This window comes from Pseudomonas sp. W4I3 (assembly GCF_030816195.1).
Lineage (GTDB): Bacteria > Pseudomonadota > Gammaproteobacteria > Pseudomonadales > Pseudomonadaceae > Aquipseudomonas.
In genome coordinates, this window is sequence record NZ_JAUSXS010000001.1 from 2930750 (window position 1) to 2988420 (window position 57671).

Consider the following 57671-nt stretch of genomic DNA (forward strand, 5'->3'; position numbering starts at 1 on the left):
TTTCACTGTTTGCCGCGCCCACCATGGTCAAGCGCATGGTCGAGCAGGCGCGACGCCAGGGCTATGCCGGCGAAGGCATCAAGACCATCGTCTACGGCGGCGGCCCGATGTACCTGGCCGACTTGCGCGACGCCGTCGACACGTTCGGCGCCCGCCTGGTGCAGATCTACGGCCAGGGCGAGAGCCCGATGACCATCAGCGTGCTGCCCCGCAACCTGATCGCCGACCGCCAACGCCCCGACTGGGCGACCCTGGCGGCGTCCGTGGGCTATGCGCAGGCCTGCGTGGAAATCCGCATCCTGGATACCCACCGCCAACCGCTGCCGACCGGCGAGCGCGGTGAAATCGCGGTGCGCGGTGCCACGGTGATGCAGGGTTATTGGCGCAATCCGCAGGCTACCGGCCAAACCCTGGTCGATGGCTGGCTGCTCACGGGCGATATCGGGTTTCTCAACCCCGCCGGCTACCTGACCCTCACGGATCGCTCCAAGGACGTGATCATCAGCGGCGGCAGTAATGTGTACCCGCGTGAAGTCGAGGAAGTGCTGGCCCAGCATCCGCAGGTGTTCGAAGTGTGCGTGGTGGGCGAGCCGGACCCGCAATGGGGTGAGTCGGTGGTGGCGTTCGTGGTGACGCGCAGCGGCGAGCCCCTCGACGAAGGCGATCTTACGGCGTGGTTTCTGACGCGCATGGCGTCGTTCAAGAAACCGAAAAAATACGTGTGGCGCAGCGATTTGCCCAAGAACAGCTACGGCAAGGTGCTCAAGACCGACTTGCGGCAGTGGTTGAAAGCAGCGACTATCGCCGCGCTTTAACATGGATCGACAAACAGACAAGGAGTCCCCTCGATGGGCAATCACGCGCAAGACACCGTCCGCAAGCGCCGCCGCGCGTTTCTCGGTGCCACCTCCGGCCACTTGATCGAGTGGTACGACTACGGCGTCTACGGCTTTCTTGCCGTGTATATCGGCCAGGCGTTTTTCGTCTCCGACGACCCCACCACCAGCCTGCTGGCCAGTTTTGCCGCGTTCGCCCTGAGCTTCTTCATCCGGCCGTTGGGCGGGCTGTTCTTCGGCCCGCTGGCGGATAAGATCGGCCGACGCAAAACCCTGATCATGGCGCTGGTGATGATGACCGGCTCCACGGTGATGCTGGGCTTGCTGCCGACCTACGCCACCCTGGGCATCGCCGCCCCGATCCTGCTGATCCTGGTGCGTTGTGTGCAAGGCTTCTCGGCCGGCGGTGAGATCGGTACGGTAACCAGCTTTATTTCCGAGTACGCCGGCCCTGGCCGGCGCGGCTTTGCCACCTGCTGGCTGATGGTCACGGCCGTGCTTGGCCTGTTGCTGGGCGGCGCCGTGGCCAACGGTATGACCTGGGTGCTGGGTACCGACGTCATGCAGGAATGGGCCTGGCGCGTGCCGTTCCTGATCGCAGCACCCCTGGGCTTCATTTCCATGTACATCCGCCTCAAGCTCGAAGACAGCCCTGAGTTCCTCGCCTTGCAGCGCGCCGGGCAAACCTCTCGTGCACCGCTGCGCGAAGTCTGGCAGTGGAAGCGCGCCATCGCCCTGGTGTTTTTCATCATCACCTTGCACAGCTCGATCTTCTACCTGGTGTTGACCTTCGCCTCGACCTACATGGCCAAGATCCTCAAGTTCGACAGCGGCACCACCTTGCTCTACGTCTTCGTCGCCAGTTTCTCGGCCGCCTTCGTCATGCCGTTCGGCGGCGCGTTCACTGATAAATACGGGCGCAAGCCGTTTTTGATGGTGATCGGCACATTGGCGACCCTGGCGATGTTCTGGCTGTTCAAGATGGCCCCGACCGCCACGCCGGCGAAGTTCTTCGCGCCACTGATGGCGGTGGCGATCCTGTTCGGCCTGTACGCCTCGTCCACCTACGCACTGATGAGCGAACTGCTGCCCACGCGCATCCGTTCCACCGGGATTGCCGTGGCCTACAACGTGCCGGTTGCCGTATTCGGGGGCAGCGCGCCGCTGATCTCCACCTGGCTGATCAAGGTGACCGGCGACATCACCTCGCCGTGGTACTTCTATGTGGCGACCGGGGTGGTGTCGCTCATCGCCTTGGTGCTGCTGCGCAAGGAGGATTTTGTGGCCAGCGGCACTCCGGTGTCAGTGCCTGCGGGGGCGGCATTGGCCTGACGGGTGGGGCGTTGCATCGGCGCTCCAACTGCGCCAGGCTTGGTAGCCTCATCCTTTCGGAATGATTTGCGTGCAGGCTACCCGTTTGACCCTGATTTGCCATGCGGCCACGCCGTCGCTGAAACACTCGCGCTTTGCCGATGACGAGTCGCTGCTGATGGACTGGCAAGGCGCGGCGCTGTCTTTGTCGAGCGGTTACGTAGCGTCTGCGCGCCTGCTGTGCGGGCCGGAGGCGCGAACGCGGCAGACGGCGGGTTTGTTCGGTGAACAGCCGCGCATCGAACCGGCCCTGCGCGACGTGGACCTCGGGCGCTGGAAAGGCCAGGCTCTGCGCGACCTCGATAGCGGCGAACTGAACGCCTGGCTCACCGACAGCGCCCATGCGCCCCATGGCGGCGAGTCGGTAGAGCAGCTGTGCACGCGGGTCGGGCTTTGGATGAAGTCCCTTGAGAGCCAGCCCGGTCATGTGCTGGCGGTGACCCACCCGTTTGTAATGCGTGCCGCGCTGTTGTACGTCATGCAGTGTCCCGTCTCGATGTTCTACCTGATCGACGTGGAACCGCTGTCGCGCACCGAACTGCGCTTCAACGCGGTGTGGCGTCTGCGCCTGGAAACTCACGCCTTGGGCCCTGATCATGGCAAAATTCACGCCCCGCACTGAGAGCAACCCATGAAACGCATCCTGATCATCGGCATTGGCGCCGGCAACCCTGACTACATCACGATGCAGGCCGTGAAGGCACTGAACCGCACCGACGTGTTTTTCCTGATGGACAAAGGCCAGAGCAAGGACAAGCTGATCGACCTGCGCCGCGAAATCTGCGAAACCTACATCACCGAACCCGGCTATCGCTTCGTTGAAGCGGACTGCCCTGAGCGCGTGCGTGGCGACATCGACTACACCACCGCCGTGCGCGACCTGAACCGCGACAAGCAGCACACCTTCGAACGCATGATCAACGAGGAAATGGCCGACGGCGAAGTGGGGGCGTTTCTGGCCTGGGGTGACCCGGCGTTGTATGACAGCACCATCCGTATTTTGCAGGCGATCCTTGCCGAGGGCCGCTGTGAATTCGAATTCGAGGTGATCCCCGGTATCACCAGTGTGCAGGCGCTGGCGGCGCAGCATAAGGTGGCGTTGAACCGTATCGGCAAGTCCGTTGAAATCACCACCGGGCGCCGCCTGGCGGCGGGGCAGGCGAGTGATGCCGACACCCTGGTGGTGATGCTCGATGCCGAAGACTCCTACCGCAGCGTGGCGGATCAGGACCTGGATATCTATTGGGGCGCCTACCTGGGCACGCCGGACGAGATCCTGATCAGCGGCAAAGTCGCTGAGGTCGCCGAACACATCCAACGCGTGCGCAAGGCTGCGCGGCTCGCCAATGGCTGGATCATGGACACCTATATGTTGCGCAAACCCTGAGGGATGGTTCCTATGTTCAAACTGCTCGCTCTCGCGCTGACCTTGCTGGCCGGTGTCGCCCACGCCGATTCCGACCTGCACACCGACTTGCCGCTGTCTTACCTGGAGCAGACCCAGGGCGATGCACGCAACCAACCGCTGGTGATTTTCCTGCATGGTTTTGGCAGCAACGAAGAGGACCTGTTCGGCATCAAGGATGCGCTGCCTTCCACCTGGACCTACCTGTCGGTGCGTGCGCCGATGCCGGTGGAGCCGCGCGGCTATCGCTGGTTTACCAAGACCCCCGGTGACGGTGATTACGATGGGGTGACGGCTGATCTGCAAAGCAGCGCCAGGCTGATTGAAGACTTTGTCGGCAAGGCCACCGCCAAGTACCACACCCAAAGTGATCGGGTGTTCCTGGTGGGGTTCAGCCAGGGTGCGATCATGTCCTATGAGGTGGGCTTGCGCAGGCCCGAGCTGCTGCGCGGGATTGCGGCGCTGAGCGGCAGCGTGTTGCCGGTGCTCAAGGCTGAGCTCAAGCCGAATGAGGCGCTGGGGAAGCTGGCGATCTTTATCGGGCACGGCACCTTGGACCAGGCGCTGCCATATGCGTCAGGGACGCGGGCCAACGAGGTGCTCGAAGGCATCGGCTTGAAGCCGCAGTTTCATGGTTATCCGGGGATGAACCATACGATCAGCGAGGCCGAAATCCAGGACCTGAAGACCTGGCTGCAAGAAAGCCTCAAATAAGCACGGTATGAAAAATGTGGGAGGGGGCTTGCTCCCGATGGCGGTCTGTCAGTTAAAGAATTGCTGACTGTCATACCGCAATCGGGAGCAAGCCCCCTCCCACAGGGGGTTTGTGGTTATTTACCAGCGGTAATCTGCTTCACCAGTGCCGCATGGCCCTTCACATCGTCGGCCCGGGAAATTGCCTGGATCACCAGCAGGTGATTGCCCGAGCCGCCGAGGAACGTGGAGTTCAAGGTCTTGCCACCGCCTTGCGTGGCGGTGCTGTCGACCTGGCGCAGGCCAAGGCCCTTGAAGGTCAGTTTTTTCTCGTTGAGTTTCTTGAAGTCGGGCAGGGCGGCGCTCTGGTTCTTGACGAAATCGTTCACCGCGCCATCAAGGAATTTCGCGTCGTTATCCTGGATCGTGACCTCGTCGTTGCGCACGGTTTCGGCGACGATCACCACACTTTTCGTGGTGGCGTTGGCGTACAGGGTGCCTTGGGTATCGGCGGTGCCGTCTTCAGCCTTGCCGGAAGGCAGGACGTCGGCGGTGTAGGCCTTGGGCAAGCTGAAGGTGAACTTGCCGCCCAGGGTAGAGAGGGTTTGCGTGGCCGGTTTGGTGGCGGCAAGTACGCTGCCGGCGGTCAGCGCGAGGGCCAGCAGCACTGCAGTCTTGGTGAAGGTGGCCATGAAGCGCTCCAGAGATGAACGAAATTGCGGCGTATTCTGTCAGAAAATTCGCAATATCGTTCATCTTCAGCCTCACACCTTGTCGGACTCTTCCTGGAGCCGATCCATCTCAAACAACCGCGCCAGTTCCGTACGGGCTTCCTGGGCGCTCTGCATAAGTTTGGCCGCATCGTCATACACCGCGTGCTGCGCGGCGAGGACTTGCTGGTCATGGGTTTTGAAGCGGTCGATGCGCGCGTCGGCCTGGGCCTGGCTCAAACCGAGACCGACCAGGGTGCGGCGGCTCATTTCCAGGCTGGAGTAAAAGGTTTCCCGCACCGGTGAGGCGTCCAGGTCCACCAGACGGTGTACGTGTTGGCGGTTACGCGCGCGGGCGATGATCTTCATGTGCGGGTAGAGGTTGCGCACCAGCTCGGCGGTCTTGATGTTGATTTCCGGATCATCCATGGCGATCACGAAGAATTCCGCCTGGTCGACCTTGGCCGCATGCAGGATTTCCGGGCGTTGCGGGTCGCCGTAGAACACCGGCATACCGCCGAAGCTGCGGGTCAGTTCGATGGTTTCCACCGAGGTGTCGAGGGCGATGAACGAAATGTTCTGCGCACGCAGGATTCGCGCGACGATCTGGCCCATCCGCCCCATGCCGGCAATCACCACGCGCGGTGCGTCGCCTTCGATGGCGCGGTATTCCTCGGGCACTTCCACCGGCTTGGCCTTGGACCTGAACAGCTTCGGGCACACCAACAGCAGCAGCGGTGTCACGGCCATGGACAGGGTGATGGTCAGCACCAGCACATCGTAAAGGTGCGGTTCGAACAGGCCCTGGTCGCGGCCGATCTTGAACACCACGAAGGCAAATTCGCCCCCTGCTGCCAGCACCACGCCCAGGCGCAGGGCGCTTTCACGGTTGAGCTCACCCGCCATGCGACCCACGGCGTACAGCAGGGGCAATTTCAATCCGATCAGCAGCAAGGTCAGCCCGATTACCACCAGCGGTGCGCTGAGCAGCAGGCTGAGGTTGGCGCCCATGCCCACGCTCATGAAAAACAGCCCCAGCAGCAGGCCCTTGAACGGCTCGATCTGAGATTCCAGTTCGTGGCGGTATTCCGAGTCCGCCAGCAGCAGCCCGGCAAGGAAGGCGCCGAGGGCCATGGACACGCCCACCAGTTCCATCAGCCAGGCGGTGCCGATCACCACCAGCAGCGCGGTGGCGGTGGACACTTCGCGCAGGCCGGTCTTGGCGACGATACGAAACACCGGGCGCAACAGATAGCGCCCACCGATGATCACCACGGCGATGCTGCCGAGGATCTGCAGCACGTGCTGTACGCCCTGGGCTTCGGTGGTCGGATGATCGCTGCCGGCCAGCAGCGGCACCATGGCGATCAACGGGATGGCCGCGATGTCCTGGAACAATAGGATCGCAAAGGCCAGGCGCCCATGGGGCTGGTTGAGTTCCTTGCGCTCGGCCAGGCTTTGCAGGCCAAACGCAGTGGAGGACAACGCCAGGCCCAGGCCCAGCACAATCGCGCTGTTCCATGACTGGCCAAACAGCCACAGCGCCACCGCGCCCATCACCAGCCCGGTGAGCAGCACCTGGGCCAGGCCGACACCGAATACCGCCTTGCGCATCACCCATAACCGCTTGGGCGAAAGCTCCAGGCCGATGATAAACAGCAACAGCACCACGCCCAATTCAGAAAACTGCGCCACGCTTTGCGGGTTGCGCACCAGGCCCAACACCGAGGGGCCGATGATCACGCCGGCGAACAGATAGCCCAGCACCGCGCCCAGTTGCAGGCGCTTGGCCAACGGCACGGTGAGCACGGCGGCGAAGAGGAACACCACCGCTACTTGTAACAGGTTGCCTTCATGGGGCATTGAGAACTCCATTGTTTGCTTGGATCAGATGCTGATGCTTTCAGGGCGAGGTGGGTGTGGCCTCGGTCCCTGGGAAAGGGCGCTATTAGAGCGCGTTTTCACATTTTGAAACTTGTATTTTTGATGCAACGGTCAACGGATGTGGCCGTTATCGGGCTGATACGGCCTGGATACCAGATCAGCGAAAAGGGCAGGCTGTGCCTGGACTATTCGGGCCAACTTCCACGCAACGACAAGGACCATGCGGTGATGGTGAGTTGCTCCCTCGGTTTCTGATCAGAGCCGAGTGCCTTGAGCCGCTCGTGGTAGCTGACGAATCCACAAACAATTTCTGCCGATACTCAACTGGCAGACCCCTCACTTCTGAACCTAAAGTTATGCCCTTGAGTTTATATTCCTTGGGTGGCATATTTGCATGATCTGGGACATTGAATACACGGATGAATTCGGAGATTGGTGGGAAGACCTGGGGGAGAAGGAACAATCTTCGGTCGCTGCCAGCGTGGATCTGCTGGGCCTGCTGGGTCCGGGGCTTGGTTTTCCCCACAGCAGCGACATCAAGGGCTCTCGCCACGGCAATCTGCGCGAATTGCGTATACAGCATGCAGGTCGTCCATACCGAGTGCTGTATGCCTTTGATCCTCGGCGCTGTGCGGTATTGCTGATAGGTGGCGATAAAACCGCGCAGCATCGTTGGTATGAGGTGCACGTACCCAGGGCAGAAAAGCTGTATGACGTCCATTTGAAAACATTGCGTAGAGAGGGCCCTGACCATGGCTAAGAAATTCGCTGACCTTAAAGCGCGCATGACCCCCGAGTCGCGCGCGGAGGCCGAGCAGCTGTACCAACGGCATCTGAAAGAAATGCCGCTGCATGAGTTGCGCAAGGCTCAGCAGCTGAGCCAGGAAAGCCTGGCCAAAGCGTTGAATATCAATCAGGCGGCGGTCTCGAAAATGGAGCGTCGCACTGACATGTACATCAGCACGTTGCGTGACTACATACGTGCTATGGGTGGAGAGCTGGAAATTATTGCAACGTTTCCCGATGGCCAGGTAAAAATCGACAACTTCGCTCGCTGAAGACCCCTTGTAGGGCGATGTACAGTGTTTTCATCTCGGCTTGATGGGCTCTTTGTTACCATGGCCGTCCCTTGTCACCCGGAGTCACCGGCCCATGCAGCACCAGTGGGATGAAATGCACCGCACCCGCAAGCCTACGTTCGTTCTGTGTGGCGAGCCTCAGGGGGACGTGCTCAATCTCTACGTTCACGGTTATTCGGCGTTTTTCAGCCAACAACAATTGGCGGGCTTCAAGCAGCAACTGGCCGGCATCGAAGGCTCGACCAACCTGATGTTGTTCTGGCCGGCGGGGCATTTCCTGGAAAACCTCTTCGCACCGTTCAAGGAGGTGATCGCCTCGATGCTCGGCGGAGGCGGCCTGGGCGCGGCGACGGTGGGCGTGGGCAAGGCGATTGCCTACTTTCTCGACCATTACAAAAGTGTCGAGGCGCGGGTCGATGAAGTGGCCAGGACCTTGTTGCCTGAGCTGGCGAGCTACCTGCACGCCGAATCGCTGCAGGTGCGGCAAATCAATCTGATCGGTCACTCCCTTGGCGCCCGGATTTTGGTCAAGAGTGTGCTGGCCAGCCCTGAAGTCGCTGCTGAACTGCCGTTGAACAATGTCTTGCTGATGGGCGGGGCGATCTGTACCTCGAGCCCTTGGGAAGCGGTGTCGGCACCGCTCAAGGGGCGGCTGATCAATTGCCACTCAAGCAAGGACTGGGCGCTGGCGATGAAGCCGGACACCGAGCGTTGCATCGGCCGCTATCCCATCGCGGTGACGCCGGCACTCAAGGCCAAGGTGTCCAACGTGCATCTGGCCAGCTTCGATCACGCGGCCTACTGGCCGCAGCTGAAAACCGTGGTGCAGTACACCGACCTGCTGCAGGAGCGCCGTGGCCTGATCCGCGCCGACTTGCGCAGCAGTGAAGCGCGTTTTGCCGAAGAAGACGTGGATCTGTTTCCGATGCTGGTGCAGGCGCGGCCGGATGAGCTGAAGTTTCTTGCCGAGTTGATGGCACAAAAGCGCAGTGCCACCATTGATGGCGGTGTGCGCGACCCGCTCAAGCTCGCCATCGAGTTGCAGCGCATGGGCGGTGACAGTTTCATGAACCTGGCCCGTGGCCATGGCGTGGCCTATCGCCAGATCGCTGAAGCGGTGGCGCAACGCCTGGGCATCAAGTTTGACGACGCAATCGCCAGCGTGGCCCTGGCGGACATTGAAGGGCAGGTCGCGGAAAAACTCATCGAGCAGTACCAGGACAAACTCAGCGGTGCCGACCGACAGGCGTTCGACGCCGAACTCAAGGCCGCCATGCAAAAAGAGCAAGGCTTGTTTGCACGTCTCGACGTTGGCCGTTCGGCCACCACCGCCTTGAGCGGCACGGCATTGGCCGGGCTCACCGGGTTCATGCTGCGCCGCGGCGCCGCCACGGCGATTCCGGTGGTGGGCCAGGAGTTAGCGGCCGCGATGTTGCTGGTCAGCGGCGTACGGGCGTTTTCCGGCCCGGCGTATTCGATCACCACCCTGGCGGTGCTGGTGGTCGGCGTGATTCGCCAGCGCCTGGAACGTGAGGCGCTGAACCAGGAACTGGACCTGGTGGTGCAAGTGGTCGAGGCGTTTGATCTGCCCCGGGAGACGGTGATGCGCACGGTCGCGTCCGACTGCTAAGCTGGTGTCCTGACTTGTGTTTGCTTGGAATCGCGCGTGAAATTCAGCCTGCCGAAAATTGCTACCGCCCCGTTCTGCCCGCCGGAAGTGGCCGGCTCCGTTGCCGTCGACCCTAAGGCGTCCTTTTTCAAACGTGTGTTGATGTTCGCCGGCCCCGGCCTGCTGATTTCCATCGGTTACATGGACCCCGGCAACTGGGCGACCGCCATCGAGGCCGGTTCGCGCTATGGCTACAGCCTGTTATTCGTGGTGTTGCTGGCCAGCCTGGCGGGGATGGCGGTGCAGTGCCTGTGCTCGCGCTTGGGTATCGCCACCGGTAAAGATTTGGCGCAACTGTGCCGCGAGCGCTACAGCAAGCGCTCTGCGCGTACCCAATGGGTGTTGGCGGAAATTTCCATTATCGCCACCGACCTTGCCGAAGTGCTCGGCTGCGCCTTGGCGTTTCACCTGCTGCTGGGTGTATCGCTGACCACGGGCATCGTCATCACCGCCTTCGACACGCTGTTGATCCTGGCCCTGCAGAACCGTGGCTTCCGCCGCCTGGAAGCGATCATGCTGGCGCTGGTCGCGACCATTGGCGTGTGTTTCTTTATCGAACTGGTGCTGATCAAACCCTACTGGCCGGACGTGTTCAGTGGCTTCACCCCATCCCTGTCGGCCATCAGCGACGCCGCGCCGCTGTACCTGGCCATCGGCATCCTCGGTGCGACCGTGATGCCGCATAACCTCTACCTGCACAGCTCGATTGTGCAGACCCGCCTGATCGGCAAGGACCTGGCCAGCAAACAGGACGCGGTCAAGCTTGCGCGCATCGACACCATTGGCTCCCTGGCCCTGGCTCTGTTGGTCAACGCGGCGATCCTGGTGCTGGCCGCCGCAGCGTTCCACAAGACCGGCCATACCGATGTAGTGGAGATCCAGGACGCCTATCACCTGCTCGACCCGCTGGTGGGCGGCGCGTTCGCCAGCATCCTGTTCGGCATCGCCTTGTTGGCCTCGGGCCAGAGTTCGACCTTTACCGGCACAATCGCCGGGCAGGTGATCATGGAGGGCTACCTCAACCTGCGCATACCCTGCTGGCAGCGGCGCCTGATTACCCGTGGGCTGGCGCTGATCCCGGCGTTTCTCGGGGTGTGGCTGATGGGCGACGACGCCATCGGCAAGCTGCTGATTCTCAGCCAGGTGGTCCTGAGCCTGCAGTTGCCCTTTGCGTTATACCCATTGATCCGTATGACCGGCGACAAGCACCTGATGGGGCCATTCGTTAACCGGCTGCCCACGCGGATGCTGGCGTGGTTTTTGTTTGCGGTGATCAGTGGGGCGAATGCGTGGTTGATCGGGCAGTGGCTGTTCTGACTCATCGATCCCAATAGGGCACCGTCCCGAAACACTCCACAAAATAATCAATCACGGTGCGCACCTTCAGCGACAGCCTGCGGCTACCCGGCCACAACGCGGCGATCTGCTGGGGTTCCAGGGTGGTAGCCACTTCGTACTCGCTGAGCACCGCCTGCAACGTGCCGGCGCGCAGGCCTTCGCCAATCAGCCAGGATGGAAACACCACCAACCCCAGGCCCTGTTCGGCGGCGTGGGTCAGGGTGTCGGCGTGGTTGCCGGTGATCGGGCCCTTGACGCTGTAGGCGCTCCAGTCGCCCTGGTCGCGGCGGAAGAACCAGCGTTCCTGGCCTTTAATGCCCTTGTAGGCCAGGCATTGGTGATTGGCCAGTTCGTCGGGATGGCGCGGCGTGCCGTGCCGCGCCAGGTAGGCGGGGCTGGCGGCGAGGCGGAAGCGTTGTGGCGCGAAGATACGCGCCTGCATGCTGGAATCATTGAGCACGCCGATACGAAACAGCAGGTCGGTGCCGTCCTGCAGCGGGTCGACGAAGGTATCGGTTTGCTGGATATCCAGTTGCAGTTTCGGATAGCGCCGGCACAACTCCCCCAGCCACGGCGCCAGGTGACGCTGGCCGAATACCATCGGCGCATTGATGCGCACCAATCCGCTGGGTTCGCTGTCCTGTTCCTGCAGCGCTTGGCTGGCGGTTTCCAGTTGCTCCAGCATCAAGCGCGCGTGGCGCCCGAGCAGGCGTCCGGCTTCGGTGGGGCTTACGGCACGGGTATGGCGATACAGCAACTGCTGGCCGAGGGCCTGCTCCATCAGTTGGATCTGCCGGGAAATGGACGACGGCGCCAGACCTTCGCGGCGTGCCACCTCGGAAAAACTGCCATGGTCCAGCACCGCGACGAACAGGCGCAGCGCCTTGAAACTCAGCTCATTGAAACCCTGCATCCTGACTCCTGGCTGTGCATATTGCGCAAAGGTGTTGTCGGCATGCTGCCATTTATCGCACAGCTCGACCACTGGATAATGCGCGCCATGTTTCTTCTTCAATTGCAGGTGATGTATGCAGGCACGTTCTATCGAGGGCACGGCGCAGGCCAGGCCGAACCGCAACATTCTTCGGCTGCTGTTGCTGCCGCTGGTGATCCTGGCAGGCATGGGGCTGTCGGTCGAAGCCGGTCTGCTTGGGCCGTTGGGCGTGCAGGTCGGGCATTTATGGGCGACCTTGAGCATCTTCGGCGTTGGCTCGGCGATCCTGTTTCTGCTGTTGCTGTTCAGCGGCCCGCAAAAGGGCCCAGCCCTCACGCAACTGCCGCGCTGGCAGTTGATCGGCGGTTTCCTGGGGCCGATGTACGTGGTGGTGCTGACCCTGGCCACGCCCCATATCGGTGTGGCGATGACGATGATTGCGATCCTGTCCGGGCAGGTGGGCAAGAGTGTACTGATCGACCATTTCGGCTGGTTCGGCACGGCGCGCAAGCGCGTCAATGTGGAGCGCTGGATAGCCCTGGCGTTGATTGTGGCGGCACTTGTTCTGATTGCACGAGGGTAAGGCGATGAATCTGATTCTGTTGTTGGTGGTGGTGGTCGCCGCAGGTGCGGTCTTGAGCGTGCAGGCAGCCATCAACGGTCGCCTGGGCCAGACCGTTGGGGTGTTGCGCAGCAGCTTGCTGACCTTTGCGGTGGGCGCGCTCATCACTGCGCTGCTGATCTTTTTCTTCGAGCCCGCCCAGGCGGTCAGTTTGCTGGACGTGCCGAAGTGGCAGCTGACCGGCGCCTTGTTCGGCGTGGTGTACATGATAGTGATGGTTGGCGCGGTGCCGGTGGTCGGTACGGCGGTCGCCACGGTGGCGGTGATCGTAGGGCAGTTGGGCATGGGCATGCTGATCGACAACTTCGGTTGGCTGGGCAACCCGGCGATCGAACTGTCCGGCAGCCGTATCGTGGCGATGCTATGCCTGGCTCTGGCGCTGGTGTTCATGTACCGCAGCAATACGCGCCAGGCTGACTGACGGCGCTGAACCTTGGCGCCGCGCCGGCAGTCACTGCTTAAGGTGTGGCGTTCGCTGCACTGTGACGACCACGAAGAAGGAGTCTGACCATGCCGGATCCAACCTGTGCTTGCCCACACTGCAAATGCGTACTGGGCGTCGACGCGGTCATGAAGGAGGGGAAGGGTTATTGCTGCCAGGGTTGCGCCGAACATCATGCGCACGGTGAACCCTGCGCTGCGGCAAACGACTGCGAATGCGCCAAGTCGGCTGCCAACGCGAGCTGAACCCTCGAATGTGGGAGAGGGCCTGGTGGGAGGGGGCTTGCCCCCGATGGCGGAGTGGCAGTCACTGAATCTTTGCTTGAAACACCGCTATAGGGGGCATAGGTATCTACACAACTTTGTAGCAGCCTACGGTAACCACGATGCGAAGCGAGCCGCTCTTGATCTTGCTCTTGATCTTGATCTTAGGCGCCCCGTTAAACCACGCTGGCCGCAATTCGACAGTGATTTGGGGGGTAAACCGGCAGGGATGCCGGTTTAGCCGCCTCGCGCCATGGATGGCGCGTGGCGGCGGCCCCCAAATCAGTGTCGGATTACGGGCACACCGAGCGTGAGCGAGGTGCCGAGTGGTGGGGCAGGAGCCCTTTTGGTTACTTTTGGGGCTCTTTTCCAAAAGTGACCCGCCGTAAGGGCGGAACCCTAAGCCGCCGTTACCGCAGCAGCGGATATGTACGCGCTCTGATCCAACATCATTGTCGACTGTCAGGCCGCCATCGGGGGCAAGCCCCCTCCCACATTTTGATCGGCGTCAGGCCTCGGGGACGCCTTTTTCCCAGGCTGACCAGTTGTTCAGAATCGCCTGTACCAGCGGATTTCCCGCACGGTACAAGTTCTCCAGCGCCGGTACGAAGCCGCCCTGATCAGCGTACTTGAGCAGGTTGTCCACTTCGCTGTAGCCCGGATACGGGCGGTCGAAGTCCGAGCCCGCACGCACCACGGCCAGGCGCTGGATATCCACCAGGCCCTCGCGGCTGGCGCGCAGCAGCGCTTCATAGGTTGAGTTGTCTTCCTGCTGGGTCGTGCAGTATTCGCCTTTGTTGTCAGTGAGCAGCTTGGTCCACACTTCGGCGCGCTCGCTCAGGCGCGTACCGGAGAACCAGGTGTTGCCCGCCAGGGTGTCGCAGCGGGTGACTTGCGGCGGCTGGTTGGCTGGTGCGGCGGGGTAGTGCTTGCGCCAGGCGGCGGATTCCTTGCTTTCTGTCAGCTCCACCTTGTGCGACAGGGCAAACGCCTTGGCTTGCAGCTTGGGGTTGAGCTCGAACACTTCGGTCTTGTAGTCCAGCGGCGGTTTTTCGTTGGGCCCCTTGGTGTTGATGCCGATATAACCCGTCGGCCAATCCTTGGGCGCGTCGCGTGAATCCAACTCCCACTGTGTGCCGAATTCCACCAGGTAATGCGCCCAGGCTGCAGTGCCGATGGTGCCGTGTTTGGGGCTGATACCGGCAATTCCGGCGATCAGGAAATAGCTCTGGCGCAAGTCGAACTTGGGCGACAGGGCCAACGCCAGGGTCGATGCGGCGGCGTTGGTCTGGCCCATGCCGGTCACCAGCAGGCATACGTCCTGGGTGTTGCAGCGAATCGCCGGGTATTCGGCGGACAGGCCCGGCACGCGCACTTGCTGGGTGAGTTGCAGGCGATCGATCCAGGTTTGCGCCTCGGGGGCGAACATGGTGATCAGCATCACCTTGGGTTTGATCGGCGCGGCGTCGTCTGCCAGCACCACATGGGGCAGCAGGGCCAGGCCAATGGCCATTGAAAGACGGGTAAGGGTATTCATCTGCAGCTCCTTGATCAGAATTGGTAGCCCACGCCGGCGTAGTAACCCCAGCCGTCGGAGCGGGCGCGGAAGTTGCCTTCGCCGAAATTCAACTCGCTGCCATCTTCCCAGTTGCCGCCGTTGTGGAAGTAACGGCCGACCAGGGTGAAACGCAGGTGGGTGAACGAGTACAGCAACACGTTGGTTGCCACCAGGGAATTGGCGGTGCGCGCCGGGTTGTCCTTGTGCAGGTCCGAGCCGAAATCATAGTTGGTGAAGCCGATGTAGGTCAGCGAGGCACCGTTGTCGAACTTGCCGATGGGCACGATGTATTTCATCTGCGCGCGGTAGCCGTCCCACGAATACTCGTTACTGGCGCCGTAGTTTTCCCACTGGTAGCGCCCGTAGAAGTTGGCCGACAGGTTGACCCGCGAGTGGGTGTCGATATCGGTGCCAAGGCCGCTGTAAAGGGTGTTGGCGCGGTTCGCCTTGTTGCTGCCGTGGTCGTAGATCCAGTCGAACGCCACATACCATTCCTTGAACGGTCCGATCGCCAGGCTGCGGCCGGCGAGGTAGTCGATGGAAATACGTGGCTCATGCTCCATGAACACCGGCGAGCCATGGTCCCACGCGCCTTTATCATTGCTGTTACCGATGCCGAGGATCTTTGGCACATCAATGTAGCCGTACAGCTCGAACGGGCCCTTTCGACCGAAATACTCATATTCCAGGTACACGTCATCCTGCGGCTTGGGGCCGAAGCTGATGTCCTTGCTGCCGATCAGCGTCAGGTCCTGGTTGAACCACTCCGACAGGTAAGCGCCTTTTTTTGCCGGCGGGCTCGCCTCGGGGCTGAGGGTTTCGCCCTGTGCTGAGTCATCGGCGGGTTTGTCCTGCGCCAAAATGGGTGCACTGAGTACTCCCGTAACGGCGGCCAGTAGCAAGGAAACACCAAAGCAAGCACGAGGCGTTGAGGTGGGGTGCATTGAAAATCCCTATTCGTACGCGGTTGAACCCGATTTCTGCGGGTGGAGTGAACCTGGCTGCCAAGTTCGTTCCGCAAACGTTTGCACAGGCTGTACCAACTTTGCTCAATCGTCTGAAAGGCCTGCAAAAAAGCCTGATTAGTCGTCCTTTTGGTCAGAAATGGCTGGGTGTCATTTTGTCGAGCAGATTGCTGGTCTCGCGCCGGTACTCGCTCGGCGTCTGGTTCATCTCGATGCGAAAGTGGCGATTGAAGTTGGACAGGTTGGCGTAGCCGACTTCGAAGCAGATATCCGCCACCGACCTATCGCTTTGCAGCAACAGCCGGCAGGCACGCTGCACGCGGAATTTGCGCATCAGCTCGATAAAACCATGGCCGGTATTGCGTTTGAAGAAGCGCGAGAAACCCGGTTCGCTCATGTCCAGTTGCCGGGCGATGTCCGACAGACGCACGTCGCCGTTCAGTTCACGCATCAGGTAGTCGAAGGCCTTGTTGATACGTTCGGCGCTGCGCGGGTCCAGGGTCGGCGCGTAGCGCGGGCTGGCCAGCACCTTGAGCTGTCGGGGCGGGGCGTTCTTGAGGGTGTCGAGCAGTTGCAGAAACAGGATCAGGCGTTGCAGGCCCTGGGCACTGCCAATGGCTTGCATCAAGTGCGCCGCTCGAATGGCGGTTTCGCCGGTGAACTCAAGGCCGCGTCGTGCCTGTTCAAACAGCGGCTGCAGGTCGCCGAGTTCCGGCAGGGATTCGCGCAGGGCGAGGAGGGCGGCGCCGTCAAATTGCAGCACCACGTCGCGACCGCTCAGGCACTCGCCGGGCGCCAGGTCGCCAATCCAGTCGTGGGGCAGGTCGGGGCCGATCAAGGCAACATGCCCGGCACTGAACGCACCGATGTAGTCGCCCGCCACCAGCTTGCCGCTGCCGTGGCGAATCAGGTGGATTTCAAACTCAGGGTGATGGTTCCAGCGCGCAAACTCCACCGGGTAGTCGTGTTCGAACCAGCGAAAGCAGTGCTCCGGTTCGGGCAGGATCACTTCACGTTCGGCCGGGCGATGCTCGAACAGGGTGGCGCGGATGGGCATGCTGCTGCCTCTTGTACGTTAGATAAGCGCCAAAATACCCGCCTCGGCACGTGCGGCGCTACCCCTGGCAACGCCCGACGCTGATACTTTTTTGCGCCTGGCGCAGCGGTTAAAAAAGTATCGGTCGAGCATCCGTCAGGGGTTTGTGAGACGCCGGCCCAAGCTGCTGTAATCGGCGCTCAACAACAAGAAAAACGGTGGAAACCGCCATGCTCTCAATCCGCAAAGCCGCACTTGCCCCTGCGCTGCTGCTGTCCGGCCTCGCCGTGACACTGCCCAGCCAGGCCGCTGACACCGTGACCATCGCCACGGTCAACAACAGCGACATGATCCGCATGCAGCGCCTGTCCAAGGTGTTCGAAGCGCAGCATCCGGACATCCGTCTCAACTGGGTGGTGCTAGAAGAAAACGTGTTGCGCCAGCGCCTCACCACCGATATCGCCACCCAGGGTGGGCAGTTCGACGTGCTGACCATCGGCACCTACGAAACCCCGCTGTGGGGCGCCAAGCACTGGCTGGAGCCGCTGACCGAACTGCCGGCCGACTACGATGCCGAGGATATCTTCCCCTCGGTGCGCCAGGGCCTGTCGGTCAACGGCACGCTCTACGCCTTGCCGTTCTATGGTGAAAGCACCGTGACCTATTACCGTACCGACCTGTTCAAGCAAGCCGGCCTGAGCATGCCCGCGCAGCCTACCTGGACCCAGCTCGGCGAGTTCGCGGCCAAGCTGACGGTCAAGGACAAGGACCAATATGGCCTGTGCCTGCGCGGCAAGGCCGGTTGGGGCGAAAATATTGCGTTGCTGAGCACCATGGCCAATGCCTTCGGCGCGCGCTGGTTCGATGAGCAGTGGAAGCCCGAACTGACCAGCCCTGAGTGGACGGCCGCGGCCAATTTCTACGTCAACAGCCTCAAGCAATACGGTCCGCCGGGCGTGTCCAGCAACGGCTTCAACGAAACCCTGGCACTGTTCAACAGCGGCAAGTGTGCGATCTGGGTCGATGCCAGCGTCGCCGGCTCCTTCACCACCGACACCAGCCAGAGCAAAGTCGCTGACCGCGTGGGCTTCGCCGCCGCTCCTACCGAAGTCACCGACAAGGGCTCTTCCTGGCTCTACGCCTGGTCGCTGGCCATCCCGGCCACCTCCAGGCACAAGGACGCGGCCAAAGCCTTTATCAGCTGGGCGACATCCAAGGACTACATCCAACTGGTCGCGGATAAAGAGGGCATCACCAACGTACCGCCTGGCACGCGGCAATCGACCTACAGCGAGGCGTACCTGAACGCGGCGCCGTTTGCTCAAGTCACCCTGCAGATGATGAAGCACGCCGACCCGGCGCATCCCTCGGCCAAACCGGTGCCGTACGTGGGCATTCAGTACGTGACGATTCCCGAGTTCCAGGCCATCGGCACTTCGGTCGGCAAGCTGTTTTCGGCGGCGCTCACTGGCGGCATGTCGGTGGACCAGGCGTTGCAGCAGGCGCAGTCCACCACTGAGCGCGAGATGAAGCGTGCCGGTTATCCCAAGTAATGCCACAGGACACCTCAATGAAACGACTTGAAGGAAAGAGCGCGCTGATCACCGGATCGGCGCGCGGCATCGGCCGCGCGTTTGCCCAGGCCTATATCCGGGAAGGCGCCACCGTCGCCATCGCCGATATCAACCTGCAGCGCGCCGAGCAGACGGCCGCCGAATTGGGCCCTCAAGCCTATGCGGTGGCGATGGATGTTACCGATCAGGCCTCGATTGACGCGGCAATGGCCGCCGTGGTCGCCCATGCCGGCAAGCTCGATATCCTGGTCAATAACGCGGCATTGTTCGACTTGGCGCCCATCGTCGACATCACCCGCGACAGCTATGAACGGCTATTTTCGATCAACGTCGCCGGTACGCTGTTTACCTTGCAGGCCGCCGCGCGGCAGATGATTGAGCAGGGCCATGGCGGCAAGATCATCAACATGGCCAGCCAGGCCGGACGACGCGGCGAGGCGCTGGTGGCGGTGTATTGCGCGACCAAGGCGGCGGTGATCAGCCTGACGCAATCGGCGGGGCTGAATCTGATCAAGCAGGGCATCAACGTCAATGCCATCGCTCCGGGTGTGGTGGACGGTGAACACTGGGATGGGGTGGATGCGCTGTTTGCCAGGCACGAAGGCCTGGCGCCGGGGGAGAAGAAGAAGCGGGTAGGGGATGACGTGCCTTATGGGCGGATGGGCACGGCGCAGGACCTGACCGGCATGGCGATCTTCCTGGCTTCGAAAGAGGCGGATTATGTGGTTGCACAGACCTATAACGTCGATGGCGGCAACTGGATGAGCTAGCGACAGTCGGTGAGCTTGCTCCCATGGCGAGCTGACAGGCGAAGTGGGCTGTCAGGCCGCCATCGGGGGCATCAGGTGGATAGGCGTCGGCTTCCTTGGATCACGATGCCCGGTCACTCGGCAAAACTGCGGTCGAAGAAGTAAATTTCTCCTGGCTGCAACAGCTCCAGCGTCGCCTGTGGTCTGCCGCCTTCACCCTGCTTCTTGCGCCCTGTCTCACGCAAGTAGCCCGCCTCGGTCAGCTTCAACAATCGCTGGCGAATACTGGTCTTGAGCACCGGCCGCGCCAGCACTAGGGAAAAAATGGTGGTCGCTTGCGGCGCACTGAATTCCTTGCCCAGGAACATCAACGGCAAGCTGCTGTACAGCGACTTGGACAGCAGCCGTTCCTGCACTGCCGCGACGATCAGGTTGTGATCGAAGGGCAACTTGATACTGCCGTCCGCCACTGCGTTCAGCGAAAACCAGGCCTGATGCTCAGCCAGTGTCACCTCATCCGCCACAATTGCCAGGTAGTGAGTGGACGACGACCAGCAGCGTGGGTCACGAAACGCATCCCCCACCGTGCCAACCTGCTCGCTCCAGGCCAGGTCCAGGCCGACTTTGTCACTGGTGCGCAGCCGTTCCACGGCATCCTTGAGGCTCAAGTCCGGTACATCCCCGTTCACCACCACGCCCGGCAGCGCCCAATGCCCGGCGAAGGGCTCGGCCTCGCGTTTGTTCAGCAACAGTTTGAGTTCGCCCGAGGCGCGGCAGTAAAACAGCACGCACAGGTCGACGGTGTGGAGGTAGGCACTGAGTGGCATGTGAAGTCCTTCTGAACGGCTATCGGCACAGTCTAGCGAAACGAGCGGCGATGTCATGTACTTTCCTGAGCACAAGCTTTTAAAAGTCTGTTGCAATAAAAGTACATGACATGTACTTTTGTTTCAGGCCACCGGAGAATCACTATGACCCTCACGAAAACTGCCATCGCTTCCTTCGATGTCGATGCCCAGAAAAGTTTCACGCCGCTGTGCCCCGACGAGTTGCCCGTAGCCGGCGGTGATCTGATCGGTGCCGAGCTCAACTACATGGCCAGCCTTGCCGGGCATCGCATCGGCAGCAAGGACGCCCACGCCCCGCACGCGCCCTGGGTGGTCGCGCAGCACAGCCAGATGCTGCAACCCACCGGCCTGGCCCACGCCGATGTCACTTGGGTCAGCCACTGCGTACCCGGCACCGAGGGCTTCGCCTTGCTGGATGAGCTGCCCACCCCGTACGACTACGACTACTTCATCTGGAAGGGTGTCGAACCCGACCTTCACCCCTACGGTGCCTGCTACCACGACCTGCACGACAAGTTGTCGACGGGCGTCATCGAATACCTCAAGGCCCACGGTATCGTTCGCGTCATCGTCGGTGGCCTGGCCCTGGACTACTGCGTCAAGACCACCGCCTTGCAACTGCTCAACGCTGGGTTGCAGGTGGTGCTGCACCTGCCGGCGTGTCGAGCGATCACCGAGGAGGGCGCTGTTCAGGCCGTCAATGAGTTGCTCAAGGCCGGCGCTGTCATCAGCAGTACCCGCGAAGAACTGGCCGTGATGGCCCTGCGTTAAGGAGATGCCCCATGGAAAGCGCCTATAACGACGAATCCCCGGTAATCCAGGGCTTGCTCGACACCGACTACTACACCTTCACCATGATGCAGGCGGTGCTGCACCAGCATCCCAACGTGGACGTGGAGTACAACTTCATCGTCCGCTCCAGGGAAAAACTCGGCCACCTGATCCCTGCGCTGCGAACCGAGCTGGAAAAACTTGCCGACCTGCAGATGCGTGAGGGTGAGCTGCGCTTCCTGTTCAACCCGCGTTTTCGCGAATACCTCACGCCGGATTACGAGCGTTTTCTCGGCCTGTTTCGCTTCGACCTGCGCTATATCCACGTGAGTGAGGTGGACGGTCAACTGAACATCCGCGTAATCGGCCCGATGCTGCACTGCATCATGTTCGAGCAACCGATATTGGCGCTGGTCAGTGAACTGCGCAATCGCGAAAAATACCCCGACGTGACCCTGGAAGACGTCACCCGCAAGCTCTATCAGAAGTTCGACTGGCTGGAAAAAAACCTCAGCCGCGAAGAACTCGCCGACCTGCGCGTATCCGACTTCTCCACCCGCCGGCGCCTGTCATTCAAGGCACAGCGTGAAGTGGTAGACATCATGCGCCGCGACTTTCCCGGCCAGTTCCTCGGTACCAGCAACGCGCATCTGGCCTACGAATTCGACTTGCCACTCATCGGCACCATGGCCCACCAATGGCTGATGGTGCACCAGCAACTGGGCCGTCTGCGCGAAAGCCAGAATGCCGCCCTGGAAAACTGGGTGCGTGAGTACCGTGGCCGCCTGGGTGTCGCCCTGACCGACTGCATCAGCACCGACTTCTTCCTCAAGGATTTCGACCTGTACTTCGCCAAGCTCTACGACGGTCTGCGCCAGGACTCCGGTGACCCTATCGCCTGGGCCGACAAAGTCCTGGCCAGATATAAGGAACTCGGCATTGACCCCATGACCAAAGACCTTATGTTCTCCGATGGTCTGAATTTCGAAAAATGCCTGCCGATCCTGCGCCACATTCGTGGCAAGGCCCGGTTCGGCTTCGGCATGGGCACCAGCCTGGCCTGCGATGTGGACGGTGTCGAGCCGCTGAGCATTGTGATGAAGCTGGTACGGGTACACGGTGAGCCGGTGGTGAAATTCTCCGATGACCCGGTCAAGAACGTCTGCGAAGACCCGTCGTTTTTGCAGTACGCGGCACAAGTATTCAACGTTGGTAGCGTGGAGGAATGACATGCACACTCAAGAACGGATCGCGCATGAGCTGAACGTCGACCGCTCGCTGGTCAAAGGCGGCGAGACCCAGGAAATTCAACGGCGCATCGATTTCATCAAGACAACCTTGCGCAATTCTGGCTGCAAGGCCCTGGTGCTGGGCATCAGCGGCGGCGTCGACTCCCTGGTGGCCGGGCGCCTGTGCCAGCTGGCGGTGGAGCAACTGCGCGATGACGATTACCCGGCGCGTTTCATTGCCATGCGCCTGCCCTACAAGAGCCAGGCGGATGAGCATGATGCGAGCGCCTCCCTGGACTTTATCCAGCCCGACCAGACCGAAACCCTGAACATCGCCGCCGGCGTCGACGGGCTGATGTCCAGTCTGACCGTGTCGGATGTCAGCGCCGAACGCGTGGATTTCATCAAAGGCAACGTCAAGGCGCGGGCTCGGATGATTGCCCAGTACGCGGTGGCCAATTTGCATAACGGCCTGGTGGTGGGCACCGACCAGGGCGCCGAGGCCTTGATGGGGTTTTTCACCAAATTCGGTGATGGCGCCTGCGACCTGGCACCACTGTCGGGCCTGACCAAAACCCAGGTGCGCCTGCTGGGCGCGGGCCTCGGCGCGCCGGCCAGCCTGGTCGGCAAGCTGCCTACCGCCGACCTGGAAGAATTGGCACCGGGCAAGGCTGACGAGCTGGCCTACGGCTGCACTTATGCAGAGATCGACGCGTACCTCATGGGCGAGCCGGTCAGTGAGCGGGTGAGGGCGATCGTCGAGGAGGCGTACCGCAAAACAGCGCACAAACGCGCGCTGCCTTTTGTGCCCGCCTGATCAACGCTCGATCGACCGACTCCAGCGCGCGTTCCACTCCGGGCGCGCCTGGTTGACCTGGTCCCAGTCGATTGAAATCGCCGTTTGTAGATAACCCTGCATCGCTTCCACGCGCGCGCGGGTTTTATCGGTGGTTGGCGTGGTCGGGTTCGACGGGATCTGGTCGCCTTCCTCCAGCGCCGGCGCCTGGGCCTCGGCGGTCAGCAGAAACGCGGCGAGTTTCTGTGCCAGTTCCGGCTGGTCGTTGCGCGCGATCACGCATTCGGCCACGTTCAGCACCACCGCGCCTTCCTTGGGCTGGGCGTATTCCATGGGCACGCCGAGCAGTTTCTGGGTCGCTACCTGAGTCGGGGTGAGGGGGAAAATCGCGGCCTCGTCGGTCTGTACCATCTCGGAAATCTTCGCCGAGCTGGCGATGTATTCCAGCACATTGGGGCCGACGGTTTTTGGCCAGGCCTTGAAGCCCGGCTCCACGTTGGTCTCGTCGCCGCCCTGGATACGGTTGAACATCAGGAAGCCATGCAGGCCGAAGGTGGAGGAGGCCAGCGACTGGAACACCACTTTGTCCTTGAAGCGCGGGTCGGCCAGGTCCATCCATGAGGTCGGCGCCGCCCAGCCTTGCTCCTTGAACATCTTGGCGTTGTAGCCAAGGCCTGTGACGCCGAGCGTTACGGCCACGGCCTGGTCCTTGATTTTCGCCTTGGCCGGGATCTGCTCCAAAGGCGGGCTTGGCGCGAGTGTGTCGCACAGGCCCATGGAAATGGCGCGGTACATGATGCCGTCGTCGAGGAACATCACGTGCATCTGCGGGTTGTCTTTGTTGGCCTGGACCTTGGCAAGAATATCCGACGAGGTGCCCGGCACAATGACCACCTTGACGTTGTTGGCCTTTTCGAAGGCGGGCAGCACTTTATCGGCATAGACCCGTTCCATGGTGCCGCCGTTCATGCCCAGGTACAGCGTGGGCGCGGCATGGGCACTGGTGGCGAGCAGGGCGAGGGACAAGCAGGACAGCGCACTACGTGGGTTCATGGGGTTTTTCCTCTCAGGCTTGGAAACGACGGATGGAAAACGCTTCAATGGGCTGGCGGCTGGCGCCTGTGCAGACGATCTCTGCCAGGGCTTCACCCACCGCAGGCCCAAGCTGGAACCCGGCACCGGCAAAACCGAAACCATGGAGCAAGCCGGGCTGGGTGCTGCTGGGGCCGATCACTGGTTCATGATCGGGTAGATAACCTTCGGTGCCGCTCCAGGTACGGATGGCCTGGGCGCCTTGCAGGAACGGGTACAGCTCACCCGCGCTGCGCAGAATCTCCAGCACCGCCGCCTGGCCGGGCCTGGCCTTCTGAGGCCCGAGGGCGAAGCCGCGACCACCGCCGAGGATGCAGTTGCCGCGTGCCACTTGCCGCGCATAGATTCCGCCGCCTTCGACGCCGGTGCTCACGTCCATCACTAGGGGCAACGGCTCGGTCACCAGCATCGCCGGGTGGGCCGAGACCATCGGCACCGGCTCGCCAAATTGCGCCGCGACACTGCCGGCCCACGCGCCGGCGCAGTTGAGCAGCCAGGGCGCCTGCAGGTGCAGGCCATGGGCGCAATGCACCTGGAACCGCTGGCCGTCATGTTCGATTCGGCTCACCGGTGCCTGCTCATACACCGCTGCGCCACAGCGCTGCGCCGCGCGGGCGAAGGCCGGCGATACCAGGCGTGGATTGGCGTGGCCGTCCTCGGGGCAGAACGAAGCGCCCACGGCGATATCGCCCACCCATGCAAATCGCTGACGCAATTGGGTGTAATCGAGCAATTGCAGGTTCAGGCCAAAGCCACGGGTGTGCGCGGCATAGGCTTGCAGCGCGGCGAAGTCATCATGACTGCGCGCCAGTTTCAGATGCCCGGAGCGCACGTATTCGCCGTCGATGCCGATCAAGCCCGGCAGGTCAGCCCACAATTGATGGGCGCGCTGTGACAGCGGCAGCTGATGCAACGGTCGTCCCTGGCGCCGCACCCCGCCATAGTTCACACCGCTGGAATGCGAGCCACAAAAATCCCGCTCCACCAATGCCACACGCTGACCCTGGCGCGCCAGCATCAAGGCCGCCGACGCGCCGACGATGCCACCGCCCACCACAATCACGTCGATCACGGCTGCACCTGCACACCAAACGGCAGCGGCTTGATCGGCGCCTGACCACGCAGGCGCCCGACCTGTTCGATGCTCCGCCCGCTGCGCTGGGCGACAATCTCCACCGCCGCCAGCCCGCACATGCGCCCCTGGCAGCGGCCCATGCCAACGCGGCAATGGGCTTTGACCCGGTTAATCTCCCAATGGCCTTCGTCCACCACCGCGCGCACCTCGCCGACACGGACTTCTTCGCAGCGGCACAGGGTCAACTCATCCGGCGCCTGGGCGGCCCACTGCTCAGGGAAGGGGAACGCGGTTTCCAGGCCCTGGCGAAAGCGCTGAATATTCGCCAGTTGCTGTTCCAGCCGCCTGATGCGACGTTGATCGACCCCCCTGCCGATGTCTTCCAGTACGGCCAGCGCTGCGCGCTCACCGGCCCATTGCGCGGCGTCGGCGCCCATGATGCCGGCCCCATCGCCCGCCAGGTACACCTGCGCGACGCTGCTGCGCCCGGCGCTGTCGCGCTGCGGCAGCCAGGCACGGTTGAGATCGTTCCAGGCAAACTCGCAACCGAGCAGGTCCGCCAGTTGCGTCTCACTGCGCAGCGCATGGGCGAAGGCCACGGCGTCGCACGCGAGGCTGTGTTCGCCCCAGCGAATGCCGCTGACCCGCTGTGTGCCGTCGATCTGCCGCAGCGTTGCGCCCTGATGCACGGCAACCCCGTGGGCTGTCAGCCAGGCGCGGTAGTACAGGCCCTTGGCCAGGGTCAACGGCTGCCCGAGCAGTGCCGGCAGTGCGCGGCATTGGGCGCTGAACGGCGCGCTGTCGAGCACCGCCACGACCTTGGCGCCGGCCTTGGCATACTGGTAGGCGACCAGATACAGCAATGGCCCCGAACCACAGAACGCGACGCGCTCACCGATCGCGCAGCCCTGGTATTTCAGCGCAATCTGCGCGGCACCCAGGCTGTAGACGCCGGGCAAGGTCCAGCCGGGCACCGGCAGGATACGGTCGGTGGCGCCGGTGGCGACGATGACTCGTGAAAACTCGACGCTCTCGGCGCGGTCACCAGTGAGTGTGTCCAGGCGTGCATCTTCTGCATTCCACACCAGCGTTTCGGGGCGGTAATCGATCACCGGTGCCAGTTCGTCCAGAGTGCGATGCACGGCTTGCGCCTTGCCCGCTTCGAAGCCGTAAAGCTGCTTGGCCGAACGTTGAAAATTCACCGGTTGACGCCGGTAGATCTGCCCACCGCCGCGCAGGCTTTCGTCGATCAGGCAAGGCGTGATGCCGTGTTCGAGCAGCGTTCGCGCCGCCGTGATGCCTGCCGGGCCCGCGCCCACGATCACAATAGGTTTCATGCGCGGCGCCCCGGTTCACGGCTGATCGCCTGGCCCTCTTCCAGCAGCGTCGAACAGGCGCGCACCCGCCGCCCGTCTTCAAGGCGCACCCAGCAGTCCTGGCAGGCGCCCATCAGGCAGAAGCCGGCCCGGCGCTCAGCGCTGAAGTCGCTGCCACGCAGGTGCTCGGCGCAGGTCAGAATGGCCGTCAGCAGGGTGTCGCCGAGCAGGCCCTCAGCCGGTTGGCCATCGAGGGTGAACGCCAGGGCGGGGCGCCGGGTTTCAGCCAGTCGCTTGAACAGAGCCATCAGTGTTTCCCCACCAGCACGCGATCCAGGCCGTAAACCCGGTCGAGCAGAATCATGGTCGCCGCGGTCAGCGCGATCACCAGCGCCGAGACCGCCGCCATCATCGGGTCGATGGATTCGGTGGCGTACACGTACATGCGCACCGGCAGGGTTTGGGTCGCCGGCGAGCTGACGAAAATCGACAGGGTCACTTCATCGAAACTGTTGATAAACGCCAGCAGCCAGCCACCGGCCACGCCCGGCAGAATCATTGGCAGCGTGATCTGACGAAACAGCGTGAAGCGGCTGGCGCCGAGGGATTCGGCGGCCTGTTCGGCACTGCGATCAATACCGATGGCGGCCGCGAGCACCAGGCGCAGCACGTAAGGCGTGATGATCACCACGTGCGCGAGCATCAGCCAGGTGAAGCTGCCATTTACGCCCATCAGCGCAAACAGGCGCAACAGGGCGACGCCCAGCACCAGGTGCGGAATGATGATCGGCGACAGGAATAACGCACTGAAAAAATTGCGCCCCGGGAACGCATAGCGGCTGATCGCCAACGCCGCCGGCACCGCGATCAGCGTAGCCAGCGTCGCGGCGGTGAATGCCAGGACCAGGCTGTTATAGAACGCCTGGATAAAGTCGGCGCGCTCGAACACCGCGCGAAACCAGCGCAGGGAGAAGCCCGACGTCGGCAGGCTCAGGGTGTTTTCCGGGGTGAAGGCCACCAGGCATACCACCACCAGCGGCGCCATCATGAACACCACCACCAAGGCGTGGAAGCCGAGGGCCAAAGGACCGTTTCTGGACATGCGCTTAAACCCCCAGGGACTTTTTGTAGCGGCCTTCGAGCATGCGGTTCCAGCTCAGCATGATCAGCAGATTGACCAATAGCAGCACCACGGCGATGGTCGCGCCCATGGGCCAGTTGAGTTCCGAGAGGTATTGGTCGTACACCACCGTGGCGACCATTTTCAGGCGGCGTCCGCCGAGCAGGCCGGGGATCGCAAACGAGCTGGCGGCCAGGCCGAACACGATCAGGGTGCCGGACAGCACGCCGGGCATCACCTGGGGCAAGACGATCTTGCGCATCACCGTGGCTTGGCTGGCCCCCAGCGACAACGCGGCCTGTTCAGCCGACGGGTCGAGCTTCTGCAAAGAGGTCCACACCGGGATGATCATGAACGGCAGCATCACATGCACCAGCGCGATGATCACCGCGAAGGGCGTATACAGCAGCTTCACCGGGCGGCCACCGAGCCATTGGATGGTCTGGTTGACCAGCCCGTCGGCGCCCAGCAACAGGCTCCAGCCAAAAGCGCGCACCACCACCGAAATCAGCAACGGCGTGAGGATCAGAATCAGGAAGATCGAGCGCCACGGTGTGCCCATGCGGCTGAGGATATAGGCCTCCGGCACGCCGATCACCACGCACAGCAGGGTCACCAGCGCACTGATCCAGAAGGTGCGCCAGAAGATCTCGTAGAAGTAACTGTCGCTGAACAAAGACAGGTAATGGGCCAGGGTCCACTCATCGGCCTTCACGCCCACCTGGTAGTCGAATACGTTGAACGACAGCACCAGGGTAAGGCCCAGCGGCAGTATCAACAGCCCGGCAAACAGCACCAGGGCCGGCAGCGAAAGTAAGTAGCCGCGACTCATGGGCGCACCTCGTCCGCCGCCAATACGCGCAACAGGTCCGCTTGCCAATCCAGGCCCACTGGCGCGCCGCTGCTCAGTGGCGCGCTGCCGTCGTTGCTGCGCACCACGGTAATTTCGCCAAGGTCGGTATGCACGCGGTACAGCCACTGGCTGCCGAAGAAGTAGCGGTCCAGCACCTTGCCCTGCAAGCGGCCGGCGCCTGCGCCCAGTAACTGGATTTTTTCCGGGCGCAGGCTCAGGGTCAGCGCGCCATCGCCGCCAGCCTGGCGCACTTGCGGGATGCCCAGGGCATCGTAGTCGCCGGCGAGCAGGTTGGCCTTGCCGACAAAGTCCGAGATAAACCGTGTGCGCGGGTGCTCGTAGAGCGTGTAGGGTGCATCGATCTGGGTCACGCGTCCGGCCTGCATCACCACCACGCGGTCGCTGATCGACAGCGCCTCGGCCTGGTCGTGGGTGACCATCAAGGTGGTGATGCCCACCGCGCATTGGATGCGGCGGATTTCAAACTGCATTTCTTCGCGCAGGTTGGCGTCGAGATTGGACAACGGCTCATCAAGCAGCAGAACCGGCGGCTCGATCACCAGCGCCCGTGCCAGGGCCACGCGCTGGCGCTGGCCACCGGACAGCTCCCGAGGGTAGCGCTCGGCATGTGGGGCCAGGCGCACCAGCTCCAGCACGGTTTTGACTCTGGCGGCGATCTCGCTGGCGGGTACCTTGCGCATCTTCAGGCCGAAGGCGACGTTGTCGCGCACCGTCATGTGCGGGAACAGCGCGTAGCTCTGGAACACCACGCCCAGGCCTCGACTGGCGGGCTTGGCATGGGTGATGTCGCGGCCATCAAGCAGGATCTGCCCGCCGCTCACGTCAACGAAACCGGCGATCATCTGCAGGGTCGTGGTCTTGCCGCAACCCGAAGGGCCGAGCAGGGAAACAAACTCGCCTTGTTCTACCGCAAGGTCGGTGGCGACCACCGCATCGACGGCGCCATAGCGTTTGCTCAAGGCGCGGAGTTGGAGAAATGCCATGTCTGCGTTCCACCTTATTGAGTCGCGTCGAAAACGCGCTTTTTTGTTTTGGGCAGATGCGAAAGAACTATTTCGGGTGCGCTGGCGCTCAATCTCAAGTCGGCTGCCGGTTGTTGTTCATTTCGCCCCTGTGGACGCAGATTAGGACGAAGACTAGAGTGGGCGGAAGATGGTATTTCACTGAATGGATAACTATTTTCGATTTTATTCATTCAATAGAATTGGGCTGGAGAAGAAGCGTGAAAGATTCCACTGAGCGGAATAGCGAAGCCAGGGAGGTTGGGGCAGGCGGCGTCTCTCGCCTGTTCGCACTGTTGCGCACCCTGGGCCAAGCGCCTGAAGGCGGTGAGCGGGTTACCCAGCTCGCGCAACAGGTCGGCCTCTCGCAACCCACCACCCACCGGCTGCTGCGCAGCCTGATGGACGAAGGCATGGTCGAGCAGGACGCGCGCAGTAAACGCTACCGGCTGAGCCTGGAGCTGTTTGCCCTGGCGGCGAATGCCGGCAACACCGGCAACCTGCGCGATCTGGTGCGGCCAAGCCTGTTGCGTCTGAGTGCCTCGCTGGGCGACTCGCTTTTTTTGCTTGCCCGCAGTGGCTTCGACGCGATCTGCCTGGATCGCAGTGAAGGTCCGTACCCGATTCGCACCTTCACCGGCGATATCGGTGGGCGCGTGGCATTGGGCGTAGGGCAGGGCAGCCTGGCGATCCTGGCGTTCCTGCCCGAGGAAGAGCGCGAAACGGTGATTCGCTACAACCTGCCGCGGCTCAAGGATTTTCACCTCTACGACGAGGTGCTGCTGCGTTCCGAGGTGCAGAACGTACGCAGCCTCGGGTACGCCGCGCGCAACACGGGCGTGCTGGAGGGCATGGCAGGGCTGGCGGTGCCGATTCTGACCCGTGATGGGCATGCGGTAGCGGCGTTGAGCGTGGCGACCATCAGTGATCGCCTGGGTCCGAGCCGCTTGCCGATGGTGGTCGAGTTACTGAAGCGAGAGGCGGCGGCAATCGGGCCGCGGATCAATCCGTTTGATCCTACATTGCGTCGGCCTTCGCAGGCGTTTGGTGGGTAGCCTTTTCTGATGCGCACGAGGGCGTAATCGAGAGAGTGGCTGTTTTCAGAAACGGTCCTACGCGAATGCACGTCTGTTTCGCATTGTTGTATAGGGTTTGGCTTTACGTGCGACGGTAAAAATCCTTGCACGTAACTTCATGTTTATTTGGAACCGTACTGTTTTCAGCTGCCACCAAAAGCTAGCTGAACTGATGGCTTACTTGCCTGGTTGAGCAGTCGTTACGTCCAAGACATGAGGTGTCGAAATGATGAATTCTTACTCAAACCAATCGCTTTATTCGCTTCCACCCGCACAGAACTTCGGATATTCGTCAGCCGATTGTGGGCGCAATTCTATGGTGAACACGCCGAGCAATATGGCCAGCAATTATTCCGATTCGAACGTTGCAGATATCATGCTAAGGAACTTCGAATATTTCAGGTCGCCTGGAAGTTCTTTCATTTCGCGAGACTCGCTTGCACAGGTGGCCAACCGTCCACTGGGAAACGGCGGTTACGATGATCAGATGACGCTGCTTGCCAGGGATATTTTGGGCCGACCTGGCCTCGCAAGCCTCCTTGATGGCGTTCAGAACGGCGGTCAGGAAGATGGGTTGATCAACCGAGAGGATGTACAGGCCGCCATCAGCCATATGAACCGGCAAGCTGTGCCCAACTATCAATCGCGGTCGGGGAACCAGTTTGCAGCGGGTTATAACGACGCGATGCAACAGCCAGGCGCTGGTTTTGGAGGGCGTTACAACGGCGCAATGCAACAGCCAGAAAACCAATTTTCTGGCCGCTACAATGGCGCGATGCAGCAGCAGAGAGTCAACCAGCAGTTTGATCCCCTCTATAACCCACAGCCCTCGTCCGGTGGGCCGCGGGGCATGGAAGGCTGGGACGCGTGTGGACCTCAACCGCGAGCTTTCGCGTCGCAGCAGACTTCCTATGCGGGGGGCCCTGGCAATCAGCAATGGAGTCCCGTGATGGAGGGAGGTCGACCGTATGCCAATGACAGCAACGAATCACTGTCGGCCAAAGTGCTCTCCCATTACAGCAACCTGCAAGACCCCTCGCTCGGCAAGATTACTGACGCATCGCTGAGCGCTGCGGCTTCTGGGTATACCCTGGATGGTCGGCCCGTCAGTCCAGCGGACGCCGCGCTTGCGCAGGAACTGCTGGAACGGGGTCAACTGTTCAAGAAACTTGATCAGGGTCGCAGTGGCTCGCTCGACGGCAGTATCTCTCGGCAGGATCTGGCGGATGCAGCGAGTGAGTTTCGCACCATGAGCGACGCCGGACTGCTTAAGGCCGTGAAGGATAACTTCAGGCAGTTCACCGCTGGCGCCAATGACAATTATGTCAATGTCAACGAGCTGAAAGAGGCAGCGGGTCTTATCCCGTCCAACCGGACGTTCAGTGCGCAAGCGCGTGAAGTGGCCCTGGAGTTGCTCAATCGTCCGGGTTTGTTGCGCGGACTGGATATCGGCGTTCGGGAGGGCGGCAAACCAGGCGCTGAAGACCAACGCTTCGATATGGTTAACATCGACCATATGATCAGCAAAGAATCGTCCAACGAACGAGCCAGTCCTTACGCGAGCGCATCTGCCGCAAATTGCTCCGTGTCTGCGGGTGGGTAATATCAACTGATCGCCAACGGCTGCTTCCGGTTACTCAGCTAGCAGTCGTCGGTGCCCGAAGCTTGTACGGTGGATCGTCACTCAGGCGTATCATTCGCGGCTGAGCGCCAATAGACTCAAGGCATTGACGACCACCTGCAGCCAGGGCCTCGAACCATATGCAAGTCATCCAACAACGGCCGTTGTGGCAGATCTACCTGTTCTTTCTGGCACCAATGGTGCTGTCCAATTTTCTGCAAAGCTTTTCCGGCACGCTCAACGGTATCTATGTCGGGCAGATGCTGGGTACCCACGCGCTGGCGGCGGTATCGGGCATGTTCCCCATTGTGTTTTTCTTCATTGCGTTGGTGATTGGCCTGGGCGCTGGCGCCTCGGTGTTGATTGGCCAGGCCTGGGGCGCCCGAGAGACGGAGATGGTCAAGGCGATCACCGGTGCCACGCTGACCCTCGGCGCGCTGGTAGGCCTGGTCGCCGCCATACTCGGCAGCCTGTTTGCGCGCCCCGCGTTACGGGCATTGGGAACCCCCGTTGATGTGCTTGACGACGCGGTGGGCTACGCCCAGGTGATGATGCTGATCATGCCGCTGTTGCTGGTATTCATTCTGTACACCCAAGTGCTGCGCAGTGTCAGCGATACCGTTTCGCCGTTACTGGCCTTGATGGTTTCGACCTCCGTGGGCTTGTTGCTGACGCCTGCGTTGATTGGCGGCTGGGTTGGCCTGCCGCCCATGGGCATCCAGAGTGCGGCGTACGCGGGGCTTGCGGGCAATGCCTTGGCGATGCTGTTTTTGATCCTGCGCCTGCGCCACAAAAACCATGTAATGGCGCCGGATCGCGCCATGCTCGCCGCCTTGCGCCTGGATCGGGTAATCCTGGGCAAGGTCCTGCGCATCGGTCTGCCGACGGGTCTGCAGATGGTGGTGCTGTCGCTGTCGGAGCTGGTCATCCTGGCGCTCGTCAACGGCCACGGCTCCCAGGCCACGGCGGCGTACGGCGCGGTGACCCAAATCGTCAACTACGTGCAGTTTCCGGCGCTGTCGATTGCCATCACCGCCTCGATCCTCGGGGCCCAGGCAATTGGCGCCGGGCGCCTGGAGCGCATCGGGCCGATCCTGCGCACCGGGCTGTTGATCAACACCGTTCTCACCGGCGGCCTGATCGTGCTCGGCTATGGGCTGTCGCACTGGCTGCTGGGGCTGTTCATCACTGACCCTACCGCGCGGGTCAACGCTGAGCACCTGTTGCACATCATGCTGTGGAGCATTCTGGTGTTTGGCTTCCAGGCCGTGATCGGCGGGATCATGCGCGCCAGCGGTGTGGTGTTGATGCCGGTCGCCATCTCGATTTTCTGCGTGCTGTGCGTGGAGTTGCCAGTGGCCTACCTGTTCAATGCGCACTTTGGTCTCGAAGGGGTGTGGATGGCGTTTCCGGTGACTTACCTGGCGATGCTGGTACTGCAGACGGCCTACTACCGGTTGGTATGGCGGCACAAGCAGATCAAGCGGCTGGTGTGATAAAAGGTTGCCCGTCTAAGGAAAGAAGGCGCTTTATCCATGGCAAACCCCTACGCCGAGTTGTTCCAGGTGCCTGGCGCTCGCGCTTTTGTGCTGGCTGGCATGCTGGCACGCATGCCCATATCCATGACCGGGATTGGCCTGATTACCATGCTCTCGCAGGTGCATGGCGGTTATGGGTTGGCGGGCTCGGTAGCGGCGGTGTTCGCACTGGCCACTGCGTTTTGTGCACCGCAGGTGTCGCGCCTGGTGGACCGCTACAGCCAGGGCAAGGTGCTGCCCATCGCCGCGCTGATCGGTGGCGGCGCGTTGTTGATGGTGCTGCTGTGCACGCGTCTGCAAGCGCCAGGCTGGACGCTGTTCCTGTTTGCCGCACTGGCCGGTTGCATGCCCAATATGTCGGCGATGGTGCGGGCGCGTTGGACCGAGTTGTACCGCGGCCAACCCAAGCTGCAAACCGCGTTTGCCCTGGAGTCGGTGCTCGATGAGGTGTGTTTCATCGTCGGCCCGCCCGTTTCGGTCGGCCTCAGCGTGGTGCTTTTCCCTGAGGCGGGCCCCTTGGTGGCGGCGGTGTTGCTGGCGGTCGGCGTGACCACGTTCGTGCTGCAACGCGCCACTGAACCGCCGGTGCATGCCCGTCACGATCATCACGAGCGCTGGTTGATCGCCTCGCCTGCGGTGCAGATCCTGATGACCCTGCTGCTGGCCATGGGCGTGATTGTCGGTGTGGTGGACGTGGTCAGCGTCGCGTTCGCGCAATATGCGGGCCACCCGACGGCCGCGAGTATCGTGCTGTCGGTCTACGCCATTGGGTCCTGCCTGGCGGGCTTGGCCTTCGGCATGCTCAAGCTCAAGGCGCCGTTACCCCGGCAGTTTCTGTTCTGCGGCGTGGCCACCGCAGTGACGACCTTGCCGTTGCTGCTGGTGACCAATATTCCGGGGCTGGCCGTGGCGATCTTTATCTCTGGACTGTTCTTTGCCCCGACCCTGATCGTGTCCATGGCGTTGGTGGAGCAGGTGGTCCCACCAAGCCGCCTCACTGAAGGCATGACCTGGCTGATCACCGGCCTGAGCATTGGCGTGGCCATCGGCGCCGCCAGCTCCGGCTGGATGATTGACCACTTTGGCGCCACCAGCGGGTTCTGGGTGGCGCTGGCGGCGGGGGTGGTTGTACTGAGTTCGGCCGTGCTGGGGTACCGGCGGTTGGGCTAGTCAGCCAATCGCTGCGCAAGGCTCTGGGAAGTGATGCTGTAGAAACTCATCCAGCGCCTGACGTGTCAGGTCGTTCAGCGTGACTTTCTTACGCGTCGCCGCCAACGCTGCGGCCAGATGCAGGTCGTGGCCGACGCGTACGTTAAACGAGCCCTTGCAGGGCTTTTCAGGAATCTGCCCGAGCGACTGGCAGGTGGAGAGGTAATCGTCCACCGCCTCCTGGAAGGCTGCGTCCAACTCCGCGACGGTCTTGCCTTCGTAGCTCACCAGGGCCTTGATGAACAGGATTTTGCCGAACAGGCAGTTGTCTTCCAGGCTGGCTTCGATGGAGCCGATGTAGCCTTTGTGTTTCAGTTGGTTGTTCACTGAATCAGTTCTCCTGATTTCAATTGTTCGATGACTTGGCGCCGAATGTAGTGTTTCAACTCATTGCCGGGGTGAGGCTTGTGCAAGGTGATCATTGCACTTGGATCGCCGATATCGAATTTGACCCGGCTTCCAGCCCCTTCAATCTGTGTGTAACCCAGTCGACGCAACAGCGTTACGAGCTCGGACCAGGTGAATGCCATGTGCTCATTGAGCAGTTTGGCGAGCAGCTTTTCATTTTTGGACACGGCGTTCCCTGCGTGTAACTAAATGTAGTTGCAAAAAGTGGTATGCGTCAATGCTAGCTCGGCTTGCCCTGGCTTTCTCGATATTGATGTAACCCCTGATGACACCTCGCTTGCAGCCCCCCATTCCTCGCTAATTTTTCCCTTCGCGGTTCGTTTTATAGGGACGACGTGCCTTTGTGCTTCCTGCCTATTGCTCCGGACTCCAACACATGAATGCTGAAGACTCCTTGAAACTTGCTCGCCGGTTTATCGGGTTGCCCCTGGAAAAGCGCCAATTGTTCCTGCAGGCCTTGCAGAAAGAAGGCGTGGATTTTTCCCGGTTTCCGATTCCGGCGGGGGTGGAGGTTGAGGATCGCCAGGCGCTGTCCTACGCGCAGCAGCGCATGTGGTTTCTCTGGCAGTTGGATCCGGCCAGCGGCGCCTACAACCTGCCCGGCGCGGTGCGCTTGAAAGGCGCGCTCAGCCTCGACGCTCTGGAACGAGCGTTCGCCAGCCTGGTGGCGCGCCATGAAACCCTGCGCACGGTGTTTCAGCGTCAGGCGCACGAGCGTTTGGCGCAGGTTGCAATCGAGCCGTCGCTGGCCGTCGAGCATTTGGATTTGAGCAGCCTGTCGCCCATCGACCGTGAGCAGGCAGTCAACGCGGCGGCGACGCGTCAATCGCTATTGCCCTTCGACCTGGAACAGGGCCCGCTGCTGCGCGTGCAACTGCTCAAGCTCGACGAACAGGAGCACGTGCTGCTGCTGACCCTGCACCACATCGTCTCCGACGGTTGGTCGATGAATGTGCTGATCGATGAGTTCATCCGCTTCTATGACGCCCACGAGCGCAACGAGGCGCCGCAATTGCCTGCGCTGGCGATCCAGTACAGCGACTACGCGCTGTGGCAGCGCCGTTGGCTGGAAGCTGGCGAGCAGGCGCGCCAGTTGGCCTATTGGCAGGCGCGGCCTGGGCGATGAGCATCCGGTGTTGGAGCTGCCGACCGACCGTCCACGACCGGCGATGCCGAGTTATCGGGGCACACGCCATACCTTCGACATCGACCCGGCACTGGCCACCCAACTGCGCCTGTGTGCGCAAAAGCACAACGTCACGTTATTCATGTTGCTGCTCGGCGCCTTCAACGTGCTGCTGCATCGCTACACGGGGCAGGGCGATATCCGCGTCGGCGTGCCCATCGCCAACCGCAACCGCACTGAAGTCGAAGGCTTGATCGGTTTCTTCGTCAACACCCAGGTACTGCGCACCGAGCTGACCGGCCAGACGCGCATCAGCGAACTGCTGCAAGGCATCAAGGAGCACGCCCTGGGCGCCCAGGCTCATCAGGAGTTGCCTTTCGAACGCTTGGTGGAAGCCTTGAAAGTCGAGCGCAGTTTGAGCCATACGCCGCTGTTCCAGGTGATGTACAACCATCAACCGGTGGTGGCGGACATCGCCTCTGTCAGCACCGCCTCCGGCCTGGAACTGGCCTTGGTGGAATGGCAAGGCCGTACTACCCAGTTCGACCTGACCCTCGACACCTATGAAAAGTCCGGCACCCTGCATGCCGCGCTGACCTACGCCAACGACCTGTTCGACGCGCCCTCCATCCAGCGCATGGCGCGCCATTGGGTGCGCTTGTTGCAGGCCATGGTGGCCGACGGCGAACAGCGCATCGGCGAGTTGCCGATGCTGAGTGCGGACGAGCAACAGGTGCTGGTCAAGGCTTGGAACCACACAGCCGAGCCATACCCGACCGAACGCGCCATCCACCACTTGATCGAAGACCAGGCGCGCCGCACGCCTGACGCACCCGCGCTGGTCTTCGGTGAGCTGACCCTCACCTATGCCCAGCTTGAGGCACGCACCAACCGGCTGGCCCATGCGTTGCGTGAGCAAGGCGTCGGCCCGGACGTGCTGGTGGGTATCTGTGTCGAGCGTTCCGTCGAGATGGTCGTGGGCCTGCTGGCCATTCTCAAGGCGGGCGGTGCCTACGTCCCGCTGGACCCGGAATACCCCGAAGAACGCCTGGCGTACATGATCGAGGACAGCGGCATCACGCTGCTGCTCAGCCAGCAAAGCCTGATGGCGCAACTGCCCACCGCAGGGATCCAGGTGATCGCCCTGGATCAGCCGGCGAGTGGGCTCGACGACTACAGCACCGCGGCCCCCAACGTCTTCCTCCATGGGCTGAACCTGGCCTACGTGATCTACACCTCCGGCTCCACCGGCAAACCCAAGGGCGCCGGAAACAGCCACCGTGCGCTGGTCAATCGCCTGTGCTGGATGCAACAGGCCTACGCACTTGATGCCGGCGACGCGGTGCTGCAGAAAACCCCGTTCAGCTTCGACGTTTCGGTGTGGGAGTTTTTCTGGCCGCTGATCGCCGGCGCACGCCTGGTGGTCGCCGCGCCTGGCGAACACCGTGAACCGGCACGCCTGATCGCGACCATCAACCGGCACGCCATCACCACCGTGCACTTCGTGCCGTCGATGTTGCAGGCGTTTATCCATGAGCCCGGTGTAGAAGCCTGCGCCAGCCTCAAGCGGACTGTCTGCAGTGGCGAAGCCTTGCCGTTGGACGCGCAACATCAGGTGTTCGCCAAGCTGGCGAATACGGCCCTGTACAACCTCTACGGCCCGACCGAAGCCGCGATCGACGTGACCCACTGGACCTGCATCGACGAAGGCGCCGACAGCGTGCCCATCGGCCGTCCGATCGCCAACCTCGCCACCTACGTGCTCGATGCCCAACTCAACCCGGTTGCCGCGGGTATCTCGGGCGAGCTGTACCTGGGCGGCACCGGCCTGGCACGCAGCTACCATCGGCGCCCGGCGCTGACGGCCGAGCGTTTTGTGCCAAGCCCCTTTGTGGCCGGCGAGCGCCTGTATCGCACCGGCGACCGCGTGCGTCAGCGCGCCGACGGCGTGATCGAATACCTCGGGCGCCTCGACCATCAGGTCAAGTTGCGTGGCTTGCGCATCGAATTGGGCGAGATCGAAACGCGCCTGATGCAGCATCCGGCAGTGCGCGAAGCCGTAGTGCTGGTACACGGCGGCAAGCAATTGGTGGCTTACCTGGTGCTTGAAAACGATGCGACGACCGACCTCAAGGCATGGCTGCTCGGCAGCCTGCCGGAGTACATGGTGCCCACCCACTTCATCACGCTTGCCAAGCTGCCGGTGACCGCCAACGGCAAACTCGACCGCAAGGCGCTGCCATTGCCGGACGCCGCACCGCAGCAGGCTTTTGCCGCCCCGGAAAACACCCTGCAAAAAGCCTTGGCCGCGATCTGGTGCGACGTCTTGGGTATCGAGGCCGTCGGCCTGGACGATAACTTCTTCGAGCTGGGCGGCGATTCGATCATCTCCATCCAGGTGGTCAGCCGCGCCCGCCAGGCCGGGATCCGCCTGAGCCCGCGCGACCTGTTCCAGTACCAGAGTGTGCGCAGCCTCGCGCTGGTGGCGGGCTTCGACGCGCTGAGCGTGGTCGATCAAGGGCCGGTCAACGGTGAAGTCATCCTGACCCCGGTGCAGCAAGGGTTTTTCGCCCAGGCCATCCCGGCGCGCCAGCATTGGAACCAGTCATTGCTGCTGACCCCGCGTGAAGCACTGGAGCCTGCCCGGCTCGACGCGGCGCTGATGCAGTTGATCCAGCATCACGATGCCCTGCGCCTGCGCTTCGTGGCGCAGGCCGAGGGGTGGCAACAGCACCACGCCGCGCCGGTCGACGCCTCGGTGCTGTGGCAGACCCGTGCCAACACCGACGCCGAATTGGCCGCGCTGTGCGATGAGGCCCAGCGCAGCCTCGACCTGGCGCAAGGCCCGCTGCTGCGCGCCGCCCTGGTCGACATGGTCGACGGCACCCAGCGTTTGCTGCTGGTGGTCCACCACTTGGTGGTCGATGGCGTGTCCTGGCGCATCCTGCTGGAGGACCTGCAGCAGGCGTATCGGGGGCAGACGCTGCCGGCCAAGACCAGCGCCTATCAGCACTGGGCTCAACAACTGCAAGATCACGCGCAGGCCCTCGACCACCAACTGGCGTACTGGCAGGCGCAATCGGTCGATGCCGAGTTGCCGTGTGATCACCCTGAAGGCGGCCAGCAAAACCGCTTGGGCGCCAAGCTTGAAACACGCCTTGATGCCGAACACACGCGCCAACTGCTGCAAGCGGCGCCGGCGGCCTATCGCACCCAGGTCAACGACCTGCTGCTCACCGCCCTGGCACGCGTGATCAGCCGTTGGAGCGGGCAGCCCGCCGCGCTGATCCAGCTGGAAGGGCATGGCCGCGAAGACCTGTTCGATGGCGTCGACCTGACCCGCACCGTCGGTTGGTTCACCAGCCTGTTTCCGGTACGCCTGCAAGCCGACGGCGAACTGTCCGACGCGATCAAGGCAGTCAAGGAGCAACTGCGCGCCGTGCCCGACAAGGGTCTGGGCTATGGCGTGCTGCGCTATCTCGGCGCGCCTGAAGCCCGCGAATCCCTGGCCGGCCTGGCCGCGCCGCGCATTACGTTCAACTACCTGGGCCAGTTCGACCGTCAGTTCGATGAGTCCGCGCTGTTCGTGCCGGCCGCCGAGGGCAGCGGCCAGGCCCAGGACCCCGAGGCGCCGCTGGCCAATTGGCTGACGGTGGAAGGGCAGGTGTATGGCGGTGAGTTGGCGTTGCAGTGGGGCTTCAGTCGCGAGATGTTCGAGGCTTCGACCATCCAGCGCCTGGCCGATGAATACGCTGTTGAACTGAAGGCCCTGATCGAGCATTGCTGTGCCACGCCGGCCGGGCAGGTCACGCCATCGGACTTCCCCCTGGCCCGTCTCAGCCAGGCGCAACTCGATGGATTGCCGCTGGCCGGGCCGGCCATCGCCGACCTTTACCCGCTGTCGCCGATGCAGCAGGGCATGCTGTTCCACACCCTGCTGGAGCCCGAAGCCCAGGCGTATATCAACCAGTTGCGCCTGGACATCGACGGCCTCGACCTGCTCGCATTCGGGCGCGCCTGGCAAGCCGCGCTGGACCGTCACGACATCCTGCGCAGCAGCTTTCATTGGCTGGGCCTGGACAGCGCGCATCAAGTGATCCAGCGTCAGGTCGACCTGCAATTGCACGTGATCGAAGACCCGAGTGCCGATCTCGAGGCCCTGGCTTGCAGCGAGCGTGAACGCGGCTTCGAACTCAATGCCGCGCCGCTGTTTCGCCTGATGCTGGTACGCGGTGCGGGCGCGGCCTGGCACCTGATCTTCACCAGCCACCACATCCTCATGGATGGCTGGAGCAACGCCCAGTTGCTCGGCGAAGTGCTTGCCCATTACGCCGGCCAGGCGGTGCCTGCGCCGCTCGGGCAGTTCCGCGATTACCTGGGCTGGCTGCAACGACAAGGCAACGGCGAGGCCTTCTGGAAAGCCGAGCTGGCGCCCTTGCAAGCACCGACTTTGCTCGCCCAAGCGCTGCGCGCACCGGCCGCTGGAGCTGGTGCCGCTGAACATCAGGTTGTGCTGGGCAGTGACTTCAGCCACCGCCTCGGTGAGTTCGCCCGCCAGCACAAGGTCACCCTCAACACCCTGATGCAAGGCGCCTGGAGCCTGCTGCTGCAACGCTACACCGGCCAGACGTGCGTGGCCTTCGGCGCCACCGTGGCCGGACGTTCCGCGCCATTGCCGGGGATCGAGCAACAGTTGGGCCTGTTCATCAACACGCTGCCGATCATCAGCGCCGCCTCGCCGGCACAATCGGCCGTCAGTTGGCTCAGCGAGTTGCAAGCGTTGAACCTCAGCCTGCGTGATCACGAGCACGTGCCGCTCTATAACATCCAGAGCTGGGCTGGCCAGCAAGGCGCTGCGCTGTTCGACACCCTGCTGGTGTTCGAAAACTTCCCGGTGGCCGAAGCCCTCAAACAAGGGGCGCCGGCCGGCCTGACGTTCGGCCGGTTGCACAACCATGAGCGCACCCATTACCCGCTGACCCTGGGCATCGAACTGGGTACCAGCCTGCGCCTGGAGTTTAGCTACGACCGCGCGTATTTCAGCGACTCCCAGGTCACCCGCCTGAGCGACAACCTGCAGCATCTGCTTGAACAATTGCTTGCCGACGCGCAAAGCCCCCTGGGCAACCTGCGCCTGCTCGACGCCACCGCACAGCGCAATGTGCTTGCCCTCAGCCAGTTGCCGATGGCGACTGCGCGTCAAGAGCACGCCCACCAGCGCATCGCTGCCCAGGCACAGGCCACGCCGGACGCACTGGCGGTGCAGGCCGGCAGCGAACGCTTGAGCTATGCCCAGCTCAACGCACGCGCCAACCGTCTGGCTCATCGTCTGCTGGAACTGGGCGTCGGCCCCGGGCAGCGCGTGGGTCTGGCGTCCCGTCGTGGCCCGCAACTGATCGTCAGCCTGCTGGCGGTACTCAAAAGCGGCGCGGCCTACGTGCCGCTGGACCCGAAATACCCGGCCGAGCGCCTGGCCTATATGCTCGCGGACAGCCGGCTGGACCTTTTGCTCAGCGAAACCGGCTTGCTCACCGAGTTGCCGTTGCCGGCGGGGCTGAGCCGTGTCGACTTCAGCGCCGCCGGTGACGAATTGGCCGGTTACCCCGCGACCAATCCGCCGAACCATGCGGCAGCGGCGGACCTGGCCTATGTGATCTACACCTCCGGCTCCACCGGCCAGCCCAAAGGTGTGGCCATCGACCATGCCGCCCTCGGCCAATTCTGCGACAGCGCCGTGGTGTACAGCCAACTCAGCGCCCAGGACCGTGTGCTGCAATTTGCCACCTTCAGCTTCGACGGCTTTGTCGAGCAGTGCTACCCGCCGCTGTGCGTGGGCGCGGCGCTGATCATGCGCGGCGATGAGCTGTGGGACGCCGGGCAACTGGCGCGCGAGATCGTTGAGCAGGGTGTGACCCTGGCCGACTTGCCCGCCGCTTACTGGTACCTGCTGGCCAAGGAGTGCGCCGTGGACCGCCGCGCCCTGGGCATGTTGCGCCAAGTGCACGTGGGCGGCGAGGCGATGTCGGTGGAAGGCCTGCGCGCCTGGCATGCGGCCGGGCTGGGCGGTGTGCGGCTGGTCAATACATACGGGCCGACCGAGGCGACCGTGGTCTCCAGCGTGCACGATTGCCAACGGGTTGATGCCAACGATGCGTTCGGCGTGCCGATTGGGCGTGCCATTGCCGGGCGCTCGCTCTACGTGCTCGACAGCGCTTTCGAACTGCTGGCCAACGAGGGCGTGGGCGAGTTGTGCATTGGCGCGCAGGCCGGTCTGGCTCAAAGCTATTTCGACCGCCCGGCGCTCACCGCCGAGCGCTTTCTGCCCGACCCGTTTTCCGCGGTACCCGGTGCGCGGCTCTATCGCAGCGGCGACCTGGCTCGTTACAACGAGGCAGGCGCGCTGGAATACGTCGGGCGTATCGACCATCAGGTGAAGATTCGCGGCTTGCGCATCGAAATGGGCGAAATCGAGGCCAGCCTGCAAGCCTTACCGTCGGTGCGCGAAGCCGCAGTGCTGGCTGTGCCGGGCGCCACCGGCACGCAATTGGTCGCGTACGTGGTCCCCGCCGAGGGCCACACGCTGGAAACCCAAGCCCTGGCGGCCCGGTTGCGCCAGTCGCTGCCGGATTACATGGTGCCTGGGCAGTGGGTGGTGCTCGATGCGTTGCCACTGAACAACAGCGGCAAGCTCGACCGCCGCGCGCTGCCGGCGCCAGACTTGAACCTGCGCGCCCAAGCCTACGTGGCGCCCCATAGCCCGCTGCAGATCCAGCTGGCGGCGATCTGGCAAGCGGTGTTGCAGGTCGAGCAGGTCGGCCTGGACGATCACTTTTTCGAACGCGGGGGTCACTCGTTGCTGGCCACCCAGGTCATTTCCCGCGTGCGGCATGCGCTCAACCTGGAGGTGCCGTTGCGCAGCCTGTTCGAGCAGCCGACCTTGCGCGGGTTCGCCGATGCTTGCGCCCCATTGCAGGTGAACACGGCGCAGCCGCTGCTAGCGATCGAGCGCGACCAGCCACTGGCGTTGTCCTTCGCCCAGGAGCGCCAATGGTTCCTCTGGCAACTGGACCCGACCAGCGCGGCCTATCACGTGCCGACCGCCCTGCACCTGCGCGGTCAGCTCGACATCGCCGCCCTGGAACAGGCGTTCCAGGCTTTGGTGCAGCGTCACGAGCCGCTGCGCACCACCTTTGTGGAGCACGGCGAGCAGACCCTGCAAGTCATCCATCCAGGCCTGGCGCTGACCATCGAGCGCCAGCCCGTCGATGCGTCGGCTATCGAACAGGCGGTGGCCGAGGAAATCCAGCGCCCATTCGACCTGCGCAGTGGCCCGCTGATGCGGGTCAAATTGCTCGACGTTGCGCCGCAGCATCACGTGCTGGTGATCACCCAGCACCACATCATCTCCGACGGTTGGTCGATGCAGGTGATGGTCGATGAGCTGGTGGCGCTGTACCAGGGCGAAAGCGCGTTGCCAGCGCTGCCGATCCAGTACGCCGACTATGCCCAGTGGCAGCGCGACTGGATGGCGGCCGGGGAAACACAGCGCCAGCTCGATTACTGGTGCGCGCGTCTGGGCACTGAGCACCCGGTGCTGGAGCTGCCACTGGACCACCCACGCCCAGCGGTGCAAAGCCATCGGGGCGCGCGTCGGCAGATCCATCTGGACAGCGCGCTGGTGGCCGAACTCAAGGCATTGGCCCAGCGTCAGGACGTGACCCTGTTCATGCTCCTGCTGGCCTCGTTCCAGACCTTGCTGCATCGCTACAGCGGCCAGGCCGAGATCCGTGTCGGCGTGCCGATTGCCAACCGCACCCGCCTGGAAACCGAGCGGCTGGTGGGCTTCTTCGTCAACACCCAGGTGCTGCAGGCGCAGCTGCACGGGCAAATGCCGTTTGCGCAGTTACTCGCCCAGGTCAAGCACCGCGCCCTGGAGGCCCAGGCGCATCAGGACCTGCCGTTCGAGCACCTGGTGCAAGTGCTGCAGCCCGAGCGCAGCCTGAGCCACAACCCGCTGTTCCAAGTGATGTTCAACCACCAGGACAACCTGCGCGCCGGCCCTGTTAACTTGCCGGGCCTGGCGTTGCAGGGGTTGGACTGGGCCGGCAACACCACTCAGTTCGACCTGAGCCTGGAAACCGAAGAATCCGCCGACGGCCTTTGGGCGTCACTGACCTACGCCACTGACCTGTTCGAAGCGGCGACCCTGGAGCGTCTGGCCGGGCATTGGCATAACCTGCTGCGCGCGGTGGTGCGCGATGCCTCGCAGCCGCTCGATGAACTGTCGATGCTCAGCGCGCCGCAATGGCAGCAGATGGTGCACGACTGGAACCACACGCCATTCGACTATCCACGCGAGCGCTGCGTACACCAGCTGTTCGAAGCGCAAGCCCTGACCCAGCCGCAGGCCGTCGCACTGCGTTTCAATGGCAACAGCCTGAGCTACGCCGAGCTCAATCGCCGGGCCAATCGCCTGGCGCACCGCTTGATCGCGGCGGGCGTGGGGCCCGATGTGCTGGTGGCGGTGCACGTGGAGCGTTCGCTGGACATGGTGGTCAGCCTGCTGGCAACCCTCAAGGCCGGTGCCGCCTACGTGCCGCTCGATCCGCAATTCCCGGCGGAGCGCCTGGCGTTCATGCTGCAAGACAGCGGCGCCCGGGTGCTGCTGACCCAGGCGCGGTTGGACGGCCGCCTGGCACAGCCCGAAGGCCTGCACGTGCTGCTGGTGGAAGATCAGCAAGGTCAAGAGCACAACCCGCAGGCCGCGGTCACGCCAGAGCATCTGGCCTACGTGATCTACACCTCTGGCTCCACCGGCAAGCCCAAGGGCGTGATGGTGCGGCACCAGGCGTTGTGCAGTTTCACCTGCGCCAAGGCCGACACCTTGTCCATCGACGCCGATGCACGCCTGTTGTCGTTGACCACCTTCTCGTTCGATATCTTCGCCCTTGAGCTCTACGTGCCGCTGAGTGTCGGCGCGACGGTGCTGTTGAGCGAGCAGGCCATGGCGCTGGACCCGGAAGCCATTATCGACCTGGCCCACAACCAGGCGGCCAGCGTGCTGCAGGCCACACCGTCGACCTGGCGCATGCTACTCGACAGCCCGCGCGCGCACCTGTTGCGCGGTATCCAGTGCCTGTGCGGCGGCGAAGCGCTGCCGGCAGACCTTGCCCAGCGCCTGCTCGATCTGCAAGGCCCGGTGTGGAACCTCTACGGGCCGACGGAAACCACCATCTGGTCGGCGGCTCATCGACTGCACGAGGCGCAGCCTCTGGTCGGGCGGCCCATCGCCAACACCTCGCTGTTCATCCTCAGTGCCGGGCTCACCCCCTGCCCACAAGGCGCGACCGGTGAGCTGCTGATCGGCGGGGTCGGCCTGGCGCGGGGTTATCACGCCCGTCCGGCGCTCACCGCCGAGCGGTTTGTGCCGGACCCGTTTGGCGCACCCGGCGCACGCCTGTACCGCACCGGCGACCTGGCGCGTTACCGCGCAGGTGGTGTGGTCGAGTACCTCGGCCGGGTCGATCATCAGGTCAAGGTGCGCGGTTTCCGCATCGAACTGGGTGAAATCGAAGCCTGCCTGCGCGAATATCCGGGCGTGCGCGAAGCCGTGGTGCTGGCCGATAACGACCGTTTGATCGCCTACCTGGTGACCTCCGAGCCGGCGCAGCAACAGGCCTACAAAACCGCACTGCGCGAGCGCCTGCCGGACTACATGGTGCCGGCGCACCTGCTGTTCCTCGACAGTCTGCCGCTGACCCCCAACGGCAAGCTCGACCGCAAGGCCTTGCCCACACTGGACGCGAGCCAGTTGCACATAAGCCATCGGGTGCCCGTCACCCCGCGCGAACAACAGGTCGCGGCGATCTGGGCCGAGGTGCTGGAGCTGCCGCAGGTCGGTCTCGACGATCACTTTTTCGAGCTGGGCGGGCACTCCCTGCTGGCCACGCGGGTGGTGTCTCGGGTGCGCCAGGCATTGGCCCTGGAAGTCGCGCTCAAGAGCCTGTTCGAGCAGCCGCTGCTGGGGGATTTTGTGCGCGCACTGGGCGAGGAGGGCGTCTCCGCGCCTGCGCTGCTCAAGGCCGACCGCACGCAACCGTTGCCGCTGTCCTACGCCCAGGAGCGTCAATGGATCCTGTGGCAGCTGGACCCGCACAGCACCGCGTACCACATTCCCAGTGCCTTGCGTCTGCACGGCCCGTTGGACCCGGCCGCGCTGCAACGCAGTTTCGACACCTTGCTGGCGCGCCACGAAAGCCTGCGCACCCATGTGCGCCAGGAAGCCGCCGGCGCGGTGCAGGTCATCGAAGCGCTGGGCCTGATCGAGATCGACCAGGGCGCCTGCGACTACGCAGATCTGAAGGCCAGGGTCGCGGCCGAGGTCGCACGCCCGTTCGATTTACGGCGCGGGCCGCTGCTGCGGGTCAAGCTGTTGCGCCTGGCGCAGGACGACCATGTGCTGGTGCTGGTGCAGCACCACATCGTCTCCGATGGCTGGTCGATGCAATTGATGGTCGAGGAACTGGTGAAGCTGTATGCCGCGTTCAGCCAGGGGCACACGCCGAACCTGCCGGCGTTGCCGATCCAGTACGCTGACTACGCGGTGTGGCAACGCCACTGGATGCAGGCCGGCGAACAGGCGCGTCAACTGACTTACTGGCGTGAGCAGCTGGGCGGCGAACAGCCGGTGCTGGCGCTGCCGTTTGACTACCCGCGCCCGGCGCTGCCAAGCCATCGCGGCGCACGCCTGGGCATCGAGCTGGCGCCGGGGTTGCTGGAAGGCTTGCGAGCCTTGGCGCGCAACGCTGGCGTCACGCTGCCGATGGTGCTGCTGGCGTCCTATCAGGCGCTGTTGCATCGCTACAGTGGCCAGGAAGACGTGCGCGTCGGCGTACCGGTTGCCAACCGTAACCGCCTGGAAACCGAGGGTTTGATTGGTTTCTTCGTCAACACCCAAGTGCTCAAGGCCGACCTGCACGGGCAGATGAGCGTCGATCAACTGCTGCGCCAGGTACGCCAGCGTTCCCTGGAGGCCCAGGCGCATCAGGACCTGCCGTTCGAGCAACTGGTGCAAGCCCTGCAACCGGAGCGCAGCCTGAGCCTGACCCCGTTGTTCCAGGTATTGTTCAACCATCGCGTAACGTCCGCCGAAAGCCGTCTGCAGCAGCTGACCGACCTGCACGTCGAAGTGCTGAGCTGGGATGAAGGCGTGGCCCAGTTCGACCTGGCGCTGGATGTGGAGGAAAGCCCGACGGCGCTGCATGCCTCCCTGAGCTATGCCACCGACCTGTTCGCGCCGGCCACCATCGCGCGCATGGCGGCGCATTGGCAGAACCTGTTGCAGGCGATGGTTGCCGATCAGCAGCAACCCATCGGTCAATTGCGCTTACTGGATCAACACGAGCAGCAGCACATCCTGCAGCTGTGGAACTGCACGGATTCCGGCTACTTGGCCCAGCGCCTGGTGCATGAATTGATCGCTGACCGTGCGCGGGAAACCCCGGAGGCGGTGGCGGTGAAGTTCGCCGACCAACAGCTCACCTACGGCGAGCTGGACCAGCAGGCCAACCGCCTGGCTCACGCGCTGGCCGCCCGTGGCGTCGGCCCGGAAGTGCGCGTGGCCATCGCCATGCCGCGCAGCGCCGAGATCATGGTGGCCTTCCTCGCCGTGCTAAAGGCCGGTGGCGTGTACGTGCCCCTGGACATCGAATACCCGCGTGACCGCCTGCTGTACATGATGCAGGACAGCCGTGCGCAACTGCTGCTCAGCCACACCCAGGCCTTGGCGCAATTGCCGCTTCCTGAGGGGCTGGAAACCCTGGCCATCGACTGCACCGAGCAATGGGCGCACTTGCCCGACAGCGCGCCGAATGTGGCGCTGGACGGCGACAACCTCGCCTACGTGATCTACACCTCCGGCTCCACCGGCATGCCCAAAGGCGTGGCGGTATCCCACGGGCCGTTGGTCGCGCACATCATCGCCACCGGCGAGCGCTATGAAACCAGCCCGGCCGATTGCGAACTGCACTTTATGTCGTTCGCCTTCGACGGCGCCCACGAAGGCTGGATGCACCCGCTGATCAACGGCGCCAGCGTGTTGATCCGTGACGACAGCCTGTGGCTGCCGGAATACACCTACGCGCAGATGCATCGCCATAACGTGACCATGGCAGTGTTCCCGCCGGTGTACCTGCAACAGCTGGCCGAGCACGCCGAGCGCGACGGTAACCCACCGGCGGTGCGCGTGTACTGCTTCGGCGGCGATGCCGTGGCGCAGGCCAGCTATGACCTGGCCTGGCGTGCACTGAAGCCGACCTACCTGTTCAACGGCTACGGCCCCACCGAAACCGTGGTCACGCCGCTGCTGTGGAAGGCACGCCAGGGCGACCCGTGCGGCGCGGTGTACGCACCCATCGGCACTTTGCTCGGCAACCGCAGCGGTTATGTGCTCGACGCCCAACTCAACCTGCAACCCATCGGCGTGGCTGGCGAGCTGTACCTGGGCGGCGAGGGCGTAGCGCGGGGTTACCTGGAACGTCCGGCCCTGACCGCCGAACGTTTTGTGCCGGACCCGTTCGGCAAGCCCGGCAGCCGCGTGTATCGCAGCGGCGACCTGACCCGTGGGCGCCCGGACGGCGTGGTGGACTACCTCGGCCGCGTCGACCATCAGGTGAAAATCCGTGGTTTCCGTATCGAGCTGGGAGAAATCGAAGCGCGCCTGCGCGAGCAGGACAGCGTCGGCGAAACCGTGGTGGTGGCCCAGGACGGCCCGACCGGCAAGCAACTGGTGGCGTATGTGGTCCCGGCCGATGCCACCCTGGCCGACCAGGCCGAGTTCCGCGACACCCTACGCCGCGCCCTGAAAACCGGCCTGCCGGATTACATGGTGCCAGCGCACTTCGTGTTCCTCGCGCAGATGCCGTTGACGCCCAACGGCAAGCTCGACCGCAAAGGCCTGCCATTACCCGATGCCAGCCAGATGCAGCAGCAATACGTGGCGCCGCAAACCGAGCTGGAGCAGCACATCGCCGCGATCTGGGCCGACGTCCTGCACCTGCCGCAAGTGGGCCTGGACGACAACTTCTTCGAAGTCGGCGGGCATTCCCTGCTGGCCATCCAGATCACCTCGCGGATCCAGGCCGAGCTGGGCCTGGACGTCCCGCTGATGGAACTGTTCCAGACCGAATCACTGCGTGCCTACGTGCAGGCCGCAGCCACTTTCCGCGCCGGCAGCGTGGAAGACTTTGATGACCTTCGTGACTTTTTGAGCGAACTAGAGGCGATTTGAACCATGCTTTCCAACCCTAACATCGACCTGGTGTCGCGCTTTCTTCGCCTGCCTCTGGAACAACGCCAGCAGTTCTATCAACGCCTGCAGGGTCGGGGCATGAGTTTCGCGCAACTGCCGATTGCCCCGACGCGTCACGATACCGCCACCTTGCCGCTGTCCTATGCCCAGGAGCGCCAGTGGTTTCTCTGGCAGTTGGACCCAGGCAGCGCCACTTACCACATCCCCGGCGCCTTGCGCTTGCACGGGCGCCTGGACCTGGCGGCACTGCAGCGCAGCTTCGACAGCCTGCTGGCCCGCCACGAAAGCCTGCGCACGCAGTTGGTCGAGGAGGGTGAGCAGGTGTGGCAGGCGGTGCTGCCCCAGGCGCGCGTGCAGATTCAGCAAGCGCAGATCGACGAGGCGCAGTTGCTGGCGCGAGTGGAAGCCGAAGTGGCGCGGCCTTTCGATCTGCACCAGGCGCCGCTGCTGCGCGTGACCTTGTTGCAGCTGGCTGACGATGAGCATGTGCTGGTGATGGTGCAGCACCACATCGTGTCCGATGGTTGGTCGATGCAGGTGATGGTCGAGGAGCTGGTGCAGTTGTACGCCGCCTACAGTCAGGGCCAGGACCTGCAACTGCCGCAGCTGCCGATCCAGTACGCCGACTACGCCCTGTGGCAGCGCGGCTGGATGGAAGCCGGGGAGCGGGCGCGACAACTGGCCTATTGGCAGGCGCTGCTGGGCGGTGAACAACCGGTGCTGGAGTTGCCGCTGGACCGTCCGCGTCCCGCGCAGCAGAGCCATCGCGGCGCAAGCTTGCAGGTGCAGCTGCCCCCCGAACTGGTGGCTGGCCTCAAACGCCTGGCGCAGCAGGAGGGCGTCACCCCGTTCATGCTGCTGCTCGCGTCGTTCCAGACCCTGTTGTATCGCTACAGTGGGCAGTCTGACATCCGCATTGGCGTGCCGGTTGCCAACCGTAACCGCGTCGAAACCGAGCGGCTGATCGGTTTTTTCGTCAACACCCAGGTGCTCAAGGCTGACCTGGATGGGCAGATGAGCTTTGTCGAACTGCTGCAACAGACCCGGCAGCGCTCGCTCGAAGCCCAGGCCCACCAGGACCTGCCGTTCGAGCAATTGGTGGTGGCGCTGCAACCCGAGCGCAGCCTGAGCCACAACCCGCTGTTCCAGGTGATGTTCAACCATCAGACCGACGCCCAGGGCGGACGCGGCGCCCAGCAACTGCCGGGCCTGCGCGTGGTGGAGCTGGAGTGGGACAGCCACACCACGCATTTCGACTTGAGCCTGGACACCCACGAGTCGGCCGAGGGACTGTGGGCGGCGCTGAACTACGCCACCGACCTGTTTGACGCGCCAACCATCGAGCGTTTGGCGCAACACTGGCAGCAACTGCTGCAGGCGGTCGTCAGCGCACCGCGCAGCCGTCTGGGTGAGCTGCCGATGCTCGGTGGCGGTGAGCAGCGGCGCATGCTCCAGGACTGGAACGCCCCGGCCTGCACCCGCCAATTGCAAGGTGTGCACCGACTGTTCGAGGCGCAGGCCGCCAGGCAGCCCGAGCGCCAGGCACTTGCGCTGAACGAGCAAAGCCTCAGCTACGGCGAGCTGAACCGCCAGGCCAACCGTCTGGCGCATTACCTGATCGCCCAGGGCGTCGGCCCGCAGGCCTTGGTCGGCATCGCCGCAGAGCGCTCCTTTGCCATGGTGGTCAGTTTGTTGGCGGTGCTCAAGAGCGGCGCCGCCTATGTGCCGCTGGACCCTGAGTACCCCCGCGAGCGTTTGCTGCACATGCTCGAGGACAGCGGCGTGCGCCTGGTGTTGACCCAGTCGCACCTGCGTGATCGCCTGCCATTGCCGGCGCAGGTGCAGGCGGTGGAGATCGACCTCGCCCAGGCGCAGTTGGCCTTGTGTGCCGAACACAATCCCGTGGGTACTTTCGAACCGCAAAGCCTGGCCTATGTGATCTACACCTCCGGCTCCACCGGCAAGCCCAAGGGCGTTGCCATCAGCCACGCTGCGTTGAGTGAGTTCGCCGGGATCGCCGCCGAGTATTCGCAGCTGGTCGCGCAGGATCGCGTGTTGCAGTTCGCGACCCTGAACTTCGACGGCTTCGTCGAGCAGCTCTACCCGGCCCTGACCCTCGGCGCCACGGTGGTGCTGCGCGGCCCACAGCTGTGGGACGGCGCCGAGTTGTACCGGCAGATCATCAAGCAGGGCATCACCCTGGCCGATTTGCCGACCGCCTACTGGAAGCTGTTTTTGCAGGACTGCCTGGCGGCGGGTTCGCGGCCTTACGGCGCCTTGCGCCAGGTCCATATCGGCGGCGAAGCCATGCCACTGGACGGCCCGCTGTTGTGGCAGCGAGCGGGTCTGGGCCATGTGCGCCTGCTCAACACTTACGGGCCGACCGAGGCCACCGTGGTCTCCAGTGTGCTGGACTGCACCGACCCCAATGTGATCAGCGGCGTGACTGCCAGCCCGATTGGCCGTGCGGTAACTGGGCGTGGCTTGTTCGTGCTTGACCGCGATCTGAACCTGTTGCCCGTCGGGGCCGTCGGCGAGCTCTACATTGCCAGCGCCAGCGGCCTCGCCAGCGCGTATCTGCAGCGCCCGGGCCTGACCGCCGAGCGCTTTGTCGCCAACCCATTCAGCGCGCCCGGCGAGCGGCTTTACCGCACCGGCGACCTGGCGCGTTATCGCGCCGATGGGGTGGTGGAGTACGTGGGGCGGGTCGACCATCAGGTGAAGATCCGCGGTTTCCGCATCGAACTGGGCGAGATTGAAACCTTGCTGCTGGCCCAGGACAGCGTGCGTGAAGCGCTGTTGCTGGCCGCTGACCAGCAACTGTTGGCGTACCTGGTGCCCACGCACCCGTTGAGCGACGCCGAGCGCGAGCGCACCTGCGCGCAATTGCTGGTCACCCTGCGCGAGCACCTGCCGGATTACATGGTGCCAGCGCACCTGATCGTTCTCGACCGCATGCCGCTCAACCCCAACGGCAAGCTGGACCGCCAGGCCCTGCCCAAGCCCGACGCCAGCGCGACTCAGCCGGACTGGCTGGCGCCGGTCACGCCGTTGCAGCAGCAGGTCGCCGCGATCTGGGCGGATATTCTCGACGTTGAACAGGTCGGTTTGAACCAGCACTTCTTCGAACTGGGTGGGCATTCACTGCTGGCGATGCAAGTGGTGTCGCGCATTCGCCACACGCTGCAGCGTGAGGTGCCGCTCAAAGCGTTGTTCGAACACCCGCGCTTGGATGCATTCGTCGCCGCATTGCAGTCCCAGGACAGCCAGGTGCCGGCCGCTCCGGCCTTATTGCCGACAGGGCGCGGGCAACCTTTGCCGCTGTCCTACGCCCAGGAGCGCCAGTGGTTCCTCTGGCAATTGGAGCCCCACAGCGCCGCGTACCACATCCCCAGTGCGCTGCGCCTGAAAGGGCAGTTGGACCCGGTTGCGTTGCAACGCAGTTTCGACGCCTTGCTGGCCCGGCATGAAAGCCTGCGCACCTATTTGCGTCAGGATCACGCGCGCACGGTGCAAGTGATCGAGCCGCAGGCGTCGTTGCAGATCGCTCACGCCGAGGTCGACGAAGCCGAACTCCAGGTACAGGTCGAGGCGCTGATCGCGCAGCCGTTCGACCTGGAACGTGGCCCGTTGCTGCGCGTGTCGCTGCTGCGCCTGGCTGCGGATGAGCATGTGCTGGTGCTGGTGCAGCATCACATCGTCTCCGATGGCTGGTCGATGCAGCTGATGGTCGAGGAGCTGGTGCAGCTGTATGCGGGCTACAGCCAGGGCCTTGATGTGCAGCTGCCGGCGCTGCCGATTCAGTACGCCGACTACGCCGTATGGCAGCGTCACTGGATGGAAGCGGGTGAGAAGGAGCGCCAGTTGGCGTACTGGCGCGACCGGCTGGGCGGCGAGCAAAGCGTACTGGAGCTGCCGTTCGACCACCCGCGCCCGGCCGTGCAAAGCCATCGTGGTGCACGTCTGGCCTTCGAGCTGGCCCCCGAGCTGACTCAAGACCTCAAGGCCCTGGCTCGGCAACAGGGCGTGACCCTGTTCATGTTGCTGCTCGCGTCGTTCCAGACCTTGCTGCATCGCTACAGCGGCCAGGAGGAAGTGCGCGTCGGCGTGCCCATCGCCAACCGCAACCGCAGCGAAACCGAGCGTCTCATCGGTTTCTTCGTCAACACCCAGGTGCTCAAGGCCGATCTGCATGGGCAGATGAGCGTCGAGCAGTTGCTGCAACACACCCGCCAGCGCGCGCTGGAAGCCCAGGCCCATCAGGACCTGCCGTTCGAACAGTTGGTGGAAGCCCTGCAACCGGAGCGCAGCCTGAGCCACAACCCGCTGTTCCAGGTGATGTTCAACCACCAGACCGACGTCGGCCAAGCCCAGGTCCAGCAGCAACTGCCGCACCTGCTGGTCGAAGGGCTGGAGTGGCAAAGCAAGACCGCGCATTTCGACCTGGACCTGGATATCCAGGAATCCACCGAAGGCATCTGGGCCACCCTCGGTTATGCCCAGGACCTGTTCGAAGCCAGCACCGTGCAACGCATGGCGCGCCACTGGCAGAACCTGCTGCAGGGCATGGTCGCCGACCCTCGGCAGCAGCTCGGCCAGTTGAGCCTGCTGGACGCCGCCGAGCAGCAACAGATCCTGACGCTGTGGGACCGCAGCGCATCCGGCTTTTCGGCCCAGCGCCTGGTGCATGAGCTCGTGGCAGATCGTGCGCGGGAAACCCCGGATGCGGTGGCGGTGAAGTTCGCCGACCAACAGCTCACCTACGGCGAGCTGGACCGTCAGGCCAACCGCCTGGCCCACGCACTGATCGCCCGTGGCGTCGGCCCGGAAGTGCGGGTGGCCATCGCCATGCCGCGCAGCGCCGAGATCATGGTGGCTTTCCTCGCCGTGCTCAAGGCCGGTGGCGTGTACGTGCCCCTGGACATCGAATACCCGCGTGAGCGCCTGCTGTACATGATGCAGGACAGCCGCTCGCGGTTGCTGCTGACCCATTCGTCCGTTCAACAACGCTTGCCGATCCCGGACGGCCTGCAAGCACTGGCGGTGGACCAGCTACAAGCCTGGTCCGATGAGCACGACGCCGCGCCGAATGTGGCGCTGGACGGCGACAACCTCGCTTACGTGATCTACACCTCCGGCTCCACCGGGATGCCCAAGGGCGTGGCGGTATCCCACGGGCCGTTGGTCGCGCACATCATCGCCACCGGCGAGCGCTATGAAACCAGCCCGGCCGATTGCGAACTGCACTTTATGTCGTTCGCCTTCGACGGCGCCCACGAAGGCTGGATGCACCCGCTGATCAACGGCGCCAGCGTGTTGATCCGTGACGACAGCCTGTGGCTGCCGGAATACACCTACGCGCAGATGCATCGGCACAACGTGACCATGGCAGTGTTCCCGCCGGTGTACCTGCAACAACTGGCCGAACATGCCGAGCGCGACGGCAACCCGCCGGCGGTGCGCGTGTACTGCTTTGGCGGGGATGCCGTGGCGCAGGCCAGCTATGACCTGGCCTGGCGTGCACTGAAGCCGACCTACCTGTTCAACGGCTACGGCCCCACCGAAACCGTGGTCACGCCGCTGCTGTGGAAGGCGCGTAAGGGCGACCCGTGCGGCGCCGTGTACGCACCCATCGGCACCTTGCTCGGCAACCGCAGCGGTTACGTGCTCGACGCCCAACTGAACCTGCAACCCATCGGCGTGGCCGGCGAGCTGTACCTGGGCGGTGAGGGCGTGGCGCGGGGTTACCTGGAACGTCCGGCCCTGACCGCCGAACGTTTTGTGCCGGACCCGTTCGGCAAGCCCGGCAGCCGCGTGTATCGCAGCGGCGACCTGACCCGCGGGCGCCCGGATGGGGTGGTGGACTACCTCGGCCGCGTCGACCACCAGGTGAAAATCCGCGGTTTCCGTATCGAGCTGGGCGAAATCGAAGCGCGCCTGCGCGAGCAGGCAAGCGTCGGCGAAACCGTGGTGGTGGCCCAGGACGGCCCGACCGGCAAGCAGCTGGTGGCTTACGTGGTGCCGCTGGACCCGGCCCTGCTGAACGATGCCGCCGCCCAAACCGACGGCCGCGAAGCCCTGCGCCGCGCGCTGAAGACCCGCTTGCCGGACTACATGGTGCCCACGCACCTGATGTTTCTGGAACGCATGCCACTGACCCCCAACGGCAAGCTGGACCGCAAGGGCTTGCCGATGCCGGATGTGAGCCTGATGCAGCAGGTGTATGTGGCGCCGCAGAGCGATCTGGAGCACAAAATCGCTGCGATCTGGTCCGACGTACTGCGCCTGCCGCGAGTGGGCTTGCATGACAACTTTTTCGAGCTGGGCGGCGACTCGATCATTTCGATCCAGGTGGTCAGCCGTGCGCGTCAGGCCGGGGTGTGGTTCTCGCCCAAGGATTTGTTCCAGCACCAGACCGTGCAGAGCCTGGCGGCGGTCGCCCGCGAAGGCGAGGGCGCGGTGCTGCTGGATCAGTCGGCGCTGACCGGTGAGTTACTGCTGCTGCCGGTGCAACAGGCGTTTTTCGCCGATGACATACCTGAACGTCACCACTGGAACCAATCGGTGGTGCTGCAACCGCACCAACCGCTGCAGGTACCGCTGCTTTTGGCCGCGCTCCAAGCATTGATCGTTCACCACGACGCGCTACGCAGCACTTTTGTGCAGGGGCCGCTGGGCTGGAGCGCGGCGTACCGTGGGCCCGAACAGCACCAGGCCGACCAGGTGCTGTGGCAGACCCGCGTGAATACCGCCGACGAACTTGAAGCCCTGGGCGAAGAAGCCCAGCGCAGCCTCGACCTGAACGCGGGGCCACTGCTGCGCGCGGTGCTGGCGCAGTTGGCCGACGGCTCCCAGCGCTTGTTGCTGGTGATCCATCACTTGGTGATCGACGGCGTGTCCTGGCGCATTCTGCTCGAAGATCTGCAAAGCTCTTACCAGCAACTGGCCCAGGGCGCTGCTGTGCAACTGCCGGCCAAGACCAGCGCCACCCGCGCCTGGGCCGAGCGCCTGCAGACCTATGCGCGCAGCACAGCCCTGCAACACGAACTGGCCTGGTGGCAGACACAATTGCAGGACAGCCCGTGCGGCTTGCCGGGTGCAGACCCGCAGGCCAGCCTGAGCAATCGTCTTGCCCTGAGTGTGACGACGCGTTTGGACCCCACCTATACCCGTCGCCTGCTGCAGGACGCGCCGAGCGCTTACCGCACCCAGATCAACGACCTGTTGCTGACCGCCCTGGCCCGTGTGATCACGCGCTGGACCGGCGATGAGTCGATGTTGATCAGGCTTGAAGGCCATGGCCGCGAAGACCTGTTCGACGAGATCGACCTGACCCGCACCGTGGGTTGGTTCACCAGCCTCTACCCCTTGAAGCTGCAGCCGGCCGCCACCTTGGCCAGCTCCCTCAAACAGATCAAGGAACAACTGCGCGCTGTCCCCGACAAAGGCCTGGGTTTTGGCGCGTTGCGTTACCTGGGCGATGCGAAGGCCCAGCAGGCATTGGCCGAGCTGCCACGCCCGCGCATCACGTTCAACTACCTGGGGCAGTTCGACGCCAGCTTCGACAGCGCTGAGCAACACGGGCTGTTTGCGCCGTCCGGTGACGCCAGCGGTGCCGAGCAAAGCCCGGATGCGCCGTTGGGCAACTGGCTGGAAATCAACGGCCAGGTGTATGGCGGTGAGCTGAAGTTGAATTGGAGCTTCAGCCAGGCCATGTTCGCGCAAGCGACCGTCGAGCAACTGGCCGATGCCTACGCCGAGGAGCTACAGGCCCTGATCGACCACTGCTGTGAACCTGCCAACCAAGGCGTGACGCCCTCCGATTTCCCGCTGGCGCGTCTGTCCCAACGTCAGCTGGACGACTTGGCGCTGAACGCGGCCGAGGTCGAAGACCTGTACCCGCTGTCGCCCATGCAGCAAGGCATGTTGTTCCAGTCGCTGTATGGCGAAGGCTCGGGTGACTACATCAACCAGATGCGCATCGACGTGCGGGGCCTGGATGTATCGCGCTTCCATCAGGCGTGGCAGGCAGCGGTGGAGCGTCATGAGATTCTGCGCAGTGCTTTTGTCTGGCAGGCCGAGCTGGAGCAGCCGCTGCAGGTGGTTTACAAGCACGCTCGCCTGCCGTTTGTCG

40 protein-coding genes (2 of these 40 running past the window's edge) are annotated in these 57671 nt (G+C 63.3%); 24 read left to right on the forward strand and 16 right to left on the reverse strand.

All coding sequences use genetic code 11. From position 1 onward, the window contains the following. From QF045_RS13600 to QF045_RS13620, 5 genes are all read left to right on the forward strand, one after another. Positions 1-815: the 3' portion of a class I adenylate-forming enzyme family protein gene (locus tag QF045_RS13600; RefSeq protein ID WP_306492634.1), read on the forward strand. 715 nt of this gene lie to the left of the window's left edge; the window shows 815 of its 1530 coding nt (coding positions 716-1530); the start codon falls outside the window, past its left edge; its stop codon occupies positions 813-815. A gap of 33 nt (positions 816-848) precedes the next feature. After that, positions 849-2168, forward strand: coding sequence for an MFS transporter (locus QF045_RS13605; RefSeq protein WP_306492635.1), 1320 nt, complete (start codon positions 849-851; stop codon positions 2166-2168). Positions 2169-2238: 70 nt separating this feature from the next. Next, positions 2239-2829, forward strand: coding sequence for a histidine phosphatase family protein (locus QF045_RS13610; protein WP_306492636.1), 591 nt, complete (start codon positions 2239-2241; stop codon positions 2827-2829). Between the two features lie 9 nt (positions 2830-2838). Next, the gene (gene cobF, locus QF045_RS13615) at positions 2839-3594 is read left to right on the forward strand and encodes a precorrin-6A synthase (deacetylating) (RefSeq protein ID WP_306492637.1); all 756 of its coding nucleotides are present in this window, start codon (positions 2839-2841) and stop codon (positions 3592-3594) included. Between the two features lie 12 nt (positions 3595-3606). After that, a complete protein-coding gene (locus QF045_RS13620) occupies positions 3607-4326 on the forward strand; it encodes an alpha/beta hydrolase (protein WP_306492638.1) in 720 nt (239 codons plus the stop codon). 116 nt (positions 4327-4442) lie between these two features. Here QF045_RS13620 and QF045_RS13625 read toward each other — a convergent pair whose 3' ends face one another. Next, positions 4443-4997 (reverse strand): hypothetical protein, encoded by a 555-nt coding sequence (locus QF045_RS13625; protein ID WP_306492639.1) that lies wholly within the window; start codon positions 4995-4997, stop codon positions 4443-4445. Positions 4998-5069: 72 nt separating this feature from the next. Continuing rightward, positions 5070-6878, reverse strand: a complete 1809-nt coding sequence (locus QF045_RS13630; RefSeq protein WP_306492640.1) for a monovalent cation:proton antiporter-2 (CPA2) family protein — start codon at positions 6876-6878, stop codon at positions 5070-5072. A gap of 415 nt (positions 6879-7293) precedes the next feature. On the opposite strand from QF045_RS13630, the gene QF045_RS13635 reads away from it, so the two are divergent. From QF045_RS13635 to QF045_RS13650, 4 genes are all read left to right on the forward strand, one after another. Further along, positions 7294-7659, forward strand: a complete 366-nt coding sequence (locus QF045_RS13635) for a type II toxin-antitoxin system RelE/ParE family toxin (protein ID WP_306492641.1) — start codon at positions 7294-7296, stop codon at positions 7657-7659. Next, a complete protein-coding gene (locus QF045_RS13640; RefSeq protein ID WP_306492642.1) occupies positions 7652-7957 on the forward strand; it encodes an XRE family transcriptional regulator in 306 nt (101 codons plus the stop codon). The genes QF045_RS13635 and QF045_RS13640 overlap by 8 nt, the downstream gene beginning before the upstream one ends. 94 nt (positions 7958-8051) lie before the next feature. Then, entirely contained in the window at positions 8052-9608 is a 1557-nt protein-coding gene (locus QF045_RS13645; protein WP_306492643.1) for a DUF726 domain-containing protein, read from the forward strand. Between the two features lie 36 nt (positions 9609-9644). Continuing rightward, on the forward strand, positions 9645-10964 hold the full coding sequence (locus QF045_RS13650) for an Nramp family divalent metal transporter (RefSeq protein ID WP_306492644.1): 1320 nt from the start codon (positions 9645-9647) through the stop codon (positions 10962-10964). 1 nt (position 10965) lies between these two features. Here QF045_RS13650 and QF045_RS13655 read toward each other — a convergent pair whose 3' ends face one another. Beyond that, positions 10966-11898, reverse strand: a complete 933-nt coding sequence (locus QF045_RS13655) for a LysR family transcriptional regulator (protein WP_306492645.1) — start codon at positions 11896-11898, stop codon at positions 10966-10968. Positions 11899-12013: 115 nt separating this feature from the next. On the opposite strand from QF045_RS13655, the gene QF045_RS13660 reads away from it, so the two are divergent. From QF045_RS13660 to QF045_RS13670, 3 genes are all read left to right on the forward strand, one after another. Beyond that, entirely contained in the window at positions 12014-12502 is a 489-nt protein-coding gene (locus tag QF045_RS13660; RefSeq protein ID WP_124386223.1) for a DMT family transporter, read from the forward strand. Between the two features lie 4 nt (positions 12503-12506). Next, positions 12507-12962 carry a DMT family transporter gene (locus QF045_RS13665; protein ID WP_306492646.1) on the forward strand — a complete coding sequence of 152 codons (456 nt, stop codon included), beginning with the start codon at positions 12507-12509 and terminating at the stop codon, positions 12960-12962. 89 nt (positions 12963-13051) lie between these two features. Further along, positions 13052-13228: a metallothionein gene (locus tag QF045_RS13670; RefSeq protein ID WP_124386225.1), complete on the forward strand. Its 177-nt coding sequence runs from the start codon at positions 13052-13054 to the stop codon at positions 13226-13228. A 526-nt stretch (positions 13229-13754) separates the two neighbouring features. On the opposite strand, the gene QF045_RS13675 is transcribed toward QF045_RS13670, so the two are convergent. The 3 genes from QF045_RS13675 to QF045_RS13685 form a co-directional block, all read right to left on the reverse strand. Further along, positions 13755-14783 (reverse strand): purine nucleoside permease, encoded by a 1029-nt coding sequence (locus QF045_RS13675; protein ID WP_306492647.1) that lies wholly within the window; start codon positions 14781-14783, stop codon positions 13755-13757. A gap of 14 nt (positions 14784-14797) precedes the next feature. Further along, on the reverse strand, positions 14798-15748 hold the full coding sequence (locus QF045_RS13680; RefSeq protein WP_306492648.1) for a nucleoside-specific channel-forming protein Tsx: 951 nt from the start codon (positions 15746-15748) through the stop codon (positions 14798-14800). Positions 15749-15902: 154 nt separating this feature from the next. Continuing rightward, the gene (locus QF045_RS13685) at positions 15903-16826 is read right to left on the reverse strand and encodes an AraC family transcriptional regulator (protein WP_306492649.1); all 924 of its coding nucleotides are present in this window, start codon (positions 16824-16826) and stop codon (positions 15903-15905) included. 209 nt (positions 16827-17035) lie between these two features. On the opposite strand from QF045_RS13685, the gene QF045_RS13690 reads away from it, so the two are divergent. Further along, positions 17036-18358 (forward strand): sugar ABC transporter substrate-binding protein, encoded by a 1323-nt coding sequence (locus QF045_RS13690; protein WP_306492650.1) that lies wholly within the window; start codon positions 17036-17038, stop codon positions 18356-18358. A 17-nt stretch (positions 18359-18375) separates the two neighbouring features. Next, positions 18376-19149, forward strand: a complete 774-nt coding sequence (locus QF045_RS13695; protein ID WP_306492651.1) for an L-iditol 2-dehydrogenase — start codon at positions 18376-18378, stop codon at positions 19147-19149. Positions 19150-19262: 113 nt separating this feature from the next. On the opposite strand, the gene QF045_RS13700 is transcribed toward QF045_RS13695, so the two are convergent. Further along, the gene (locus QF045_RS13700) at positions 19263-19955 is read right to left on the reverse strand and encodes an NUDIX hydrolase (protein WP_306492652.1); all 693 of its coding nucleotides are present in this window, start codon (positions 19953-19955) and stop codon (positions 19263-19265) included. Positions 19956-20099: 144 nt separating this feature from the next. Here QF045_RS13700 and QF045_RS13705 point away from each other — a divergent pair, with 144 nt between their 5' ends. Genes QF045_RS13705 through nadE form a run of 3 tightly spaced genes read left to right on the forward strand, consistent with a single transcriptional unit; the run spans position 20100 to position 22793 of the window. After that, complete coding sequence (locus QF045_RS13705; protein WP_306492653.1) at positions 20100-20747, forward strand: nicotinamidase; 648 nt, start codon at positions 20100-20102, stop codon at positions 20745-20747. Positions 20748-20758: 11 nt separating this feature from the next. Continuing rightward, positions 20759-21976 (forward strand): nicotinate phosphoribosyltransferase, encoded by a 1218-nt coding sequence (gene pncB, locus QF045_RS13710; protein ID WP_306492654.1) that lies wholly within the window; start codon positions 20759-20761, stop codon positions 21974-21976. A gap of 1 nt (position 21977) precedes the next feature. Then, entirely contained in the window at positions 21978-22793 is an 816-nt protein-coding gene (gene nadE / locus QF045_RS13715; RefSeq protein WP_306492655.1) for an ammonia-dependent NAD(+) synthetase, read from the forward strand. Here nadE and QF045_RS13720 read toward each other — a convergent pair whose 3' ends face one another. From QF045_RS13720 to QF045_RS13750, 7 genes are read right to left on the reverse strand one after another with little or no spacing between them, the layout of a single operon-like run. Further along, positions 22794-23825 carry an ABC transporter substrate-binding protein gene (locus QF045_RS13720; RefSeq protein WP_306492656.1) on the reverse strand — a complete coding sequence of 344 codons (1032 nt, stop codon included), beginning with the start codon at positions 23823-23825 and terminating at the stop codon, positions 22794-22796. Between the two features lie 13 nt (positions 23826-23838). Next, positions 23839-24936 carry an FAD-binding oxidoreductase gene (locus QF045_RS13725; protein ID WP_306492657.1) on the reverse strand — a complete coding sequence of 366 codons (1098 nt, stop codon included), beginning with the start codon at positions 24934-24936 and terminating at the stop codon, positions 23839-23841. After that, positions 24933-26276: an NAD(P)/FAD-dependent oxidoreductase gene (locus QF045_RS13730; RefSeq protein ID WP_306492658.1), complete on the reverse strand. Its 1344-nt coding sequence runs from the start codon at positions 26274-26276 to the stop codon at positions 24933-24935. Before QF045_RS13730 ends, QF045_RS13725 begins: the two co-directional genes overlap by 4 nt. Beyond that, positions 26273-26563, reverse strand: coding sequence for a (2Fe-2S)-binding protein (locus tag QF045_RS13735; protein ID WP_306492659.1), 291 nt, complete (start codon positions 26561-26563; stop codon positions 26273-26275). Before QF045_RS13735 ends, QF045_RS13730 begins: the two co-directional genes overlap by 4 nt. Beyond that, complete coding sequence (locus QF045_RS13740) at positions 26563-27357, reverse strand: ABC transporter permease (RefSeq protein WP_306492660.1); 795 nt, start codon at positions 27355-27357, stop codon at positions 26563-26565. Before QF045_RS13740 ends, QF045_RS13735 begins: the two co-directional genes overlap by 1 nt. A gap of 4 nt (positions 27358-27361) precedes the next feature. Continuing rightward, a complete protein-coding gene (locus tag QF045_RS13745) occupies positions 27362-28207 on the reverse strand; it encodes an ABC transporter permease (RefSeq protein ID WP_306492661.1) in 846 nt (281 codons plus the stop codon). Beyond that, positions 28204-29232, reverse strand: a complete 1029-nt coding sequence (locus QF045_RS13750) for an ABC transporter ATP-binding protein (protein WP_306492662.1) — start codon at positions 29230-29232, stop codon at positions 28204-28206. Before QF045_RS13750 ends, QF045_RS13745 begins: the two co-directional genes overlap by 4 nt. Positions 29233-29471: 239 nt before the next feature. Between QF045_RS13750 and QF045_RS13755 the strand changes: the two genes are divergently transcribed. The 4 genes from QF045_RS13755 (at position 29472) to QF045_RS13770 (ending at position 34655) form a co-directional block, all read left to right on the forward strand. Further along, a complete protein-coding gene (locus QF045_RS13755) occupies positions 29472-30305 on the forward strand; it encodes an IclR family transcriptional regulator (RefSeq protein ID WP_306492663.1) in 834 nt (277 codons plus the stop codon). A gap of 247 nt (positions 30306-30552) precedes the next feature. Then, positions 30553-31929, forward strand: a complete 1377-nt coding sequence (locus QF045_RS13760) for a hypothetical protein (RefSeq protein WP_306492664.1) — start codon at positions 30553-30555, stop codon at positions 31927-31929. Positions 31930-32087: 158 nt separating this feature from the next. Next, positions 32088-33443: an MATE family efflux transporter gene (locus tag QF045_RS13765; protein ID WP_306492665.1), complete on the forward strand. Its 1356-nt coding sequence runs from the start codon at positions 32088-32090 to the stop codon at positions 33441-33443. 39 nt (positions 33444-33482) lie between these two features. After that, the gene (locus QF045_RS13770) at positions 33483-34655 is read left to right on the forward strand and encodes an MFS transporter (protein ID WP_306492666.1); all 1173 of its coding nucleotides are present in this window, start codon (positions 33483-33485) and stop codon (positions 34653-34655) included. Here the strand turns inward: QF045_RS13770 and QF045_RS13775 are convergent, their stop codons facing one another. Together QF045_RS13775 and QF045_RS13780 are read right to left on the reverse strand one after the other, a co-directional pair. Further along, positions 34656-35021 carry a type II toxin-antitoxin system HicB family antitoxin gene (locus QF045_RS13775; protein WP_306492667.1) on the reverse strand — a complete coding sequence of 122 codons (366 nt, stop codon included), beginning with the start codon at positions 35019-35021 and terminating at the stop codon, positions 34656-34658. It abuts the gene before it with no gap. Then, positions 35018-35269, reverse strand: coding sequence for a type II toxin-antitoxin system HicA family toxin (locus QF045_RS13780; RefSeq protein WP_306492668.1), 252 nt, complete (start codon positions 35267-35269; stop codon positions 35018-35020). Before QF045_RS13780 ends, QF045_RS13775 begins: the two co-directional genes overlap by 4 nt. Positions 35270-35478: 209 nt before the next feature. Here QF045_RS13780 and QF045_RS13785 point away from each other — a divergent pair, with 209 nt between their 5' ends. The 3 genes in view from QF045_RS13785 to QF045_RS13795 are tightly spaced (at most 7 nt apart) and all read left to right on the forward strand, a layout consistent with a single transcriptional unit that may run on beyond the window. Next, complete coding sequence (locus QF045_RS13785) at positions 35479-36228, forward strand: condensation domain-containing protein (protein ID WP_306492669.1); 750 nt, start codon at positions 35479-35481, stop codon at positions 36226-36228. A gap of 7 nt (positions 36229-36235) precedes the next feature. Next, complete coding sequence (locus tag QF045_RS13790; RefSeq protein WP_306492670.1) at positions 36236-49516, forward strand: non-ribosomal peptide synthase/polyketide synthase; 13281 nt, start codon at positions 36236-36238, stop codon at positions 49514-49516. Positions 49517-49519: 3 nt separating this feature from the next. Beyond that, positions 49520-57671, forward strand: the 5' portion of a protein-coding gene (locus QF045_RS13795) for a non-ribosomal peptide synthetase (RefSeq protein WP_306492671.1). It continues 3704 nt past the right edge of the window; 8152 of the gene's 11856 nt are visible here — the first part of the coding sequence; it begins with the start codon at positions 49520-49522; the stop codon falls past the right edge of the window.

Bases quoted from the DNA above. Each gene is read 5' to 3' on its own strand.
- QF045_RS13605 (WP_306492635.1), top strand. From the start codon at position 849: ATGGGCAATCACGCGCAAGACACCGTCCGCAAGCGCCGCCGCGCGTTT.
- cobF (WP_306492637.1), top strand. From the start codon at position 2,839: ATGAAACGCATCCTGATCATCGGCATTGGCGCCGGCAACCCTGACTAC.
- QF045_RS13620 (WP_306492638.1), top strand. From the start codon at position 3,607: ATGTTCAAACTGCTCGCTCTCGCGCTGACCTTGCTGGCCGGTGTCGCC.
- QF045_RS13625 (WP_306492639.1), bottom strand. From the start codon at position 4,997: ATGGCCACCTTCACCAAGACTGCAGTGCTGCTGGCCCTCGCGCTGACC.
- QF045_RS13630 (WP_306492640.1), bottom strand. From the start codon at position 6,878: ATGCCCCATGAAGGCAACCTGTTACAAGTAGCGGTGGTGTTCCTCTTC.
- QF045_RS13635 (WP_306492641.1), top strand. From the start codon at position 7,294: ATGATCTGGGACATTGAATACACGGATGAATTCGGAGATTGGTGGGAA.
- QF045_RS13640 (WP_306492642.1), top strand. From the start codon at position 7,652: ATGGCTAAGAAATTCGCTGACCTTAAAGCGCGCATGACCCCCGAGTCG.
- QF045_RS13645 (WP_306492643.1), top strand. From the start codon at position 8,052: ATGCAGCACCAGTGGGATGAAATGCACCGCACCCGCAAGCCTACGTTC.
- QF045_RS13655 (WP_306492645.1), bottom strand. From the start codon at position 11,898: ATGCAGGGTTTCAATGAGCTGAGTTTCAAGGCGCTGCGCCTGTTCGTC.
- QF045_RS13660 (WP_124386223.1), top strand. From the start codon at position 12,014: ATGCAGGCACGTTCTATCGAGGGCACGGCGCAGGCCAGGCCGAACCGC.
- QF045_RS13665 (WP_306492646.1), top strand. From the start codon at position 12,507: ATGAATCTGATTCTGTTGTTGGTGGTGGTGGTCGCCGCAGGTGCGGTC.
- QF045_RS13670 (WP_124386225.1), top strand. From the start codon at position 13,052: ATGCCGGATCCAACCTGTGCTTGCCCACACTGCAAATGCGTACTGGGC.
- QF045_RS13675 (WP_306492647.1), bottom strand. From the start codon at position 14,783: ATGAATACCCTTACCCGTCTTTCAATGGCCATTGGCCTGGCCCTGCTG.
- QF045_RS13680 (WP_306492648.1), bottom strand. From the start codon at position 15,748: ATGCACCCCACCTCAACGCCTCGTGCTTGCTTTGGTGTTTCCTTGCTA.
- QF045_RS13685 (WP_306492649.1), bottom strand. From the start codon at position 16,826: ATGCCCATCCGCGCCACCCTGTTCGAGCATCGCCCGGCCGAACGTGAA.
- QF045_RS13690 (WP_306492650.1), top strand. From the start codon at position 17,036: ATGCTCTCAATCCGCAAAGCCGCACTTGCCCCTGCGCTGCTGCTGTCC.
- QF045_RS13695 (WP_306492651.1), top strand. From the start codon at position 18,376: ATGAAACGACTTGAAGGAAAGAGCGCGCTGATCACCGGATCGGCGCGC.
- QF045_RS13700 (WP_306492652.1), bottom strand. From the start codon at position 19,955: ATGCCACTCAGTGCCTACCTCCACACCGTCGACCTGTGCGTGCTGTTT.
- QF045_RS13705 (WP_306492653.1), top strand. From the start codon at position 20,100: ATGACCCTCACGAAAACTGCCATCGCTTCCTTCGATGTCGATGCCCAG.
- pncB (WP_306492654.1), top strand. From the start codon at position 20,759: ATGGAAAGCGCCTATAACGACGAATCCCCGGTAATCCAGGGCTTGCTC.
- nadE (WP_306492655.1), top strand. From the start codon at position 21,978: ATGCACACTCAAGAACGGATCGCGCATGAGCTGAACGTCGACCGCTCG.
- QF045_RS13720 (WP_306492656.1), bottom strand. From the start codon at position 23,825: ATGAACCCACGTAGTGCGCTGTCCTGCTTGTCCCTCGCCCTGCTCGCC.
- QF045_RS13730 (WP_306492658.1), bottom strand. From the start codon at position 26,276: ATGAAACCTATTGTGATCGTGGGCGCGGGCCCGGCAGGCATCACGGCG.
- QF045_RS13735 (WP_306492659.1), bottom strand. From the start codon at position 26,563: ATGGCTCTGTTCAAGCGACTGGCTGAAACCCGGCGCCCCGCCCTGGCG.
- QF045_RS13740 (WP_306492660.1), bottom strand. From the start codon at position 27,357: ATGTCCAGAAACGGTCCTTTGGCCCTCGGCTTCCACGCCTTGGTGGTG.
- QF045_RS13745 (WP_306492661.1), bottom strand. From the start codon at position 28,207: ATGAGTCGCGGCTACTTACTTTCGCTGCCGGCCCTGGTGCTGTTTGCC.
- QF045_RS13750 (WP_306492662.1), bottom strand. From the start codon at position 29,232: ATGGCATTTCTCCAACTCCGCGCCTTGAGCAAACGCTATGGCGCCGTC.
- QF045_RS13760 (WP_306492664.1), top strand. From the start codon at position 30,553: ATGATGAATTCTTACTCAAACCAATCGCTTTATTCGCTTCCACCCGCA.
- QF045_RS13765 (WP_306492665.1), top strand. From the start codon at position 32,088: ATGCAAGTCATCCAACAACGGCCGTTGTGGCAGATCTACCTGTTCTTT.
- QF045_RS13770 (WP_306492666.1), top strand. From the start codon at position 33,483: ATGGCAAACCCCTACGCCGAGTTGTTCCAGGTGCCTGGCGCTCGCGCT.
- QF045_RS13785 (WP_306492669.1), top strand. From the start codon at position 35,479: ATGAATGCTGAAGACTCCTTGAAACTTGCTCGCCGGTTTATCGGGTTG.